The following is a 55,370-nucleotide window of genomic DNA, read 5'->3' as shown; positions in this document are numbered from 1 at the left end:
GTCGGGTGCGGCCGGCCCCTGACGGTCAGAGTGTCGCGAGAATCTCCTCCATCGTGGTGATCTCGGTGGTCTGTGAGGCGATGATGGCCTCTGCGAGGGCGATCACGTCGGCGTTCTGGCCGTTCTCGACTTCGGTCTGCGCCATGTCGATCGCGCCTTCGTGGTGGACGATCATCTGCTCCAGGAAGAGGCGGGAGGCCTCCGCACCGGTGGCGTCCTGGAGGGCTTGCATGTCGGTGTCCGACATCATCCCTCCGTGGTCCATTCCGTCCATGTCCCCCATCGGGGTGCCCCAGTCATCGAGCCAGGACTCCATCAGCTCGATCTCCGGGCCTTGGGCGGCCTTGATCTGCTCGGCCAGGGTGATGACGCGCTCGTCGATGCCGTCCTTGGCGAGGATCATGTCGGCCATTTCAACGGCTTGTTCGTGATGGGGAATCATCATCATCGTGAACTGCATGTCGGCGTTGTTCACGTCGGCGGCCGGGGATGCGGATGCCGACGAGCCCATTCCGGGCATGTTGGGCATCCCGCCGCTGCCGGTGGCGCCGGCGCAGCCAGCGAGGGCGAGCAGGGCGGTCAGGGTGATCGCGGCGGTCGCCGCGGCACGGTTCTTCATGTGGTTCTCCTCAGTCGTCTGTGTGGCGCGCACGATCGGTGTGATCGCGCGCGAAAGCTCGGCTGCCCTTAACGGGTCAGCGAGCTGCCATCACGTTCGACTGATGCAAAGAACGAGAAGAGAGGGTGGTCGAGACAGCGCTGCCCGGCCGGCGACCATGAGGGGTCCGGCCCGGCCGAACACGACACCCCAGCTGACGCCAGCGCGGGGCAGGAGGAAAAGCAGCGATACGACCAGGAGGGCAAGGACGCACGCCATCGCGAGCATGGCTTCATGCCCCCCGCAGTCCGGGCAACCGTCGTCAGCCGGTGGCGCATCGTGGCCGTGGGCGGCGCCGGCTTCCTGCACGGACACGGCGGCGGCAGGCTCGGCGTGGGCTGTCGGGGCGGCCAGCGCGTGCATGGCGAGCAGCCCGATGATGAGCGCGGCGGTGAGGGCGATGAGCAACAGCACAGAATGACCCAGCCCGGAAGGGCCGCGACGCAGATGCTGCGCGAGAGTGATCATCGAGAACTCACCTCCTCCTCTTCAGGGTAATCGTCCCTGGCGGCCGGCGTGGAACCGCCAGCCGCCAGGTCTCAAACGTGCTGCGGTTCTCGCGCCACGGGTGCGGTCGGCACCGTCGGCGCCGACGCTGGGCGGAACCGCCGCAGGCGGAGGCTGTTGGTCACCACAAACACCGACGACAGGGCCATCGCTGCGGCGGCAACCAGGGGGTTGAGCAGGCCGAGCATCGCGATCGGGATCGCGGCGATGTTGTACGCGAACGCCCAGAACAGGTTGCCCTTGATGGTGCCCAGCGTCCGGCGCGACAGCCGGATCGCATCCGCGACAACCAGGAGATCGCCGGAGGCGATGGTTACGTCGCTGGCGGCGATGGCGGCGTCCGTCCCGCCCCCCATCGCGATGCCGAGGTCGGCCGCGGCGAGGGCGGCGGCATCGTTCACACCGTCACCGACCATCGCCACCACACGCCCCGCGGATTGCAGCTGCCGGATGGCGTCGAGCTTTCCTGCGGGGGTGACCCCAGCCCGAATCTCATCGATGCCGACCAGCCCCGCGATGTGCTCGGCGGCGCCGGCGTTGTCGCCCGTGAGCAGCACGGGACGCAGGCCCAGGGCGCGGAATCGGGCGATCGCGTCCGCGCTGGTGGGCTTGAGGGTGTCGGAGACCGCGACGATGCCGAGGAAGTCCCCGTCGCGGGCGACCGCGATCACCGTGCCCCCAGCAGCCTCCAGCACCTCAGCCTCACCGCGAAAACGGATCGGCAGATGAACGGACCACTGGTCCTCCACCCACTCCGGGCGTCCAGCCACGACGAGCGAGCCTTCCAGAACGGCCTGGACGCCGAACCCGGCGTGCGACGCGAACGACTCCGCCACCGGTGCCGCGCCACCATGAGCGCTCGCGATGGCCCGCGCGACGGGGTGTTCGGATCCCCACTCCGCGCCGGCGGCGATCCGCAGCAACTCGTCATCGGTAACGCCGGGCGCCGCCGAGACGGTGGTGACGGTCATCGCGCCCTGGGTGATGGTTCCGGTCTTGTCCAGCACGATCGTGTCGACCTGACGGGTCTGCTCAAGCACCTGCGGCCCACGAATGAGGATGCCCAGCTGTGACCCGCGTCCGGTGCCGACCAGCAGCGCGGTCGGAGTGGCCAAGCCCAGCGCGCACGGGCAGGCGATGATCAGCGTCGCCACCGCAGCAGTGAACGCGACCTCGACGGACCCACCGACCAGCATCCACCCGACGAAAGCGACGATCGCCAGGAGGATCACGATCGGAACGAACACGGCCGAGACCCGGTCGGCGAGACGCTGCACGCGCGCCTTGCCGGTCTGAGCGTCATCCATCAGCCGCTGCATCCGCGCCAGCTCCGTGTCCGCCCCGACCCTCGTGATCTCGACGATCAGGCGTCCGCCAACGTTCACGGTGGCGCCCACGACGCGGGATCCGACGGTGACCTCGACCGGCACGGATTCCCCGGTCAGCATGCTGGCGTCGATCGCCGAGGCGCCGTCGACGACGAGCCCGTCCGAGGGGATCTTCTCGCCGGGGCGCACCAGCACCCGGTCCCCGACGGCAAGCTGTGCGACCGGAACACGCTGCTCCACCCCGCCGACGAGGCGCGTGGCGTCCTTGGCGCCGAGTTCGAGCAGGGCGCGCAACGCCTCGGAAGAAGACTTCTTCGCCCGGGCTTCGGCGTACCGGCCGGCGAGGATGAACACCGTGACGAGGGCGGCGACTTCCAGGTAGATCTCCCCGCTTCCCGCTTCCGGGCTGCCGAAGAGGGTGAAGGTCATGTGCATGCCCGGCATCCCCGCCATCCCGAAGAACAGCGCATACAGCGACCACCCGAATGCGGCGATCACCCCGAGGCTGATCAGCGTGTCCATGGTCGCGGCGCCGTGGCGGGCATTCACGAACGCGGCACGGTGGAACGGCCAGGCGCCCCACACCGCGACCGGCGCGGTCAGGGTCAGCGCGAGCCACTGCCAGTTCGTGAACTGCAGCAACGGGATCATCGACATCAGCGCGACCGGCACGGCCAGGGCCGTGCTGATCAGCAGCCGGCGGCGCAGGGTAACCAACTCGACGTCGTCGGCAGGTGTTGCGGCCGATGTGGACTCATCGATGATCGGCGCGGGAAGCGCCGCGGAGTAGCCGGCGGATTCGACCGCCGCGATCAGCTGCGCCGTCTCCACGCCGTCGGCGTGCACGCGCGCCTTCTCGGTCGCGTAATTGACCGTCGCCTCCACCCCCGGGATCTTGTTGAGCTTGCGCTCGATCCGGGTCGCGCAGGATGCGCAGGTCATCCCCGAGATATCGAGGTCCACATCGACGGTGCTCATGCGGGTGTGCCGGCGAGGGCGTACCCCGCCTCCTCTACCGCGGCCCGCACGCGTGCGGCATCGATCGGCTCGGCGCTGTGGATCGTGACCCGTGAGGTTCCGCCGGCCTTCAGGTCGACCGAGACGTTATCGACACCGTCGATCGCGGAGATCTCCTCGGTGACGCTCATCACGCAGTGCGAGCAGGTCATCCCCTCAACCAGCACCTCAGCGGTGATCGTGGATGCGGCGGGCTGCGTGTCGGGGACGGATGCCGTGGCGCAGCAGCTGCATCCGGCGGCGGAGTCGGTCAGGCCCAGGTCGGTGCGCTCGTTCGTGGTCATGATGTGTGTCCTTTCGGTTCAGGGGTAGACGTCAGGAGCGGACAAGGCGAGCGATCGCCTCGTTCGCTTCTCGGATCTTCTCTTCGGCTACCGGGCCGCCTTCAACTGCAGCCTCAGCGACGCAGTGGGACAGATGATCCGCCAGCAGCGACAACGCGACCGTCTCCAGCGCGCTCGTCGCCGCCGACACCTGGGTGAGGATGTCGATGCAGTACTTGTCGTTGTCGACCATTCGCGCGATGCCGCGCACCTGCCCTTCGGCCCGGCTCAGCCGCTTGAGCAGATCATCTTTGTTTCCCGCGTAACCGTTCATGACTACATACTATACCCCCCTAGGGTATAGTAGGCGTTCTGTCACGCTCAGCGCGCGGGGGGCGAGGAAATTCTCACGCTCGCCTGCCAGCGGGAAGGCGCCGCGCGTCCGGGGGCGGACAGTCCAGAACTACTCGGTGGGGGTTTCGTTCGCGCAGCTTCGGTCTGCTTCTCCCGAGAAGGTTGGCACGGCTCGCGAGGCTGCCTCTTCCGGGGTGGTTGCCGGCCCGTTGGTTTGAATGTCGTCGATAAGCCAGTCCATCAGGAGGATCTCCCGTTTCTGCGCCTCGATAATCTCGACGGCCAGCTCGCAGACACGCACGTCTTGTATCTGTGCGCGCTCGGATCGGGTGATGGCGAGGGAGTGGTGCGGGATCATTGCGTTCATGAACGAGGTGTCGCCGACGGTAATCTGGCTGCGATCGAGAACCACGCCTCCGGCGATCAGGAGGATTCCGACGCCGACGATGGCGATGTTCGCCTTGGTGTTCTTGTACATGTTCAGCATCCAGGCGATCATCACGAGCACCATGGCGCCGCCCATGGTGATGGCCATGAACACCCGGCTTTGACTGAAGCGGATGTGGCTCCACTCCCATGAACCCACGAACATGACCCAGTACATGACGACCATGGCAGTGAGGATCATCGCCGCGAATCGCAGGTACATTGCAGCTGACGTGCGGGGCTTGTCGTCTTCCGAGTGTTGGTGATCTGAGGTGTGCTGATCGTTATCGGTTTTCGACATCAGAGGCGTCCCTTCTGTGCTCGATGTGACTCTCTACAGGCTGCGCAGCAGTTCCTCACAGGCCTGCTCGCAGCGTCGGCATGATTCCGCGCACACACGGCAGTGCTCGTGCATGTCTGCATGGCGCTCGCACTCGTCCGCGCACGCTTTACACGCCGATCGGCACGCCTCCACGGCCGCGCGGGTGATGTTCGCGTCGTACCCGGTGTGCCGTGACAGCACGCGCGCCGTGACCGCGCACAGGTCGGCGCAATCCAGATTGGTGCGAATGCACTTCGTCAGCTCCGCGACCATCTCCTCGCTCAAGCAAGCGTCCGCACACGCAGTGCAGGCCTGCGCGCACTCCACACACGCGTCGATACAACGCGCCAGCACCCTCTCATCCACATTCCCGAGACTCTTCGGGTAGGTGCGCAGCATGTCCTCGGTGACCGTCATGGCCGTCTCCTTTCGAAGGGGTTTGAACGCCGGTAACGTAAGCCGCTTGCCACGCGCCCAGTAAGGGCCTTGCAGACTCAACCGGGGTACGGTAACCCGCAATAGTCGATGGCCCCGGGGCCGTGTCGCCGTCGCACGGTCGCGGCTGAGGTGTGCGCGATGCGTGGGCTCGTTGGTCCCCGGCGAAGACGTGCGGTCGGTACAGCAAGCACTGTATAGTCATTGAGTGCTGACTATTGCGAATCGCCTGGATGTCATGAATCGACTGGGACGGGCTATGGCCGACCCGACACGATCGCGGATACTGATGACCCTGCTCGGCGGCCCGAGCTATCCGGCTGTACTCGCTCGCGAACTCGAGCTGTCCCGGTCAAATGTCTCCAACCACCTCACCTGCCTTCGCGACTGCGGCATCGTGATCGCCGAGCCCGAGGGGCGTCAGACACGCTATGAGATTGCTGATGGCCATCTGGCCGTCGCGCTCACCGCTCTCGTGGATGTCACCTTGGCGGTCGATGAGAACGCGCCGTGCGTCGACGCATCCTGCACGGTTCCCGGCTGCTGCGAGGTCGCACCGTGACGACGCTCACGCCTGAGCGACGGGAGCGGCTGCATCGTCGCGTGCGGTTCATCGTCGCCTTCACGATCACCTACAACGTGCTGGAAGCGGTCATCGCGATCTGGGCGGGTGTGCTCGCTTCTTCTGCAGCCCTCATTGGGTTCGGTTTGGACTCTGTCGTCGAAGTGCTCTCGGCGGTCGCGGTGGCGTGGCAGTTCACCCGGAAGGACCCTGAGCGGTGGGAGAAGGCCACGGTTCGCGCGATCGGGCTGGCGTTCTTCGCCCTCGCCGCCTACGTCACCGTCGACGCGATATTAAGTCTTGTCTCGAGAGACGCACCCGAGCACAGTCCGCGCGGCCTCGCGATCACCGCGTTGAGCTTGCTGGTGATGCCGGCGCTGGCCTGGTATGAACCGCGCACGGGCCGGGAACTGGGATCAAAGAGCGTCCTCGCCGACGCGAAGCAGCTACTGCTCTGTGTCTACCTCTCCGGCGCCGTATTCATCGGTCTGATTCTGAACAGCCTTCTCGGATGGTGGTGGGCCGACTCTGTCGCCGCGCTCGTCGTCGCAGCCCTCGCCGTCCGTGAAGGCATCGAAGCGTGGCGCGGAGACATCGAGTCTCCCTTCGAGGTCCTCAGTGAGATGAAATCGGAATAGCGTGTGCCCCGTCAAGCACGAGGCCCGGCCGGTAGCCCGTCCCGTCAGATGCTTGTCCGCACCGAGTCCGCAAAAAGTCCGCGGAAGCCCGGGCGCACAACTCCGCGGCTCCACTCTCCACAACCGAAGATCCGCGTAATTCCGCGATTCTCGCCCGCTCGCAACCGCTCGCAATCACTACGCTGCCTTCACCGACAATCGGGTGATGATTGACGCACAAAGGCGTATTCTCCACCCCGGTCGGATCAACCGAGGCGGGAGCTTCGGCGGGCCAGGATTAGTCAGCTGTCACCTTGGCAGTAAGCCAGGCAGCAACAGTGGACCGCCAACGCTCTCGGTCGGAGTTCCACGTCATCGTGTGATCTGAGTCGAAGATTTCGAGTTGAACGAGATCTGGACGCAGCACTGCGAGCTCGCGAGAGAGGGCCGACGGCGCCGAGCCGTCGTTCGTTCCGTGGAGGATCAGAGTAGGGGCTGCCAGCTCCTGCGCGCGTGCGATCCAGTCGAGATCGCCGAGAGGGATGGTGCCGGGCAGGCCGATTGCGCGCGCGAGCAAAGGCGATGTGAGCCACGGGATGGCGAGGAGCCCTGCCGCGGCGGGCAGCCCGGCGCGAGCGCAGTTCGCCTTGATCGTCGCGACCCAGTCGAGAACGGGCGACTCAAGCACGAGCCCGGCTATCAGCCGCCCGTAACGCGGCCGTGCAGCGAGTTGGAGTGCGACCTGTGCTCCCATTGACCAGCCGAAGAGAACGACGCGACGCGCGCCCTGATCGATGGCGTACTGGATCGCAGCGTCGACGTCGTCGACTTCAGTGGCGCCGAGGGTTGACCGACCAGTTCCGCGCCTTGGGCCTTCGCTATCGTTCCTGTAGCTGACGACGAGGGACGTGTAGCCCAGCTCGGTGGTGACTTGCACACCGCGCAGTGTTCCGGCTCGCGGGCTGCCGAGCCCATGGATGTGGATTGCCCACCTCGTTGACTGCGAGTCGCTGCGACCGATACGCCACGCTGGCGCGGGCCCCGACGGAGTGGGGATGGCAATGTCGTAGGCGCTGAGGCCCGCATCGACGGGCGTCATGAAGTAGATGCCGCTCCAGGATGCGGGCTCGTCGGCTGACGGCGTGAAGCCCGGTGCAGTTGCCGTCACTTCACGTGCGAGGCGCCGAGGCCCGCGATCAAGCACCTCGGCAGACAGCTGCACCCACTGGCCTCCTCGAAACAGCAGAGTAAACTCACCTGGGGACTCAGTTTGATGCGTTCGATCGAGCACGATTGCTCGCCGGTCGCCATCTTGTTCGACAGCACGGATGGCCAGTTCGAACCGGCGCGGGCCTGGAGGGGCGGTCAGCCGCCGCGTGATCACCAAACCGAGGCCCAACGATAGGGACGCTGCGGCCGCCATCACGCCTGCCAGCGCGATCGGGTTTCTCATGCCGCCCCTCGTTGAGAGTTACGCCGTGTGGCCGGTGCAGACGACGGGTGAAGTCGAGCTCCGTCTGTTCCGAGGAGATGCTGCTCCGCTCGTTCAAGGACGAGACGGTCATCTGCGCTGAGAGAGAACGACACGCGCGGGTCGATCATCGCGTCGCGAATCTCTACGACCTGTCTATGCAGCTGCGCCTCGAGGCGATCGGTTTGCACGGACGCGGCATCCGTCTGACTCAATCCCGGGCGAACGATCGTCGCCGCTCGCCATGCGGGCGACAGTTCCTTGATGAGCGTGCGTGTTCGCGCTGCCCTCCGGCGCGCGCTCAGGTAGCGCGCTGTCGGCTGCCCAGCGAGTCCGACGCAGAGGAAGAGGAAGGTCAACATGTAAAGCGGTCCATACGCGATAGACACGTCAGCCATCACGTCTGCACGCCCGGAAAGGTGTGCGATGTCCATGATGAGGACGACGACACAGAGAGCGACTCCGAGGATCGCGCCGACGACGAGACAGCCGGCCGGCAGACGCTGTAGACCAACGCTCAGCCGATACTGGCGACTCGCGAGGACTGCCATGGTGCCAACGACGATCCCGTAGTAGGTGAACTGGATCATGGAGTACGCAGCTGCGGCAGGCTGCGCTCCGAGATCAATCATGAAGTTGGTCGTCGTGGCGCCACGGTCGATGAGCAGAAAGGCGATCCCGACGCCGCTCAGCGCAACCAGGAGGGCAACGGGGCCCAGCGCAATGCGAACTGGGCCGGGCTGATACTCCCCCGCTTTCATGATCCCTCGGCCAAGGAAGAAGATCCCGACCATGAGCGCGCAGTCCCCGATGAGGGTGGCGACATTCGAGCCGCCGAGGAGTGCATCGATGAAGCGGTAGACCGCATCGACGTTGATCGTCATCGCGACCGCGATCGTGATCGCCGCGTAGGTGATGCTCCGCTCGGCTCGTCCGCGGCGCAAGATGAGCAGGCTCGCCACGAGCAGCCACATCAGCACCGCGACGAAGGTCTGCATCACCCGAAGATCTCGAGGTAGCGCGATTCGCCGTACACCGATCCTCTGATCGCCGCAGCGAGATGATCAGCCAAGGCCTCCGCCGCGATCTCGGTGTGAGAGTCCAAATCTTGACGAGTGAGTAGTCGACGCCGAGTCCGGGCGGGGATGTCGGGAAGCAGGAAGTCTTCCGTCGAACATTCGTCGTCTTCTCCATGCCCGAGGATCATGTGGGCGAACTCGTGCAGGACGAACTGCTGGCGATGGAGGACGGAGTCGCTGTGCGCGTGAAGGACGAGGTCTTCGTTCTCGGTGATGAGCCACACCGCGCAGATGCCATCGTGGTCGCCGAGATCCGCAAGTTCCACGATTCGGAGTGTGCGCTGCCGGTGATCCTGGATTGCCCCAACGAGATCGTCAAAGGTGAAGGTGCTACCCAGCGCAAGGTCTGCGACGGCCGTCGGCACGGTCTGCTCGATATTCACGATGTCACTCCCGTCCGGGGAGCATGTGCCGGTGGGGGGTCACAACGGACCGGCAAGGGCACTGCTCAGGTGTGTGTCATTTCCTCATCCAGGAATCTGCTGATCGCCTGAAGGGCCTTCGGGGAGATATCTCCCAGCGTGCGCGCGGCATAGGACTTCACCTTCGCGGCTCGCATCGCTCGCACAAGATCCAGCTGCGCGGTGACCTTGTCCGGGGTCGCTGCGCCGTCCTCCCCGAGCAGGAACGCGGCATCCACGTCGAAGAACGCAGCGAGCCCTTCGAATAGCGCGGGGTCTTGCACGTAGCGGTGACCGTTGACCATATATGTCCATCGAGATCTCGACAGGTTGATCCCACGCTTCTCGAGGAACGCCGCGATCTGGGCGTAGGTCGGTTCGGAACCCGACTCGGTGATCGCGACGTCGAGAAGCAGCCTGAGGCGTTTCGCGAGGTCTTCCGCGGCCACTTTGCTCTCGTCTTCTGTCATTTCGGTAGACCACCCTTCCCCTCGGGTGAGGCAAGGCTTGTCGTTTGTGAGCGCCCGTCGACGGGCGTTGAGCATGCTCAACGTACCCGTTGGGCATGCTCAAATCAACCGTTGCGCATGATCAATGTCGGTGCTAGAAACAACTCCAAAGCCATTTGAGCATGCTCAAAGAGGAGGTCATCGCCGGGGACGGTACAGAGGACTTGTCGGCACTCCACCCCCACACAGCCGGCCTGCGGGCGCGCCCGAATTTCGTGAAGCCGCCCCGCGCGAGCGTGAACAGTTATGCGACCGTCTCGGGTCGGTCGTTCGCGCGCTCGCCCATCGGCTCCGGTGAGATCGCGCGTACCTCCCACAGGAAGCCGCTCTGTCGGCTGATCAGAAGGAGGTGCCCACGCCATGACACACCAACCCCCCGCAGTCGGTTCCACTGAGGCGAAGCTCGAACGGCTGCACGCTCAGCTGGCGGATGCCGTGGGCACGCTCGTGACGGGCAACGACTGGGTGCAGGCTCTTGAGTTCGCCGCGCGATTCCGCTCTCGTTCGTTCAACAACACCATGCTCATCTGGGTGCAGCACCTTGCTGCGTTCGAGCAGGGCAGGGTCGCTGAGCCCACGCCGACGTACGTCGCGGGGTTCCGGCAATGGCGCACGCTTGGGAGGTCGGTCGCCCGCGGCCAGACCGGCTACCTGATCTTTGCGCCGATCCTCGCGCGATTCGCCTCCCCCACCCCACACGTCGCCGAGTCATGGCGTCGTCTTGCGCCTCGCGAGACCCCGAGACGCAACGACGAAGTGCGCACGCGGATGGTGGGCGTGCGGCCCGCATACGTATGGGATGCCTCGCAGACGAGCGGTGTCCCGATCCCCCATGCCCACACTCCGCATTTGCTCGCGGGCGAGGCGCCACAGGGTCTCTGGGATGGTCTTGCATCCCTCGTACGCGAACACGGGTACACGCTGCGCATTGTTGGGAGCGATCGCGCTCTCGGCGGAGCCAACGGCATGACCGACTACCTCACTCGAAGCGTTGCCATTCGGGGTGACATAGACCCCGCGGCGCGTGCGAAGACCTTGGCGCACGAGCTGGCGCACGTGATGCTGCACGGCCCTGACAACGCCGATGCCGTACTCCACCGCGGGATCGGGGAAGTCGAAGCGGAGTCCGTTGCTCTGATGATCGGAGCGGCCCACGGCCTCGACACATCGGGCTACACGATCCCGTATGTGGCGACATGGGCAACATCCGTCGAGGGAAAGACGCCGGTGGAAGTCGTGCAAGCGACCGGTGAGCGAGTCCGCACGGCAGCGGTCGCGATCCTCAAGGGGCTGCGCACGATGCAAGTCGGCTCGGGCGACCCTCCGGGTCTGACGAGGGAAGCGCAGCGGGGTGCACTTCAGACTCTCGTTGCTGGCCCGGTGGAACAGTTCGATGATGTCCGCCGCGTGAGGGTTCGGAACTCGTCCCCCGAATCAGCGTTCTCGGCCCGGGATCTGTGATGGACACCCTCGCCCTGTTCGCCGGAATGATCGGCCTCTCGCCGCGGGAAGGCGCCGCTCGATTCGCTGCGGCAGGAGTCCCGATCTTCCCCTGCAAGCCAGCGGAGAAGCGGCCGCTCACAGAGCACGGGTTCCGCGACGCGACCTCCGACGACCGCCAGATCGCCCGATGGTGGTCTCGATGGCCCGAAGCGAACATCGGCATGCCGACCGGGCGAGCTTCCGCCGTCGAGGTCGTAGACATCGATGTGCACGGGCGGGTGCGCGGATTCGCTGCCTTCGAGCTCGCTCGCCGGGAAGGTCTCGTGGATCGCTGGCAGGCGCTGGTGAAGACGGCATCCGGTGGGATGCACGCCTACTACCCCGCAGACCCTGATCGCGTTCAGGCATCGTGGCAGGCCGCCCGCGCCGGCATCGACTTCCGGGGTGAGGGCGGCTACGTCATCGTGCCGCCGTCGCAAGTGCTTTTCGAAGGCAACCGGTCTGCGTATGAGCTGATCGGCGCCGGACGCGGGCACGCCGTGTCAATCGACGGATCAGCGCTTCGACAGTTTCTCGACCCGAGGCCGACCCCTGCTGCGACGAGGCCTGTGGAGACACGCCGCGATGTTGACGCGGAGCGTCTCGCGGCGTGGCTGGCCGCACGGGCTGAGGGCGAGCGGAACCGCGCCCTGTACTGGGCCGCATGCCGGCTCGCCGAGAACGGCGTCACTGATCAGAGCGCGCGCAACCTACTCGGGCCTGCTGCGGAGCACGCGGGGTTGCATCAGGCTGAGATCCTGACGACCATCCGGTCTGCGTACCGAACGGTGGTGGGGCAGACGCCGCCCTTTCGCATCAGTGGTGGCAGCTCAGCATCCCGCTCGCTCAGCGGGCAGGTGATCTCGTGATCCCCGCTACGACGGAGCCGCGGTCAGGACGGATTGCCGTATGGACCGCGGTAGTCGGCACCGTGTTCATCGCTGTCGGTGCGTTCTGGTTGTCGTTCACCGCTCTCGCGGATCTCGCCCATGCGTCCGGCATCGCGGCGACGCAGGCGTGGGCGTGGCCGCTCATTGTGGACGGAATAATCGTCGTCGGAACCGTTGCCGTCGTCGCGCTCGCCGGACAGCGGGGTGCGTGGTATCCGTGGATGCTGCTCATGATCGGCGCTGCCGTATCGGTCGCCGCGAACTCGATCCATGCCGTCGTCGCGGCCGATGCCGATGTTCTTCCCGTGCTTGCAGCGTCGGTTGCCGCAGTACCGCCGCTGGTGCTTCTCGCGATCACTCACCTGACGGTCGTTCTCACCCAGCGATTCCGGCTTCACGTTTCCTCCACAGCAGAGACGTCACGAGACCTGTCCACAGAAGTCGTTCCGGTTCGCTCGCTGGTCGAGGTTCCGGAGAAGGGTGCCCGTAGAAGCGTTGCCGCGCTGATGCGTCAGCGCGGGATGTCGAACAAGGAGATTGCGAGCGCCACGGGAGTTCATCCGTCGACAGTCGGCCGGTGGTTCGCGGGGACGATCGGCACACCTGAGGTTCAGAAGGAGGTTACGTCATGAACGAATACGAGCGAGTCGAGCGACCCGGCCCGCCGCTTCGCGTGGACGCGTCCGAGCGTGAACGTGAACTCGTCGATAAGCGGTCACCCGAAGAGGTCTCCGAATTGGCGCGGCACGGCGATCCTTCGCTTGCGAGGCAGCCGCTGTCCCTATCCGGCGCTGAGCGGGTTCGAAGCGAGGTGGTCTGGATGCGACCTACGGAACTCGTTCCCGCCGTCACCGGGCGCGTCGCGGGCCAGGGAATCGACCTCGAGTCCTCGCTCGCCCGGCGAGCGCGCGCTTTCCCGACGCAGGGGGTCGCGGCAACTCGCCGCGCAATCCGAGAACGGGCCCTTCACCTACCGCCGGTGGAGGCGTTCGGAAACGGCCGCGCTGATCACGGGTCCGTCCGTCGTTCTGGAATCGGTCGGTAGCGAGGTTGCCATGTCGAGCCAGGGTTCCCGCTCAGATGCCGCCGCATCGGTGCACTCGCAGCGCCGTCCGGACTCCTCCGAGTCGGCGAGCGTGCCCGCCTTGTTCGAGAGCTCGGAGGGGCTGCGCGAAGTGCTCGAACGCCTCGCCGCGCAGGACCACGGCGCCTGGCGTCGCGACGCCGAAGCCGGAGCGCTCATGGAGTATGTCGTTCGGCGCTACGCAAAGCTGGCGCGCAAGCACGGACTCGATCCATGGGATGCCGCCGCGGCCGCATTCGACGCAATGCGCTCGTCGGCCGTGCGCAATGCCGACGACCCCTGGGCGGTAGTCACTCGGGCCGTGCAGGTGACGCTGATCGCCGAGGAACGGGCGAACGGCCTGCTGTGCTCGGTCTACCAGGCGCGCCGACCCGAGTTCTCGTCGTTCCATGACCCCGAGCGATTCAGCGACCGAGAGAACCCGTTGAGCGACTATCACCCGTCACTGCGTGTGCAGGGGGCCGGGGACGCGCTCGATGACGGCGGCTCTTCGGACGGCGCCGGGATTGGAGAGGCAGTCGAGAATGCGATCGCCTTCATGACCTTGCTCGGCTGGCCGCGCACGCCCGCGCGGACCGCGATGGAGTACATCTGTGCACGACTCAGTGAGGTCCCCTCGCGTGCTACCGCCTGGGAATCGCTCCGGCGCGACGTCCACGGAAGAACCCTCCTCGACCTGTCGTCCGCATCGTGGAACGGATTGCTCCGTGCTGTCCTCGGCAACCCGGAACCGGAGGTCGCCCGGACGACAGCCGGCCGCGGCATCCTGCTTCGACTGCTGATCGGTGAACCGTTGCGTTCGCTGCTGACGGATGACGATCTCGTCCTCGCGGTGAGTCTCGCCGCACCCGCAGATCGATCGAGGCGGTGACCGTGGGAACCAGAGTCGGCCACATCGAGCTCGAACGATCGATCGAGTCGATCGTCGTCGGGAAGCGGCACCGTACCGAATTCGGGGACATCGATGAGCTTGCCGAGTCGATCACCCGCGACGGACTGCTCCAGCCGGTCACCGTGACACCGGAAGGCGTCCTGGTGTGCGGTGCCCGTCGGCTCGAAGCGCTGAAGCGGCTGGGCGAGAAGACGATCAAGGTGTGGGTGAGGTCCGGGATCTCGGATCGGCTCGCCGAGCTGTTGGCAGAGCAGGCCGAGAACCTTCTCCACAAGCCGCTCACGCCGACAGAGGCGGCCTCCCTGTACACCGAACTGAAGGATCAGATCGCCGACGACGCGACTCGCCGGCAGTCCGCGACGCGTTTCAGCCGTCCGGATTCCCGGGATGGAAAAGACGGTGGTGCCACCGTGGCACCACCGCAATTCAAGTCAGGCAAGAGTCGCACCCAGGCAGCCCAGATGGTCACCGGAAAGGCGTCATACACCACGCTGGAACGCATCGCCGAACTGCAGCGCGTTGTCGCTGACCCCGGCGCCGACCCTGCACTGAAGGAGAAGGCGAGCGAAGAACTGCGGCTCATCGACGAGGGAGGAAGTGTCGCCGCGTCGCACGCGCGAATCCGGCAACTCCTCGAGCCGGAACCGCCACAACAGTTCGAGGACTTCGAAGCACCCGAGGACTTCGAGCCGCCCGACGAACTCGAGCAATTGGCAAACGCGGCTCTTGCGAGAGTCAAGGAGGCGAAGCGCGGCCGGCGGCCATCCAGGTCTCGTGGTGATACGGCACACGTCTTTCCCGTCCGCGCGTTCGTGCGTGTGTGGGAAGACCTGGATCTCTGGTGGACCCATTTCGATGTCGCAGCTGTGGCTACTGAACTGACGGACGAGCAACTCGAGCAGTTCGAAGCGACGCTCGCTTCGACCGTCGAGTTCTTCGCGGCGCTCCGCAGCGCACGTGTCCAGCGGGGACGGAAGATCGCGTGATGATCGCCGCGCTGCGCCCCCGGCGGCGCCTCGTCCTTTTCCTCTCGATCGGGTTCGGTGTGCTGGCGGCACTTGTCGGCGTTGGCTTGTACGGACTTGTACTGGCACCGTCGCCCAGCACTCCGACGACTGAGGTCGAGCCGCCGGCCCCGGCTGCCTCGAACGTCAGCCCTAAACCGAGCGCCTCGAGCGCAACGCTCCCCCCGATCCGCTCGACATCGGATGCCGAGGCCTTCGCGCGCGAAGCAGCAGGCGCGCTCGTCAATTGGGACTCCACCACGGACTTCGATCCGGCCGACTACGCACAGGTGATCGTCGACGCAGGGGATCCCTCTGGTATTGAGACCGCCGGGCTCGTCTCCGATGTTCGCACCTATCTGCCGACGGCGGAGGCGTGGTTGACGCTGCGCAGCTACGGCACGCGCCAGTGGCTGACCATCGACGAGGCGTTCGTGCCGGCATCCTGGAGCGACGCGGTCGATCAAGCGGCACCTGGTCAACTACTCCCCGGGACCATCGCGTACACGATCACGGGAACACGCCATCGCTCCGGCATCGTGGGGACGCAGGCTCAGGAGACGTCTCGACCGATCGCGTTCACACTCTTCATCGCCTGCGAGCCGAGTTTCGACGAATGCCGCCTGCTCCGGCTCTCCGAGGTCGACAACCCGCTCCGGTGACGGACGTCGCGCATGAAGAAGCTCGTCATCGCTCTCGCCGTGGTTCTGTTCACCCTGCCGTTCGCCGGCTTGATCGCGCTCCCTCTCGTCCTCTCCCCCGCCGCGCTCGCTGCCTGCCAGACATCCGGCCAGCTCGTCGTGACCGACGTGCCCGACACATTGACTGCGAAACGGAGCGACGGCGTGTCGGTGACCCTCGGGCAGGCACAACTCACCCGTGCCGCGACGATCATCACTGTCGGCAGCGGTATTGAGGGTGTGGGGCGGCAGGGGGTGCTGATCGGTCTGATGGCCGCGCTCACCGAGTCGACCCTGAGGATGCTGGCGAACGCCGCCCATCCCACTTCGCTCGGCATGCCCAACGACGGCGTCGGCAGCGACCACGACTCACTCGGCCTCTTTCAGATGCGCCCGACCTCCGGCTGGGGCACCGTCGACGAGCTCATGGATCCGGAGTACCAGGTGCGCGCGTTCTTCGGCGGAGCAGAAGGACCCAACTTCCCCTCTCCTGCGGGGCTCCTCGACATCGCGGGCTGGCAGTCAGCTGATCCCGGCTCGGCTGCGCAAGCTGTCGAGCGCTCTGCCTTCCCCGACCGCTACCAGGACTATCAGCCCGTCGCGGACGCCATCCTCGTCGCGCTGACCCGGCCGATCGCGTCGGGGGCTGGAGGCGGCGCACCTGTCGACTCCCTCCCCGAGACAACGCGAATCGTCTTCCCCCTCCCGAGCGATACGTGGGTGCGGTCCAGCGGGTACGGCGGGCGTACTGACCCCATGACCGGTCGACCCGCGTTCCATGCAGGAACCGACTTCTCCGCGGCAGACGGCACGCCAATCTTCGCGATCGCGGACGGGATCGTCAGCTGGGCAGGCCCGTATGGGGGTTACGGACAGCTGATAGTCATCGAGCACACGGTCAACGGACGGCGGGTGGCGTCGGCCTACGCGCATATGTGGCAAACCGGCGTACACGTGACGGTCGGCGAACGCGTCACCGCGGGGCACCATATTGGGGATGTGGGGGCATCCGGCAAATCCACGGGATCTCACCTCCACTTCGAGATCCGTCCCGGCGGTGCGTTCGAGCCGGCTATCGACGCAGACCCGTGGCTCGCCGAGCATGGGGCTGAAGGATTGGATTCCTCGACATCTGGCAGGACGGCGTGCGCGACGGGCGCACGGGCGTGACCGGAATGGACATCTTCCCCGACTTCGGAGCAGTTGGAGGTGCGGGTGACCTCCGCGCGATCGTCGGCGCTCTCCTCATGTATGTCCTGGTCTTCGCGGTGCTCGCGATCCTCGTCTGTGCCGCCACATGGGCTATTGCGTCGACGAGCGGAAACTACCAGTCGGCCATGAGAGCCCGTACCGGCCTTCTTGTCGCCGTCGGCGCAGCGGCACTTGCCGGCGCGGCGGTCGCCTGGATGAACTTCCTCATTGGGGTCGGCCAACAGCTCTAGCCAGAGTGCGTGCACGGACTGCGCGGGTCGACGGAATCTCGGGGACGCCGCACGCACCTTGTACGCAGGTTCGTTTCTGCGCAGACAAGGAGCACGACCGTGATCGACATCGTTCCCAACGGGTCGGGACTTCCCGGCATCGAGCAACTCCGCGTCATCGTCGGCGCAGTGATGACAGTCGGGCTCATTCTCGCCGTGCTCGCCCTCATCATCGCCGCTGTCGCGTGGGGGTATGGAGCCAACTCATCGAACCCCCATCTCGCCTCACGGGGCAAGCTCGGCGTTCTGGTGGCGTGCGGCGCGGCACTCATCTGCGGGGCGTCGGTCACGCTCGTGAACTTCTTCTGGGGTGTCGGTCAGTCCGTCTGAGCGAGACGCGGTCGATCGAGAGGAACGACGCGAGTGGGCGGAGTCTGCGATATCCCGGCGATCGCCGAGGTGTGCCAGACCGTCGGGTCGGGTGTCACGTCGCTCGTTGCCGCGCCCTTCGATTGGCTCGCCCATACGCTCGCCGCAGCCGCCGCGTGGTTCTTCGAAGCCGTCTGGGCGGTGTTCGACACGACCACCCTCGTCGACGTCACCGGTGACCAGTACACCCAGGTGTACAACCTGCTCTTCGGCGTCGCGCTCTTCGTCATGCTCGTGTTCTTCTGCCTGCAACTGATCACCGGATTGGCGCATCGCGATCCGACTGCGCTCTCCCGGGCTGCTGTGGGGCTCGGCAAGTCCGTGCTCGGATCGTTCGTCGCAATCGCCCTGACGGCGACGCTGCTGGAGGTCACGGATCAGCTGGCCATCGGGATCGTCCAGGCAACCGGAAACACGATGGAGGGAATGGGCGACAGAATCGCCCTGATGGCCGCCGGCCTGGTCGCGATCAACATCGCGAGCCCCGGCGTCGGCGCGATCATGACGATCTTCCTCGCAGGACTCGCGATCGCAGCCACCGCGATTGTGTGGTTCTCGCTCCTCATCCGAAAAGCCCTGCTCCTGGTGGCGATCGTGTTCGCGCCGATCGCACTGGCCGGATTCTCCTGGGATGCCACTCGCGGCTGGTTCGGCAAGTGGGTGGCGTTCGTTGTGGCCCTCGTGTTCTCCAAGCTCGTGCTTGTCGTCCTCTTCCTCGTCGCGATCAACCAGACCGCGGCGCCGATCGACCTTGATCTCGCCTCCATCAGCGATCCCGTGGCCGGAGTCGTACTCATGCTCGTCGCAGCCTTCGCGCCATACATGACCTACAAGTTCATCTCGTTCGTCGGCGTCGATATGTACCACGCGATGTCGACTGAACAGGAGGCTAAGGGCGCGCTGAATCGGCCCGTCCCCGTGCCAGTGAGCCCCGCGAGCGCGAAGTCGGCGAAGTCGATCCTCGACGGAGGTGGCGCCTCGAGTGGGTCGGCGCCCCCGGTGGCGACGAGCGCCGCTGCCAACACCCCTGGATCTGGTGCCAGCGCGGGTGCGTCTGGTGCAGCAGCGTCCGGCGCAGGAACTTCAGGCGCTGCGGCGGCCGCCGGCCCGGCCGCCGCAGTCATCGTCGGCGGTCAGGTGGTCGGCAAGGCTGCCTCCGTCGGACCCAAGCTCGGCAACGCCACCGGATCAACAGCCATGGGACATGCCGAGGGTGCCATTCCGGCAGACATGCCACCGGCACCGACGGTCTCGCCAGCTGCAGGGCAACCGGTCCCACAGCCGCGCACACAGACCCCGGCCCCGCGACCGATGCCGACTCCGCGCGAGAGGACGACAGCATGACAGCGAACAACGCCCCGCGCGCAAACCAACTGCACCCGGTTCAGTTCTCGCGTCTGTCCAAGCGGGGCGTGATGCTCGGCCTCTCCGTGGCACAGCTCGTGACACTCGCCGTCGGGCTAGTCGCATTCACGAGTGCGGTGTACATGGGCGGCGGCATCCTCTTCGGCCTCACGTCACCGATCTGGGTGACGAGCGTCGCTCTTGCCTTCGTTCCCGTGGGTGGTCGGAAGCTCATTGAGTGGGTGCCGATCTCTATCCGCTGGGTGTGGCGAAGCATCGGCGGGCAGCTGCGATTCCGCGCGGACTTGGTCAAGCCGCGCCCCGCGGGCACGCTCGCACTCCCCGGCGACGCCGCCGCGCTCCGCGAGTGGGTCGACCCCGAGACGGGCGCCGCCATGATCCAAGACCCTCATGCCCAGACCCTGACGGTAATCGCCGGCATCACGCATCCGGCGTTCGTTCTTCTCGACAGCGGCGAACAGGAGCGTCGGGTGGCCGGCTGGGGGCGAGTGCTCGGGACGGTCTGCCGGTCGGGCCGCATCGCGCGCGTGCAGATCTCCGAGCGCACAGTGCCCAGCTCCGGAAGCGGGCTCGCCGAATGGTGGGCCCGGCATGGCGTCGACGATGACTCTTGGCCCGCCGTCACGTACAAGGAGCTCATTGAGCGCGCCGGCCCTGCCGGCGAACGGCATGAGACGACAATCGCCCTCGCGCTCGACATGCGCGCGGCGGCCCGCCAGATCCGCGCCGCCGGGGGTGGCATGAAGGGGGCCGCGAGCGTACTGCGTCAGGAGATGACGACGTTCGTGGCAGCACTGCGGGCAGCCGACCTAACGCCCACAGGCTGGCTGAGCCCAGGCGAGGTCGCGGTCGTGCTGCGCTCCGCATACGATCCCGCAGCCGCTCCCGCGCTCGAGAGACACGGGGACATCGGTCGATCTCTCGCAACGGCCGGCCCCATCGCAGTTTCCGAAACCTGGGACCGGCTGCGTACCGACTCGGCCCACCACGCGGTTCTCTGGATCTCGGAGTGGCCGAGGTCACAGGTGTACCCAGGCTTCCTCTCCCCCTTGCTGCTGACCTCGGGCATCCAACGCACATTCACTCTGACGTGCACACCGGTACGTGCCGACCTCGCCGCGCGAGACATCAGGAGAAAGAAGGTAGGACTTCTCTCGGATGCCGCGCAGCGGGCGAAGGTCGGGCAGATCGAGGATGCCGCGCGAACCGCCGAATACAACGACGTCGTGCAGCAAGAGTCAGACCTCACGGCTGGTCACGGCGTGCTGCGTTTCACCGGTCTCGTAGCGGTGTCGGCGCCGAGCGTCGACGAGCTGGATGCCGCAGTCGCGGCGATCGAGCAGGCCGCCGTGCAAGCTGCCTGCGAAACACGGAGGCTCGTGGGTCAGCAGGCGCAAGCGTTCACCGTCGCCGCGCTGCCCCTGTGCCGAACCGTATGACGCGCGGGGACACCTCGCGCACCTGACTGACGACTTCTGTTGCAAGGGACACGCAATGCCTACATTTCAGGATCCTGTCGTCGATGGCGAGGAAGCATGTCACGCTCTGCGCGCTCTCGCGCACGCCACGCGCGCGTTCGATGACCCGGCACAGACGTACGAGGTGGTCGGGGACCTGTTGGGCGGCCTGAGGTCGCTCGAACAGGTGCTCGATCAGCTCGCGTTCGCGCACACCAGCTCGGACGCGATCGCCCGGACTGACGACGGCGATCACTGGGCAGGGGTGGAGGAAGCCCATGCAGCCGCCCTCGCGCTGCGCCGCGCGTCGACCCTTGTTGCTCGGGCAGGCCTGGCCTTGGATCGGGCATCTCAGCACTCCAGCCGAATTGCATGGCGATCCTCCGCCGTCGTCGCACCGCCGGTCTCGGAATCACTCGCGCCCCGCGTCAATCCGAACGACTCGTTTCAGCGCCCTGGCCCCTCCGCCATCCAGGGGTCTGGTGCGAAGGTTCACCGCCGCAACGGGATGTCGCTGTGAACGCGCAAGGGGGTGAGCGCATTCACACCACAACGCTCGTGGACCCGGCAGGCGAACGTAGGAAGGAGCGTCGTGCCCGACGAAAGGCATCCCAGCGTCTTAGTGCCGTCACTCGCGCTGCGGGCACCGAATCCGACCGTGCCGCGGTCGAAGCTCAGCGCGCGGATCTACGCGCGACGGCCTACCTGCCTGCCGCCGGGGAGTCGCGGCCCGCGGCGCTCCGAACCCCCGGCCGCCTGCGGATACCGCGCCACCAGGACACCAGTGCGACGCTCGCCGGAGCTTACCCGTTCCTCGCCGAAGGCGGACTCGGCTCGCAAGGCGTCTTCGTCGGCCAGGACCTCTACTCGGGTGCGTCATTCGTATATGACCCGTGGGTGCTGTACTCACGTGGGATGATCACCGCGCCGAACATCGTCCTGGCAGGGATCGTGGGCTCCGGTAAGTCATCGCTCGTGAAGAGCCTCTACACGCGCTCGATCCCCTTCGGGTCGCCGCGTCTACGTACCCGGCGACCCGAAGGGCGAACACACTGCCGTCGCCGAAGCGGTCGGTGGACAGGCAATCGTGCTCGGACACGGCATGGCGAACCGACTCAACCCGCTCGACGAAGGGCATCGCCCGTCTGGCGTTTCCGACGAGAGCTGGGCCGGTCAGGTCGCCTCTCGTCGCCGCGACCTCATCGGGGCCTTGACCGAAACGGTGATCGAACGACCACTCAGCCCGCTGGAGCACACCGCGATCGACCTCGCTCTCGCGGACACTGTGCGCTCATGTGAGACCCCGATTCTGCCGATGGTCGTGGAACGCATCCTCTCCCCGGACGTATCCCGACAATCCGACCGCCGCCTCGTCGAGGACGGCAGGGTCGTCGGGCATGCACTCCGTCGGCTGGTTGCCGGAGATCTCGCCGGACTGTTCGACGGTCCCAGCACCGTCACCTTCGACCCGACTCTGCCGATGATCTCCCTCGATCTGTCGCGCGTTGCCGAGAATACGACGCTCGTCTCTGTCCTCATGACGTGCTCCTCCGCCTGGATGGAATCCGCCCTCCTCGACCCTCACGGTGGGCAGCGCTGGGTCATCTACGACGAAGCCTGGCGCCTCATGTCGCATCCCGCCCTCCTGCGACGCATGGATGCGCAGTGGCGGCTCGCGCGCCACTACGGAATCGCGAATCTGCTCGTCTTCCACAAGCTCTCCGACCTCGACAACGTCGGCGACCAGGGCTCCGCCATGCGCGCGATCGCATCATCCCTCCTCGCCAACGCGGAGACCCGAATCATCTACCGGCAGGAAGCGGACCAACTCGGAGCGACTGCGACCGCACTGGGCCTCACCGGCACTGAGCAAAGCCTGCTGCCCGGCTTGGCAACGGGTCAAGGCCTCTGGCGGATCAAGGATCGTAGCTTCGTGGTTCAGCACCAACTGCATCCCGCGGAGCTTGCAGCATTCGACACGACGAGCCGGATGACGGAGGGCGTGAAATGACGACAGCGCACGCTTTACGACGATCCACCGACGCGATCCGCGTGCCAGCGGTCCTTCCCGTGATCACCATGACGATCTCGGCGGACGGCACGATGACCGTCGCCGTCGATGGGACGCCGTTCGAACCGCCTCGGTTCGGGGCACCCTGGGCCCGCGCGTCCTTTGCGGAAGTCATAGACACGGTCCTGCTCGCTCGCGGGTCGCCGGTGCGGGTCGTCGTCCACGAGGCAGACGGCACGATCTTTACCGATCTCATCACCCGGCCGCTGCAAGGCTCGGTCGCCCCGAGTGCGCCGCCGCAGGTCCGGGACGCAGGGTCGAGCGCTCAGGCGGGGCCACCGGCCGCACCCGCAGCACTCATAGATGCGACGCCCTTGATCGAGCCGCCTCGCGTTGTATACGGCGAAGAGGGATTCCTCCCGGGTGAAGAGGTAGCCCTAGCGATCATCGTGCGTCACATCAAGGCTTCTGCGGACGGGTCCGCTCGAGCGTTGCTGGAACCGGGGCTCTGCCGCGTGACCGCCGAGGGCGAGATTGTCCTCGTGGGGAGAATCTCCGGCACGTGTGTTTTCGGGATCGTCGCATGACGGGTCCCCACGGTGTCGGTGTCTCCGGTCCTGACGGGCTGACCAACGTCGCGTTGCTCGCTGTCAGCGGGGCCGTTGCGATCGCCGGCATCCTTCGTGTGGGCGGCAATCTCGCCGCCTTCCTATCAGGAGCGGAGCAGCCGACAGGTGGTCTGGCCGCGGGGCTCGGTGTCTTCGGCTCCCCCGCTGACCCGGGGGCGGCACTCGGATCTCCTGGGCTCAACGCCGTGGCGTACTGGGCTGTCGTCGTGGCGTTTGTGGCGCTGCTCAGCGTTTCGGGGTGGTGGGTCTGGCGCGTCATCCGAAACCACACTCGTCATTCCCGATCCGACCCGAACAGGATCGCCGGAATCGCGACCGCGGCCGACGTGCGCCGCGCTGCCTCCGATCGCGCGTTGCTGAAGCGCGCTGCCCACCTTCGCGCGTCCGTCGACAAGCCGCGATGCGAGGACGTCGGCTACCTCGTGGGAGTGGCGCGAGGAACGAAGGTGTGGACGTCGGTTGAGGATTCGATCCTCGTCATTGGCCCTCCCCGGTCGGGCAAGGGCGCCCACGTCGTCATCAACGCGATCCTCGACGCACCTGGCGCCGTCGTCACGACCTCCACCAGGCCGGACAACCTCACGACCACCATTCGCTCGCGGATGAGTCGAGGGCCCGTCGCCGTGTTCGATCCACAGCATCTTGCCCCGGGCGTACCGGCGGGCTTGCGGTGGTCTCCGGTACGCGGCTGCGAGCTCCCACTAACCGCGATGATTCGCGCCGCGGGGCTTGCGGCCGGTACGGGCCTGTCGAGCGTTGGGGTGGAAAACGGCGGCTTCTGGGAGGGCAAGACCCGTACGGCCCTTCAGTCGCTGCTGCACGCCGCGGCGCTCGACGGCCGCTCACCTGGTGAGCTCTTTCGCTGGACGCTCGATCCGGCCGCGGCGAAGGATGCCGTCGCGATCCTCACGTCCAATCCTGCGGCCGCGACGGGATGGGCCGAGTCGCTTGAGGCGATGATCGACGCCGACCCCCGCACGCGCGACTCGATCTGGCAGGGCGTCTCCCTGGCGTTGGCGGCTCTGGCTGACCCCCGTGTTCTCGACGCCGTCAGCCCGAGCGAGGACGAGCAGTTCGATCCGGAGACCTTTCTTCGACGCAACGGCACCCTGTACCTTCTCGCGACGGGCGCCGGCGCCGGCGCATCCTCCTCGCTCGTCGCCGCGCTGGTCGAAGACCTCGTCGAAACCGCGAGGCGCGTTGCCGCGAGATCCCCAGGCGCCCGCCTCGACCCGCCGCTGCTTCTCGCGCTGGATGAGATCGGCAACCTCGCCCCTCTGCCGTCGCTGCCTGTCCTGATGGCCGAAGGTGGAGGCACCGGTGTCACCACGATGCCGGTGCTTCAGTCGCTCGCGCAGGCCCGTCAGCGGTGGGGCGACAACGCAGCCACGGCGATCTGGGACGCGAGCATCGCCAAGATCGTGCTCGGCGGCGCCTCAGGGTCTAGAGACCTCCAAGACATCGCCACCCTGATTGGCGACCGCGACGAGGCCACCGACTCGATCACGATCGGTGAACGCGGTATGCGCTCTAACCAGCGATCAACGCGCCGGGTTCCGATCATGCCGCCCGACGTGATTCGCACGCTGCCGTACGGCACGGCGCTCCTGCTGCTGAGGTCGGCGCCGCCGATCGTCACGCGCATGCGCGAATGGACTGCCCGGTCCGACGCTGCAGAACTTCGCGCTGAACGGGCTCGAGTCGAGGAACAACTGCGGCGGGGATAGGCGACGCACCTAACGGGTGATGGCCGACATGCGGCCCCCTGGCAGGAGCATCCGATGACTATCCACACCCAGCAGTCTCTCTCCGGGTTCATCGCGTCGCAGCCTCAGCTCGCATTCAACGCGAAAGGCGAAGCCCGGTTCTGGGCGCGCATCGGGCAGGAGCACTTCGAACGCAACGAAGACGGCACATTCACCCAGACCGAGACCACCTACCACGACCTCGTGATGTTCCGGCGCAACGCGGAACGGGCGTACGCGATGTTCAACAAGGGCGACGTATTCATCGCCGAGGGCTACACGCACACCTCGACGCGGGAGCGCGACGGCGAAACGGTCGGGACCGAGGAGTTCGTCGCGAAGCGACTCGGGCACGACTCCGCGCGCACGAACTACATCCTGCAACGCCGCCGCAACGCGCTTCCCCCGGTGGCGGCATCCGCCCCGTCGACGGCAAAGCCCGCCGTCCGGCCCGTGGTCATCTGAGCGACTGATGACCGCCGACGAGCCCCTGCACTTTCCGGGCTACGAGTTCGAGCCACCGACGCCGGACGGCCCTGAAGGTGAGGTCGATGGCCTGCCGAGCGTGCCCCGCCCGGTGAACTGGAACGTGCTCACCTCGGATCGAGCTGCATTCGAGTGGGTGGAGCTCGACAGGTGGGTGAACTGGCTACGACGCACATACGGCCTCGGACCGTCGATCATCCCGCCGCTGTGGCATCGCCACTCCGAACTCGTTTGGGAGCTCTCCGCCCTGCACCTGCACTGGCTCTGCGCCTACGACGAGGAGCAGCATGGCTCCGCTCCCCTCGGCTGGCACCAGGACTTCGCCGAGGCGCGCGAGCGCCTGCACGACTGGGTCGCCGCTTGCGGCTCGCGCATCGACCGCGACCGGGCGACACGTCAGACCGCTTGGCCTGGGGAGGATCCCGCGCCAGCCGTCGAAGAGGCGGCGATCAAGGACCGCGCAGCCGACTTCCGTCGGTTTGTCGTCGAAGACGTCGCGCGCAGGCGGGCGGTCGAGGACGCGTTCATGGCGGAAGCCGAGGACTCGGATCATCGCCCATGAACCCACTCGGGTGAGGTTTGCGCGTGCCGCCCGTTCGACCAAGGATCACCGTGCAAGTCGGCGTACTGATTATACGATCCAAGTTGGAATCGCTGTTCGAGACTTTTGTGAACATCGCACGCCTGGTCCAGCTCAATCGTCGGGCTCGCCCGCTGACCGACCGTGTTGCGGGCTGCCGTGTCATGCGGGATGACGTCGTGCCGCGGGTTTAGCGCAGGATGCCGCGTTGTCTGGCTGCGGATACGGCTGCGGTGCGTGAGGTGACGGCGAGCTTGGTGAAGATGTGGGCGAGGTGGGATTTGACGGTGGTCTCGCTGACGAAGAGTTCTGTTGCGATGTCGGTGTTCGAGTGGCCAGCGGCGACGAGCTTGAGTACTTGCATCTCGCGACTGCTGAGGTTCGCTTGGGGTGCTCGCATGCGGCTCAGAAGTCTTGAGGCGATGACGGGCGCGAGGGCGCTTTCGCCTGCGGCGGCGGCGCGGACGGCTGCTGCGAGCTCGTGGGGTGGGGCATCTTTGAGGAGATAGCCGCTGGCGCCGGCTTCCACGGCTCCCAGGATGTCGGCGTCAGAGTCGTAGTTGGTGAGCACGAGGACATACGGGGCTGCGTCGAGGGCGCGGATACGCCGTGTCGCGTCGACTCCGGTTGTGGAGGCCTGGGCGCCGAACTGGAGATCCATCAGTACTACGTCAGGGTTGCTGTGTTCTGCGGCGAAAACCGCTTCGTCGGGTGTGGCAGCTTCCGCGATGACGTCTATGTCCTCCTCGAGGGCGAAGAGAGCCACCAGTCCAGCGCGGACGATGGGGTGGTCGTCGGCGATCAGAAGCCGGGTCATGTGGTCTGCTCCAGGGTGAGCTCGATGGTCAGCTGAGTTCCATGGCCAGGGTGGGTGTCGATGGCGAGGCTGCCACCGAGTTGTTCTGCTCGTTCGCGGGTCGCCTGGAGTCCGAACGAATCTGAGCGACCGCGCGATTCGGTGGATGCGAGCTGGGGGTCGAAGCCTTTGCCGTCGTCGGCGATGGTGAACTGCAGCCGTTCGTGATCTGCGGCGAGAGTGATCGTTGCGGTGGTGGCGTGTGCGTGCTGGATGACGTTGGCGATAGCTCCCTGCGCGATTCGCAGCAGCGCCGTCTGGACGTGCATCGGTAGATCGAGTGTGTCGGATACACGCACGTTGACGTGGAGTCCTTGCGCAGCCCATTGAGAGTCGGCGAGCCTCCGCAGCGCTCCGCCAAGGCCGCGGTCGTCAAGATCGGGTGGGGTCAGTTCACGGACGAACCGGCGTGCATCAGCAAGATTGCTGGCCGCCGTTTCTCGGGCAAGCCGGATGTGCTCCGCGCCAGGTCGGTCAGGGTCGGCTTTGTCGGCGGCGTAGAGCAGCATCTGGATGCTGGAGAGGCCTTGGGCGAGGGTGTCGTGGATTTCGCGAGCCAGCCGGGCGCGTTCGGCGAGGACTCCGGATTCGTGTTCGGTTGCAGCGAGCTGTCCTCGGGTAGCGAGCAGTTCATGCATGAGGGTCTCGCGTTGTTCCGCCTCTCGGGCCAGAGCCTGGTAGCCAAGACCGATCAGGAGGGCGACTCCCGCGCCGATCAGTGGGCCGACGACTCCCGCGAGACTCCATCCGTTATGGATGCCAAGCGCACAGATGGCAGTCACGGTCGCGACGGCGATCGCTGCAGCACCCCACCAGGGGCCGAGGAGATGGAGGTAGAGGAAGAACAGAGGAAAGACGAGGTACGCGGCTTCGGGTGTCAGCCATAACAGGACCACCCACTGGAGCGTGAGCGCCGCCAACCACAGCAGGCGCAGCACGCGGCCACTCCGACCCGTGGTCCTGGTCCTTATCGCCCCGACCCCGTATGTGGCGATCATCACCAGTGTGAGGACGATAGCGGCGAAGCTGCTCTCCGTCGGTGAAATCACCGCGCGGACGATGACCAGAACGGCGAGAGCGGCGAAAAGTACATGCAGCCCGGTGCGAAGACCCAAGAACACTGGGGTGAGCGCGGTGTGGGGCATGGACCGAATCTTACGCATGGCTATGACTGCGGAATCCTCCGAAAGGACGACTTTCCCAACCACCCTTCAGTCGGCAAAGCCTGTGCTGGCAGGCGATGAGATGGCAGGTCGAGAAAGGAAAAGTGGTAGGTGTCCCCAGGTCGGGTGACCGGAAAGGAATCTCATGTTCGTCGCGCTCCGCGACCTACGCTTCGCCCGCGGCCGATTCGTCTTGATCGGGTCGGTCGTTGCCCTCATCACCGTTCTCGTCGGCTTCCTCAGCGGCCTCACCGGTGGCCTTGCCGTCCAGAACATCTCCGCCGTCCTGTCGATCCCGGCAGATCGGGTGACCCTTTCTGCGCCCACCACGGACGGTGCGGCTGCAAGCTTCTCTGACTCCACCATCACCGAACAGCAGAAAACTGCTTGGGACACCGCGGCCGGCGTCACCTCGGCAGAACCTATCGGGATCAGCCAGACCCGGGCAGAGGCCGGCGACGCCCGCATCGCGATCGCCATCTTCGGCGTGCAACCCGGATTTAACGCCACCGCCCCCTCCCAGGATGGTCGGGTGAGCCTCTCCGCTCCCGCAGCCAAAGACCTCGACGTCGCTATCGGCGATGACGTGACAATCGCGGGGACCACGTACACGGTCGAAACGATCGCTGGCGATGCCTGGTACAGCCACACCCCGGTGGTGGAGATGACCCTGTCCGACTGGCAGACCTATTCGGCTGCCACTGGCAACCCCGATGCTTACGCGACGGTTCTCGCTGTCACCGGGTCACCGGACTGGGAGACCGTGGACACCGCGACCTCCACCGTCTCCCAAACCGTCCTGGGGTCGTTGACCGCGCTCAGCGCGTTCCGCTCCGAGATCGGGTCGCTTCTGCTGATGGTCACGATGCTGTTCGGGATCTCCGGCCTCGTCATCGGCGCGTTCTTCACCGTCTGGACCATGCAACGCAAGGGTGACATCGCCGTGCTCAAAGCACTTGGCGCAAGCACCTCCTCTCTCGTCCGGGACGCACTGGGTCAGGCGCTGATCGTGCTGCTGCTGGGGATAGGAATCGGGTTGGGAGTGGTCACCCTCTTTGGCACGCTCGCCGGTACCGCCCTGCCGTTCCTCCTGAATCCACTCACGACACTGCTGCCCGGCGCGATCATGATCACGCTCGGCCTCGCCGGAGCCGCATTCGCGCTCCGCTCCGTGACCTCCGCCGACCCCCTCACCGCCCTCGGGAGCAACCGATGATCCGCCTCGACAACATCACCCTCACCTTCCCCGACGGCGACAATCGCGTCACCGCCGTCAACCAGGTCAGCCTCACCGCTCACCCAGGAACCGTTACCGGCATCACCGGACCCAGCGGCTCCGGCAAGTCCAGCCTCCTCGCCGTCGCCGCGACCCTCATCCGCCCCGACAACGGGCAGGTCATCATCGACGACATCGATGCCACCCGCCTCAGTCCCGGCGAGGCGACTGAGACCCGCCGGGACAAGATCGGCATCGTTTTCCAGCAGTCCAACCTCATCCCGTCCCTGACCGCGCTCGAGCAGCTCTCCGTCATGAATGAGCTCGGCGCGCGCCACTCCCGCCGAAACCGTGGCAACGCAGCCAAACGCGCCGAGACGCTTCTGGACGCGGTCGGACTTGCCGACCACCGAGACAAACGACCCCACCAGCTCTCCGGCGGGCAACGCCAGCGAGTGAACATCGCCCGCGCCCTGATGAACGACCCCAGCGTGCTCCTCGTCGACGAACCCACCAGCGCCCTCGACCAGGAACGCGGTGCCAGCATCATCGAACTCATCCTCCGCCTCACCGACGAGTTGAACACCTCGACGCTGCTCGTCACCCACGACCTCGTCCACCTCCCCCAGATGCACGGCGTCGTCAACCTCGTCGACGGCGCACTCGTCGACACCGTCTCCGCGGCCGCCTAACCAGCGGCCCCAGCAAAGGAAAACTCCTTGGACCTTCTGTTCAGCATCCTGCACGTCGCCACCGCGGTCTTCATCATCGGCCCCATCGCCATAGTGCCCATGACCGGCCTCCGGGCGCTCCGCACCGGAGACACCGCCCGCGCAACGGCGTCACCGAAAGGCCTCCGCTTCCTGACCTACCTGTCCCTCCTCGTGATTGTCACCGGATTCGGAGTCATGGGTATGGCCGACCCAAAATACGACCTCTCCATCACCACCCCCTGGATTCTGGGATCCCTCATCCTGTATGTGATCGCCGTTGCGCTTACGCTCGGGATCGTCATCCCCACATACCTCCACCCGGAACGGCAGGGACCGAGGCAGCGCTACACACGCGTCGCGGTGAGCTCAGGTATCGCAACCATCTGCCTGGTCGCGATAGTCGTGCTGATGGTGTGGAAGCCGTAACACCGGCCGCGAACGCCCACAATTCGACGCTCACCAGTTGGCAGAACGGCTGTATCTCGCTGTCCACGCCGCTGCCCGCTCAGGGATCGATCAAAGCGTGATGTCGGGTCGCCGTTGGGCGTAATCGGTCGTGAGCCAGCGAAAGATCGTCAGCGATGATGTCGGGGAGGCAGCGTTGGCGCGGAGATAGCCCCGGCTTGCGAACTCGAGAGCGTGACGGCGCGGTTCCGTGTACACGTCGAGGGGAAGCATCCCGCCCCGGAACCGCGCGCGGGATACCTCAGCGACGCGCGCCCGTAACTCGACCTCATGATCGGTGAAGTACTCCTCAGCGACCGCAAGGATCTCGCGCACCACACGCCAGTTCTCCGAACGCTCCTGCCACGCGTGCACCAAGTCCGGAGGAGTCGGCTCGTCCTGATCTCTGATTCGGGCGATGTCCTCACCGCTCCGCTTCTGCGCGAAGAAGGCGTCGGCCGCTGCATCGTTGTGACGTCGCTCCGGCGCTAGGACCCGGTGAAGCCGACGCTCGGGCAACCCGGCACGCGCACGGCGACGCTGCAGGCGCCTTGTCTCGTTCTCGCGCTCACGATAGGTCGCACGTTGGTCAGGAGTGGGCGACCATGCCGGGTCGCGGCCGGCAGCCCGGGCCCGGTCGACCGCGCGGCGTCGAGCCTCGTTCGCCTTCGCTGGGTCTGCAGCCTCACGCGCCCGCCGCCGCTCGGCGATCGCGTCGCGGTTCCGGTGATAATAGTCGCGCTGAGCCTGCTTGTACGTCTCCGGGTGCTTCTGCTTGTAGCGCTCGCGCGCTTGCTGACGCTCCTCCGGGTGCTCCGCTGCCCACGCGCTTGCGCGATCGATCCCCTTCTGACGGCGCGCCTTCTCCTCCCGCTCGCGCTGAGCACGATCACGCTCCCGCTCGCGGTTCTTCCGGCGGATGTCCTCACGGTTCCGCTCACGGTACTCGGCGTAGTAGGTCGGGTGCGCGTCGTTCCATGCGTTCCGCTGCGCCGCCAGGCGCGCTGCCCGCTCGTCGTCGCTCGGCTGCGCGTCACTCATGGTGCTCCACTGCGAGAACTCCGTCGAGCTCAACGAGAGCCGTGAACAACTCCTCGCGCGTCGCGGTGGGGTCCGTGATCGCTCTTTCGAAGAGCGCACGCATCCGTTCCCGCTCGACGTCGGCCACACCGCCCAGCCGCGCGAGACACCATTCGATGTCGTCGGCGAGGCGGTAACTCGGATCATCGACCTCGATGCCGGGGTAGTACAGGAACGCGAGCACAGCCACGTGCTCGAGGACGGCGTCAGCGCGCTCACGATCGCTCATGGCATGAAGGTGCGCACCCAGCGCCCACGATTCACACGGCGATGTCTGCAGGTCGTTCTACCCTCATCCGTGTCGGCCGGAGGAGGAACCCTATGGTCGACCAGCGCCGGTGGCACCCGCTCCTGGCAGCGCAGGAGAATCCCACGGGCACCTGGAGCCTGCTCGACGCACACGACCGCGTGTACGGCACGATCGAGATCCGCCGAGTGAGCGACGACGACGTTCGCTACCGTGTCAGCTTCCGCGGCGCAGTCATCGGCTGGTCAAACACCCTCCGCCTCGCCTGCGAGCGCGTCCACGGCGAGTTCCTGCGGAACCACGGCCCAGATGGCGGGCCGATCGCGAGTTGGGGCACGAATGATCGAGGTCGACCGATCGAATAGCCACTAGGCCGCTTCGATGTCTTCCTCGTCGAGGAAGTCGAGCGCCAGATCATCCACCAATCCGTCGTCGGTCGAGAGCAGCGAAGTATCGGGGTTCACCCGGCGTAGAGTCCGTTCGAGGATTCCTGCCGGCCCCCGATCCACGCTGCGGTCGGGCTCGATGTAGTGCCCTTCTGTGATCGCTGTCGATCCGTGGCCGAGGAAGGTGGCGGCAGCGTCGGCGCTCGCCCCGCGCGCGATGACCGTTGCACCGGTCCGCCGATACCAGCGCAACGTGATCCCCTCCCCCGCGAGATCTGCCAACTCGAGGAACGCTCGGAAGGTACGTCGCACATTGAACGGGCTCAGTGGCTCGCCCGCACGATTGGCGAAGATGGTCCGTTCCGGGTCGGTAGTCAGGATGCCGGCCAGCCGTGCTCGAACGACGTCCGCAGCGAAATCGGGAACCGCGATTCGGCGGATAGAGTGCTCGGTCTTCGGGTGGTCTTGACGCACGGCGCCGCTGCCGGTGCGCAACACGACCGTCCCCGTCACCGAGATCGTCATCCCGCTGGGACCGTCCTCGACATCGCACACTCGGAGAGCGAGGCACTCGCCGATGCGCAGCGCGGTGCCGAGGAGCACCTCGATGATGTCGCGCACCTGCCCGTCGGGCTTGGGCCCTTTGACGTCGGGTCCGGTCCGCCAGCGACCCGCGGCATCGCGGATCGCGTTGATCTGCTCAACGGTCAACGCCTGACGCTCGCCCTTCGGCCGACGCAATGGACTTGTTCCCTGCACCGGATTCCGCGGGATCGCATCGTGCCGGAGAGCAAAACCGAAGAGTTGATTGAGAATCGTCCGCGAGTGGTGCGCACGAGAGAACGACACAGCCCTCTCAGAGCGGAGGAACCACTCCACGCGGCCCGTGGTGATCTCACCGAGCGAGAAGTGCTCGAACTGCGGCCGCACGCGGAGGCGGAGATCATCGCGGTAGTTCTTCTTCGTCCCGTCCGACAGCTCGCGCATCTCCAGATCCTCGAGCCACAGATCAGCGAGGTCACGGAAGGAGCTGCTGAGATCGAGCAGGCCTCCCGAACCGAAGCCCGGCCTGTCCAGCAGGCGCTCCTTCAAACGGGCTCGAGCGGCCGACTCCGTACGTGCAGCACCCGTCACTCTGCGCAGACGCCCGTCGGCGTCGCGAATGCGCGCCAACGCTACGTAGGACGCGCCTCGCCTGGTCACGCTAATGGTTCCGTACGAGCCGATCAGGGTGCGTGGCCGCCCGCCGTTCATGACGCACCGCCGGCGTGACGCTGCTCGTCGGCCAGCTCCATGCGCTGGACCCACGCGTCGATCTCGCTCTCACGAAACCTCAGCTGCGTGCCGACACGAAACCCACGGGGGCCACGACCCTTGCTCCGCAGGTCGTAGATCGTCTGCACGGAGACTTTGAGCTGCGCGGCAAGCTCAGCCAGCGACACGTAGTTCCCGTGTCCCGACTCTGAGGTGCCAACACCGTCCATACAGCGAAGGTGCGCGGGCCTTGCCGCGTACCTTCCAGATACTCCGAGAAGGTCCGAAAGCGCACTGCGGCGACCCGGCGAAGTGTCCAGTAAACGACTACCAAACATTCAAACTCCCTGATCAGGGAGTGAAGATTCGGTGCTTTACCGGGAGTTTTGGTGGACCTGAGGGGACTCGAACCCCTGACCCCCTGCATGCCATGCAGGTGCGCTACCAGCTGCGCCACAGGCCCATTCTCTGGGTCGTTACCGCTCCCGCGGCAACCCTTCGATGCTACTACATCGCAGCGGATGCCACGAACCGAGCCCCTACTCGGGCGCGTCGACGGGGACGCCCGTCGGGATGATGGGGCAGTCCGTCCAGAGCCGTTCGAGGCCATAGAAGACCCGCTCCTGCTCGTGGAAGACGTGGACGACCAGATCGCCGAAGTCGACGAGGATCCAGCGCGCTTCGTGCTTGCCTTCGCGCCGCAGACGCTTGACGCCCTGCTCGAGCATCGCCTCTTCCACGGCATCCGCGATCGCGGCGACATTGCGTTCGCTCGAGCCCGTCGCGAGCAGGAACGCGTCGACGAGGGGCAGCGGCTCGGACACGTCGAAGGCGACGAGATCCTCGGCGCCCTTGCTGTCCGCTGCCGCGGCAGCGATCTGGACGAGTTCGGTCGTGCGGGGCGATGCGGTCAACGGAAGGCTCCCGTGAAGAGGGCGACGATCAGCACGCCCATGAGGGCGAGCGCGAGCGCGCCGGCGGTGATGCCGAGGGCGATCATGAGGCGGCTCCCCTTCTCGGGGGCCGGCGGCTTGATGATGTCTTCGGCGCTCTTGATGGTGCTGATCGCGGAGCTCGCCGCGATCGGCGTGGGCGACGAGGTCGCGGGCAGCTCTCCGTCGACGAGGATCGCGTCGATCTCCTTGCCGTCCGACGATCCGCGCGACGTGCCCGTCGACCCGAACGACTCCGGAAGGCTGTAGGTGCCGGTGACGAGCACCTCACCGGTGCCCGCGATCGGCGAGGTGAAGGCCCCGGTCTCCGGAGTCTGCGAGAGGATCAGGGCGTTGGATGCCGCCAGCGATCCGGTGGCCGCGCTTCCGCGGGTGAGCAGCTGATCGAAGGATGCCGGCAGGTCGAGCTCCACGCCCTCTCCGGCGAGCAGACCCGACCCGAACGTCGGTGCGACGACCGCCCGAGGCTCGTCGTCGGCATCCCCGCTGTCCGCGTCCGTCGTCTCGGGTTCCACCGGGGCGACCTCGATGTCCGGAGACTCGCTCTGCGCCTCCGCGAGAGCCTCCGCGGCCGTGTCCGGGTCGGCGACGTCGACGCTGCCGGGGTCCTCCCGGGGGGCGTCAGCCGAATCCGGGTCCTCGTGCGCGTCGATGTCCTCGTCGACGACGGGTACGGACGCCGTACGCAGACGTTCCTGCTGGCGTGCCGCACGACGGGTCAGCGCGGGCGAACCGAGGTCGACGTCCTGCTCGGTCGGGGCGTCCTCGACCGTCACGGGCTCAGCGGCCCGAGGCAGCGGCGCGGCGACCGCGGCCGCGCTCTCCTGTGCCTGCTCGGGTGTGATGATCGGGTTCGATGCGGTGTTGCGCAACTCGCGCAGCTGACGCCGCGTCAGCTGAGGGGTGTCGGGCTGATCGGGTGTGCTCATGCCTCGCTCCGGTACAGGTGGTGCTTCGCAATGTATTGGACGACGCCGTCGGGGACGAGATACCACACCGGGTTTCCCGCACGCACGCGTGCGCGGCAGTCGGTCGAGGAGATCGCCAGAGCGGGGATCTCGAGCTGGCTCACGTTCTCCGTGGGCAGGCCTTCCGTGCTGAGCACGTGCCCGGGCCGCGAGACGGCGACGAAGTGGGCGAGATCCCACAGCTCGCCGTGATCGCGCCAGCTGAGGATCTGCTCGATGGCGTCCGCGCCCGTGATGAAGAAGAGCTCGGCATCCGGTCGCGCCTGCCTCAGCTCCCGCAGGGTGTCGATCGTGTACGTCGGTCCGTCGCGGTCGATGTCGACGCGGCTCACCGTGAAGCGCGGGTTGGATGCCGTGGCGATCACCGTCATGAGGTAGCGGTGCTCGCTCTCGGTCACCTTGTCCTTCTGCCACGGACGACCCGTGGGCACGAAGACGACCTCGTCGAGGTCGAAGGACTGAGCGACTTCGCTGGCCGCGACGAGGTGTCCGTGATGGATGGGATCGAACGTCCCGCCCATGACCCCGATCCGCGGGGCGCGCTCCGAAGCCATCCGCCTGCCTCAGTGGTGGCCGTGGCCCACCTGCGCCTGATCGACGGGGTGCGCCTTGGCGTAGGCCTCGGCCTTGTGAGCGTGACGGTTCGCCACGTTGCGGTACGACAGCGTGACGAAGCCGAGCGCGAGGAACACGACCATGGCGATCGCGCCGAAGACGAAGGTCTCGCCCTGGACGTTGCCGTGATGCTCCGCCGTCTCGGTGGCGAGGGCGATGATCGTGGCGATGGTCATTCGGGCTCCGTTCGGTTCGGGTGAGTCAAGTTTAGGCGGTTCAGGCGCGAATCTGCCCGGCGCCGCGCGCGAGCCACTTCGTGCTCGTCAGCTCCGGGAGCCCCATGGGCCCGCGGGCGTGCAGCTTCTGCGTCGAGATGCCCACTTCGGCCCCGAACCCGAACTCGCCCCCGTCGGTGAAGCGCGTGGACGCGTTGGCCATCACGACGGCCGAGTCCACCTCGGCGAGGAACCGCTCCGCATTGCGCTCATCGGTCGTGATGATCGACTCGGTGTGGTGCGTCGAGTAGCGGCGGATGTGGTCGAGAGCCTCGTCCAGGTCGTCGACGACGCGCATCGACAGATCGAGGCTCATGTGCTCGGTGGCCCAGTCGGCATCCATCACGGGCACCGCACCCGGTACGAGCGCGCGCACGTCGTCGTCGCCGTGGATCGTGACGCCGGCGTCTTCCAGTGCGGCCGCCACGGGCGGGACGAGGCGGTCCGCGGCATCCCGCACGACGAGCACCGTCTCGACCGCGTTGCAGACGCTCGGACGCTGCACCTTCGCGTTCACGACGATCTGCTGCGCCCATTCGAGCGGCGCCGACGCGTCGAGGACGATGTGGACGACGCCCGCACCCGTCTCGATGACCGGGACCGATGACTGCGTCACGACGGTCTCGATGAGTTGCGCGCTCCCCCGCGGCACGAGCACGTCGACGAGCCCGCGGGCCTGCATGAGCGCGTCCGCGCCGTCGCGTCCGAAGTCATCGACCGTCTGGATCGCCTCGGGGTCGATGCCGACGGATGCCAGTGCGCCGCGCATGACGGCGACGAGCGTCGCATTGCTCGACTGCGCCGCGGTCCCGCCGCGCAGCACCACGGCGTTGCCCGAGCGCAGAGCCAGGGCGGCGATGTCGACGGTCACGTTCGGTCGCGCCTCGTAGATCGACCCGATCACACCGAACGGGACAGACACCTTCTGCAGGTGGACGCCATTGGACAACGTGCGCTCGTCGAGGATGCGCCCAACGGGGTCGGGCAGGTCGGCGACGTCCCGCACAGCGGCTGCGAGGGCATGCACGCGGGCCTCGTCGAGCCGGAGGCGGTCGAGTAGTCCGGCCAAGAGGCCGTTCTGCTCGCCGCGGCGCAGATCCTCGGCATTGGCGGCGACGATGTCGGTCGCCGCGTCCTCGATCGCCGTCGCGATCGTACGCAGCGCATCCGCCTTGGCCGCGTCGCTCAGCAGTCCCACGCTGCGAGAAGCGGTCTTCGCGAACTCCATGCGCTCGCGCGCCGTCGTTGCGGTCATCGCCGGGGTAGTCATCCGCCCAGTGTAACGAGCCGACGGATGCCGAGTCGCACCGATCAGGACGCGGTCGCGGCGGTGCGGACGCTGCCGGTCGCGGCGCCGAGCGTCAAACCCGGCGTCGCATCGGGGTCGGGAGCGAACCAGGTGCCGACCGGTGCGCCGCTGAGCGCCTCGACGACGAGGTCGGCGCTCGTGACGAGCACTCCGATCCCGGCGGCTGACGCCAGCTTCGCGGCGGAGACCTTGGTCGCCGCTCCCCCGGTGCCGACGCTGTTGACGACGACGGAGCCGAACTCGAATCCGGCGAGATCGTCTCCGAAGGTGACGGTGTCGATCGGGAGCGCGCCGGGCTCGTTCGGCGGCCTCGTGTAGAGGCATTCGATGTCGCTCAAGAGGACGAGGGCATCGGCTCCGATGAGCTCGGCGACGAGGGCGGCGAGGCGATCGTTGTCACCGAAGCGGATCTCGTGCGTTGCGACGGTGTCGTTCTCGTTGACGATCGGCAGGACGCCGAGCCCCAGGAGGCGGTCCACGGCGCGGCGCGCGTTCGCACGGTGCGCGGCATTCTCGAGGTCGCCGGCCGTCAGGAGCACCTGTCCGGCGAGCATGTCGTGCCGATCGAGCGAGGTCTGGTAACGCCACATGAGGACGTTCTGGCCGACCGCCGCGGCGGCCTGCTGCGTCGCGAGATCCGAGGGGCGGCCCTCGAGGTCGAGAAACGGCAGCGCCGTCGCGATCGCGCCCGACGACACCAGCACGACCTGTGTGCCCTGCCCGCGCGCGGCGGCGAGGGCATCGACGATGGACTCGATGCGGTGGTGGTTCTCACCGCTGATCGACGACGAGCCGACCTTCACGACGACCCGCTGTGCCCCTGCGATCTGGGACCGTTCCTGCACGCTCACGCTTCCTCGTCGTCCTCCCCGGCGAAGCCGTCGTGGATGGTGCCCAGGCGCTCCTGCTCGAGTTCGGCGCGGGCTTCCGCCTTGGCATCCATGCGCTCGTGATAGCGCTCGCGGCGCTGCGACGTCGTGCGGCGCGGGTTGAGATCGAGGCGGGGGTCCGTGCCGCGCGGCGCCGTCATGAGCTCGGCCGCCGACGAGAGCGTGGGATGCCAGTCGAACACCACGCCGTCACCGTCGCCGATCACGACCGTGGAGCCGGCCTCTGCGCCTGCCCGATACAGCTCGTTCTCGACGCCGAGTTTCTCGAGGCGGTCGGCGAGGAAGCCCACCGCCTCCTCGTTCTGGAAGTCGGTCTGCTGTACCCACCGCACGGGCTTCGCGCCCAGGATGCGGAAGATGTTGCCGTATGTGCCGCCTTCGACGCGGATCTGGAACTCGCGCTCGGAGCCCTGCGGGCGGATGATGACGCGCTCGGGGGTCGGAGCCGCGGCCTGTTCGATGCGATGGCGCGCGACGATGTCCGCCAGCGCGAAAGTCAGCGGTCGCAGACCCTCGTGACTGACCGTGGAGATCTCGAACACGCGGTACCCGCGCGCCTCCAGATCGGGGCGCACGAGGTCGGCGAGATCCTTCGCCTCGGGCACGTCGACCTTGTTGAGCGCCACGAGCTGCGGGCGCTCGAGCAGCGGCACCTGCCCCTCGGGCACCGGGTAGTTGCCGAGCTCCTCCAGGATGACGTCGAGGTCGCTCAGCGGGTCACGACCCGGCTCGAGCGTCGCGCAGTCGAGCACATGGACGAGCGCCGTGCAGCGCTCGACGTGACGCAGGAACTCGAGCCCGAGGCCCTTCCCCTCGCTCGCACCCTCGATGAGCCCGGGCACGTCGGCCACCGTGAACCGTACGTCGCCGGCCTGGACGACGCCGAGATTGGGGTGGAGCGTCGTGAACGGGTAGTCCGCGATCTTCGGCCGCGCCGCGGAGACGGCGGCGATGAGGCTCGACTTGCCGGCCGACGGGAACCCGACCAGTGCGACGTCGGCGACCGTCTTGAGCTCGAGCTGAACGTCGCCCTCCCAACCGGGCGTGCCGAGCAGAGCGAAGCCGGGCGCCTTGCGCTTCGGATTCGCGAGCGCGGCGTTGCCGAGGCCGCCCTGCCCGCCGGGGGCCGCGATGAAGCGCGTCCCGGGGACGAGGAGATCGGCGAGGACCTCGCCCTCGGCATCCTTCACCACCGTGCCCACGGGGACGGCGAGCTCGAGGCCCTCTCCCGCTGCGCCCGACCGGTTGTCGCCCATGCCGAATCCGCCGTTGCCGGCGCTTCGGTGCGGTGAGTGGTGGTACGACAGGAGTGTCGTCACCTGGGGGTCGGCGACGAGCACGACGTCACCGCCGTGTCCGCCGTTGCCGCCGTCGGGGCCGGCGAGAGGCTTGAACTTCTCCCGGCGCACCGATACGCAGCCGTTGCCGCCCTTGCCGGCACGCAGGTGCAGCGTGACGCGATCGACGAAGGTCACCATGTCGGTCTCCTGTCCGGGAACGAACGAGGGGCGAGCCGAAGCCCGCCCCTCGCGAAGTGTGTATCGCTCTTACTCAGCCGCCGCCACGATGTTGACGACCTTGCGGCCGCCCTTCGTGCCGAACTCGACCGCGCCCGCCTCGAGGGCGAACAGCGTGTCGTCGCCGCCGCGGCCGACGTTCGCGCCGGGGTGGAAGTGCGTGCCGCGCTGGCGGACGATGATCTCGCCGGCGAGGACCTGCTGGCCGCCGAAGCGCTTCACGCCCAGTCGCTGTGCGTTGGAGTCACGCCCGTTACGGGTAGAGCTTGCGCCCTTTTTGTGTGCCATCTCGTCTTCTCCCGTGGCTTACTTGATGCCGGTGATCTTGACGCGCGTGAGGTCCTGACGGTGCCCCTGGCGCTTCTTGTAGCCGGTCTTGTTCTTGAACTTCTGGATCACGATCTTCGGACCGCGCTCCTCGCCGAGGACCTCGGCGGTGACCGTGACCTTCGCGAGCTTGTCCGCATCGGTGGTCACGGCGTCGCCGTCCACGAAGAGGACCGCGGGGAGCTCGATCTTGTCGCCGACCTTGGCCTGCTGACGGTCGAGCACGACGATCGTGCCGACCTCGACCTTTTCCTGCCGGCCTCCGGCGCGCACAACTGCGTAAACCACTTCACACCTGTTTCTTCTGTGGAGCGCTCGGCTCCGATTGTCTTCCGAGGCGAATCGCCTCTGACGAGTCTGCGGGCGCGGAGGCGGAACCTCGACGCACCAAGGGACTACTTTACCGGATGCGGGCCCAGCGGGCAAAAGCATCCGATGCGCGTGTCGCGGATGCTTACGATGGGGCGATGGTGATCCTGATCGACGACCCGCGCTGGCCGGCTCACGGCAGGCTGTGGGCGCATCTGGTGAGCGACACCGATCTCGCCGAACTGCACGCGTTCGCGTCTGCCCAGGGCATCCCGCATCGCGGCTTCGACCTCGATCACTACGACGTCCCCGAGGACGCGCACGCGCGTCTCGTCGCTGCCGGGGCGCAGCACGTGAGCGGGCACGAGCTCGTACGCCGGCTCATCGCGTCGGGTCTGCGGGTGACGGCGCGGGAGCGGCGTGCGCGAGCCACGACCCGCTGACGAGCGGATGTCCCGCGGATGCCCGCCGCCGGCCCGCGCCGCCCGGATCAGTCCTCCGTCGTGACCGGCGTCGCGTCGACCGGCGTACCGCTCAGCGCCGCCGTCGTGACGCGGCGCCGCCCCCGACCCTGACCGGGCGCCTTGGGCTCCGGGAGGGCGCTCAGCACAGAATCCAGGAGCAGATCCTTCTCCGTCTTCGCGGCCCCGCCTTCAGGGCGGTCGCTCTTCTCACTCCGAGCGCGCCCTTCGCCCCGCTTGCGACGCGGCTTCTTCACGCTCTCACGCGCCTCGACGACGACGTCCGCCGCGACCGGGCTCGACGCGGCATCCGCCACGGCCTCCCCCGTCGCCGGGTGAATCGTGGATGCCGCGATCGCCGCGAGCGCGGACTTCGCGCCCTCGGTGATGACGTGCGTGCCGCCGCCGTTCGCACCGGTCGAAGACGAGGAGCTCGTGGAGCGGGGGCGCCGCGCGTTCCCGGAGCCGTTCGTCACGGGCGCGCGGTGCTTCACGACCGGATCGTGGTGGACGATCACTCCGCGGCCCGCACACACCTCGCACGGCTCGCTGAAAGTCTCCAAGAGACCGAGGCCGAGCTTCTTGCGGGTCATCTGCACGAGTCCGAGCGAGGTCACCTCCGCGACCTGGTGCTTCGTCCGGTCGCGGCTCAGGCACTCGATCAGCCGACGCAGCACGAGGTCGCGGTTCGACTCGAGCACCATGTCGATGAAGTCGACGACGATGATGCCGCCGATATCGCGCAGACGCAGCTGGCGGACGATCTCCTCCGCCGCTTCGAGGTTGTTCTTCGTGACCGTCTCTTCGAGGTTGCCGCCCGACCCGACGAACTTGCCGGTGTTGACGTCGACCACCGTCATCGCTTCGGTGCGGTCGATGACGAGCGACCCACCCGACGGCAGCCAGACCTTGCGGTCGAGCGCCTTCTCGATCTGCTCGGTGACGCGGAACCGGTCGAACGGGTCCTGGTCCTCTTCGTACTTCTCGATGCGTTCGAGGAGGTCGGGGGCGACGCCCGCGAGGTAGGACGTGATCGTCTGGTACGCGTCCTCCCCCTGGATGAGCATCTTCGAGAAGTCCTCGTTGAAGACGTCGCGGACGATCTTCACGAGAAGGTCCGGCTCGGAGTGCAGCAGGTACGGTGCCTGCTGCGTCTCGACCTGCTTCGAGATGTGCTCCCACTGGCTCGTGAGACGCTGCACGTCGCGAGTCAGCTGGTCCTCGGTCGCACCCTCCGCCGCCGTGCGCACGATGACGCCGCTCGACTCGGGGAGGACCTCCTTGAGGATGCGCTTGAGCCGCGCACGCTCCGTGTCGGGGAGTTTCCGCGAGATGCCGTTCATCGCGCCGCCCGGCACGTACACGAGGTAGCGGCCGGGGAGCGAGATCTGGCTCGTCAGGCGAGCGCCCTTGTGTCCCACCGGGTCCTTCGTGACCTGGACGAGCACACGGTCACCGCTCTTCAGCGCGAGTTCGATGCGGCGCGGCTGATTGCCGGTCTCCACGGCATCCCAGTCGACCTCGCCCGAGTACAGCACCGCGTTGCGGCCGCGGCCGATGTCGACGAACGCCGCCTCCATCGAGGGCAGCACGTTCTGCACGCGTCCGAGGTAGACGTTGCCGATGAGAGAGGATTCCTGGCTGCGCGCGACGTAGTGCTCGACGAGGACGTTGTCCTCGAGCACCGCGATCTGAATCCGCCCGTTCTTCGAGCGCACGATCATGTCGCGGTCGACGGCCTCGCGGCGGGCGAGGAACTCGGCCTCCGTGACGACGGTGCGGCGGCGACCGGCCTCACGACCGTCGCGACGGCGCTGCTTCTTCGCCTCGAGACGCGTCGATCCCTTGATGCGCTGCGGCTCGGTGATGAGCTCCACAGCGCGCTGGCGCGGCTGACGCCCGCCACGGTCGGTTCGTTCCGTCCGCTCCGCGCGGTCGGCACCGGATGCCTCATCGAGGTCACCGATCGGCGCGCCGCCCCGGCGGCGGCCGCGGCGGCGCGCGCTGGAACCCGGGCCGGAACCCTGGTCCTCGCGGTCATCGCGATCGTCGTCGCCCGGGCGCGACGGCTGCGCGATGGGCTCGGGGGCGTAGAAGAAGAGCTGCGTGGACACCTGCGAGACGAACTCCGCGGGCAGCAGTCCGAGGGAGACCGCGGTGACGGGCTCCGGCGCCGCCGGTTCGTCCTCCACCGGCGCAGCCTGTGCCGCTGCGGCCTCGAAGGCGGCATCGGCCGCGCTCTCGGCGTCCTCGGCATCCGTCGCGATCTGCTCGGCATCGGCGACGACCGCCTCCTCGGCGACCTCCTCGGCGGCGGCTGCGTCGTCGACGATGCTCTCCGCGTCGGCCACCGCGGCGGCGTCTTCCGCCGCGTCGGCGGCCTCTTCGGAGGCGACGATCGCCTCCGCCTCCGCGACGACGTCGCCGTCGTCGGGTGTCGCGGGCGCGTCGGAGCCGAGAGCCTGGTCGGGCGTCAGCGTCTGTTCGGCGTTGTCGCGGTCGGAATCGGGGATGTCATTGTGCTCATCGGCCATCTCTGGCGTACTCCTTGCGGGGCGGCTCCGCGGGCCACTCCCGGCAGATCTGGCGGTCTCGCTCCGGTCCGGAGGTGCCGCGAACTCATACGGTCTGCAGCCTCACCCGCTCGGCGGCGGGGCTCGTACTGCGAAGGGCGTTCATCGCCCGAAGTCTTCGGTGATGCGCTGCGGCGCGGCCGCGGCGGCATCGCGCCCATTATTCCACTTTCCGCTCCGGAATGCGCGTGACGGCGCGCGGCGCCGCTGCGAGGCGCATTCTGAGCGCGCCGCAAAGGCACGGATGCCATAATCACGCCATGTCGTCGCGCACCATCGAGTCCCGCCCGAAAGCCCTCGCCGTGTGGCTCGTCATCGCGGGAGTGATCGGCTGGGGGGCGGCTTTCGCGCTCACGGTCGAGAAGTTCCACGCGCTTCAGAACCCGGGCTCCGGGCCGGCGTCGTGCGATTTCAGCATCATCGTGCAGTGCACCGCGAACCTCGATTCGTGGCAGGGCAGCGTCTTCGGCTTCCCGAACCCGATCCTCGGCCTCACGGGCTGGGTCGCGCCGATCGTCGTCGGCATGGCCGTCCTCTCGGGCGCTCGGTTCGCGCGCTGGTTCTGGCTCGCCTTCGCCGCGGGCATCACGTTCGCGTTCGGCTTCGTGCTGTGGCTCATCAGCCAGAGCATCTTCTTCCTCGGCACGCTGTGCCCGTGGTGCATGGTGACGTGGCTCGTCACGATCCCGACCTTCTACGCGGTCTGGGTGTACCTGCTGCGCGCCGGCGTGATCTCCGATGCCGCGCGCGTGCGTGCCGTCGGCAGCAAGCTCGCCGCGTGGGTGCCGCTCATGGCGATCGTCACCTACGCCGTCGTACTGCTCCTCGCGCAGCTGCGACTGGATGCCATCCCGCAGCTGCTCGACGTCATCTTCTGACGCGCTGAGGTTTCGTCAGAACCAGATCGCGAGTTCGCGAACGGCGGACTCGGGGCTGTCCGACCCGTGCACGAGGTTCTGCTGCACCTTGACACCCCAGTCGCGACCGAAGTCACCGCGGATGGTGCCCGGCGCGGCGGTCGTCGGGTCCGTCGTGCCGGCGAGCGAGCGGAAGCCTTCGATCACACGGTTGCCGGCGAGCCGGATCGCGACCGACGGACCGGAGAGCATGAACTCCAGCAGCGGCTCGTAGAAGGGCTTGCCCTCGTGCTCCGCGTAGTGCTGCGCGAGCAGATCGCGGTCGGGCTCGACGAGCTTGATGTCCACGAGCGCATAGCCCTTCGCCTCGATGCGCGCGAGGATCGCACCGGTCAGTCCGCGCGCGACGCCGTCGGGCTTCACGAGGACGAGGGTCTCTTCCGTGGACATGTCATTCTCCATTCGTGTCGCCTGCGGCGCGCTGCGCGTTCGCTTTGTCGAGCGCGCCTCCCTTGATCGTCGCATACGCGTACATCGCTCCGAAAACGAGACCGACGACAGCGAGCGCGGGCTCCAGGAACCCCGCCAGGACGATCACGAGCTGCCAGAACCAGCCGAGCGCGATCCCCCAGTCGTAGCGCACGAACGCCGAGGTCACGACGAGCAGCACGGCGAACCCCGAACCGAGCACGATCCCCCACCACGGCTCGATCCCCGCGGGGAGCGCCTTCAGCCCGTAGAGCACGAGCCCGCCGAGGAAGACGACGAGCGTCTCGCAGCCGAGGACCATGGCGGCGAGCGACTCCCGCGCACCGCGCCGTCGCCGCACACGTGGCGCCCGCCGCGGGGCATCCGCTGAGTCCGCGCTCACGCGACCCACCCGTCCTTCCAATTCTCTTCGGCCGCGAGCTGCAGCGCCTCGCCCGCCAGGACGACGCTCCCCGCGATGACGACGGCGCGGCGCTCGGATGCCGACGCCCACTCCCGCGCCGCCTCCGCGGCCTCCGCCAGGTCGCGGTGCACGCTGACCTGACCGCCGAGGCCCTCCACGAGATCGGCGATCGTGTCTGCCTCCGCGGCGCGATCCGAGTCGGGAGAAGTGGCGAAGACGTGCGTGGCCGCGGGCGCGATCGCCGCGACGATGCCTGCGACATCCTTGTCGCCGAAGACACCGAGCACGATGCCCCACTCGTCGAAGTCGAACGAGTCGCCGAGCGCCTGCACGAGGGCGCGCGCGCCGTGGGGGTTGTGCGCGGCATCCACGAGGACCGTCGGCGCGACGCCGACGAGCTGCAGCCGACCGGGCGAGGTGACCTGCGCGAGGCCGTCGGCGACGATGTCCGGAGCGAGTCGCTGGGTTCCGCCGCCGATCAGCGACTCGACGGCCGCGATCGCGAGCGCCGCGTTGTGCCCCTGGTGCGCGCCGTACAGCGGCAGGTACAGGTCGTCGTAGCCCCCGGCGAGGCCCTGGACGCTGATCTGCTGCCCACCGACGGCGAGGTGCTGGGCGGACAGCCCGAAAGCATCACCCTCGACCGCGAGGGTCGCTCCCCGCGCCGACGCCGCGCGCTGCAGCACGCTGAGAGCCGCGGGAGCCTGCGCGGCCGAGACAGCGGCGGCGCCTTCCTTGATGATGCCGGATTTCACGGTCGCGATCTCCTCGATCGTGTCGCCGAGCTTGTCCGCGTGGTCGAGGTCGATCGGTGCGAACACGGCGACATCCCCGTCCGCGGTGTTCGTCGAGTCCCACGAACCCCCCATGCCGACCTCGATGACCGCGACATCCACGGGAGCGTCGGCGAACGCGACGAACGCGAGTACCGTCAGGAGCTCGAAGAACGTGAGCGGCGCATCGCCGGTCGCCTCCATCTGTGCGTCGACGATGCCGACGAACGGTTCGATCTCCGCCCAGGCATCCGCGATCAGTCCGTCGTCGATCGGCTCGCCGTCGATCGTGATCCGCTCGGTGAACCGCTCGAGATGCGGACTCGTGAACAGTCCCGTGCGCAGACCCGTTGCGCGCACGATCGACTCGGCGATCCGAGCCGTCGAGGTCTTGCCGTTCGTGCCCGTGACGTGGATGACGCGATACGTCTTCTGCGGATCGTCGAGGAGTTCCAGTACCTGACGAGTGCGCTCGACCCGCGGCTGCACCCACCGCTCGCCCTGTCGGGTCAGGAGAGCCGCATACACGGCGTCCGCGCGCGTGCGGTCGTTCATGCCTGCACTCCGATCCGGCCGACGGACACGGTGAAGGGCGCCCGGTTGGCGTACGTGCCCGCGTCGATCACATTCTCGAACTCCACCGACTCGGTGGCGACCGAGCCCGCATCGATGAGGGTCTCTACGCGCGAGCGCACGGCATACGTGAGCGACAGCGTCTCGCCGGCGACGTCGGCCACGGAGAACGCGGATGCCATGGCGGATGCATCCGCTTCGTCGTCGAACAGCAGCGCGAGCGAGATCCGGTCGCTGACGTCGAACCCTGCCGCCTTGCGGGTGTCCTGCACGGCACGGATCACATCGCGAGCGAGACCCTCCGCCTCCAGCTCGGGCGTCGTCGTCGTGTCGAGGAGGACGAATCCGCCGCCCGCGAGGAGAGCGATCGCCGTGCCCTCTGCGACCCCGCCGGCTTCGAGGGTGAGTTCGTACTCGCCCTCGGCGAGGGCGATGCCGTCGACGACGACCACGCCGTCGTCGACGCTCCACGCGCCGGCCTTGGCGCCCGCGATGACGTGCTGCACCTGCTTGCCGAGGCGCGGGCCGGCGGCGCGCGCGTTGACCGCGAGCCGCTGACTGATGCCGTACTGTTCGGCCAGCCCATCGGTGAGCGGGACGAGCTCCACCTCCTTGACGTTGAGCTCGTCGCGCAGGATGTCCTCGAACTGGCCGAGCGCGTCGGCATGCTCGAGTGCGACCGTGAGGCGCGGCAGCGGCAAGCGCACGCGCTTGCCCTCCTTCTTGCGCAGCGCGTTCGCGACCGACGAGACCTCGCGCACGGCATCCATCGCGGTCCGGATCTCCGGCGACGCGGGGAACGCGTCGGCATCCGGCCAGTCCTCCAGGTGCACGCTGCGCCCGCCGGTGAGGCCCTGCCAGATCCGTTCCGACACGAGCGGGATCAGCGGCGCGGCGACGCGCGTGAGCGTCTCGAGCACCGTGTACAGGGTGTCGAACGCCTCGGTGGATGCCTCGTCGGCGGCATCCGCACCCACCCAGAACCGGTCGCGGGAACGGCGGATGTACCAGTTCGTCAGCGCTTCGGCGAAGTCGCGCAGGCGCGCGGCGGCGGTGGTCGAATCGAGTGCCTCGAGGTCGGTGGCGACATCGCGGACGACGTCGCCCAGGAGCGCCAGGACGTACTGATCGAGCACGTCCGTCGAGTCGGTGCGCCAGCGCGCCTCGTATCCCTGGCCGCCGGCCCCTCCCGCGGCGTTGGCATAGGTCGCGAAGAAGTACCACGCGTTCCACAGCGGCAGGAGGAACTCGCGGACGCCCGCGCGGATGCCCTCCTCGGTGACGATGAGGTTGCCACCGCGCAGCACCGACGACGCCATGAGGAACCAGCGCATCGCATCGGAGCCGTCGCGGTCGAACACCTCGCTCACGTCCGGATAGTTGCGCAGCGACTTCGACATCTTCTGGCCGTCGCTGCCGAGGACGATGCCGTGGCAGGCGACGCCGCTGAACGCGGGGCGGCCGAACAGCGCCACCGACAGCACGTGCATGACGTAGAACCAGCCACGGGTCTGGCCGATGTACTCGACGATGAAGTCGGCGGGCGCGTGCGTGTCGAACCACTCACGGTTCTCGAACGGATAGTGCACCTGCGCGTACGGCATGGAGCCCGAGTCGAACCACACGTCGAAGACGTCCTCGATGCGCCGCATCGTGGAGAGACCGGTCGGGTCATCGGGATTCGGGCGCGTCAGCTCGTCGATGTACGGGCGGTGCAGATCGACCTCCCCCGCCCCGTTGCGCGGCAGGCGTCCGAAGTCGCGCTCGAGCTCCTCGAGAGACCCGTAGGCGTCGACGCGCGGGTACTCCGGATCGTCGCTCTTCCAGATGGGGATCGGCGAGCCCCAGAACCGGTTGCGGCTGATCGACCAGTCGCGCGCCCCCTCGAGCCACTTGCCGAACTGCCCGTGCTTGACGTTCTCGGGCGCCCAGGTGATCTGCTCGTTCGCCGCGATGAGGTCGTCCTTGATGTCGGTGACCCGCACGAACCAGCTCGACACGGCCTTGTAGATGAGAGGGTTCCGGCACCGCCAGCAGTGCGGGTAGGAGTGCTCGTACGAGGCCTCGCGAAGGAGGCGACCCTGCGCCCTCAGCAGTCGGATGAGCGGCCGGTTGGCATCCATCCACAGCTCGCCGGCGACGTCGGTCACCTGCGGCAGGAACCGCCCGCCGTCGTCGAGGCTCATGATGAGCGGGATGCCGGCGGCCGCCGTCACGCGTTGGTCGTCCTCACCGTAGGCCGGCGCCTGATGGACGATGCCCGTGCCGTCCGTGGTCGTGACGTAGTCGTCGACGAGGATGCGCCAAGCGGTGTCGGTGCCCCACACCTCGGCATCCGCGTAGTAGTCGAAGAGCCGGTCGTAATGCACGTCGCGCAGCTCCTCGCCACGGAGCGTCCGCTCGACCGCTTCCGACGCCGCCGCCGCGCTCTCATAGCCGAGCTCCTTCGCGTGGTTCACGAGCAGGTCGGATGCCAGGAGGTAGCGGTGCGCGGTCGCCCCCTCGGCGTCGTCGCCGGCCGGGACGTCCGCCGCGCCGGCGGGACCGCCCGGGACGACGACGTACTCGATATCGGGGCCGACCGCGAGGGCGAGGTTCGTCGGCAGCGTCCACGGGGTGGTCGTCCAGGCGAGCGCGCGGACGCCGGTCAGCCCGAGGCTCTCGGCCTTCACCCCGACGAGCGGGAACGTGACCGTCACCGACGGGTCCTGACGCATCTTGTAGACGTCGTCGTCCATGCGCAGCTCATGGTTCGACAGCGGCGTCTCGTCGCGCCAGCAGTACGGGAGCACGCGGTGACCTTCGTACGCGAGACCCTTCTCCCACAGGGTCTTGAACGCCCACAGTACCGACTCCATGTAGCCCGTGTCGAGCGTCTTGTAGCCGCGTTCGAAGTCGACCCAGCGGGCCTGCCGGGTGACGTAGTCCTCCCACTGCTGGGTGTACTCGAGCACGGACTCCTTCGCCTTCGCATTGAAGGCGGCGATGCCCATGTCCTCGATCTCGCTCTTCTCCGTGATGCCCAGCTGCTTCATCGCCTCGAGCTCCGCGGGGAGTCCGTGCGTGTCCCAACCGAACACGCGATCGACCTTCTTGCCGAGCATCGTCTGGAAGCGCGGGAAGAGGTCCTTGGCATAGCCGGTGAGGAGATGACCGTAGTGCGGCAGGCCGTTGGCGAACGGCGGCCCGTCGTAGAAGACCCACTCTTCCGCGCCGCTGCGTTGCGCGATCGAGGCGCGGAACGTGTTGTCCCGGTCCCAGAACGCCAGGACCTCGCGCTCGATCTCGGGGAACCGCGGGCTCGGCGCGACACTGTCGGCGGCGGGTCCGAAGGCGGAGTTGCGGGGGTAGGTCATGTCTCTCCAGCAGGTGCGTGCGATGCTTCCTGCGAGGACGATCGTGCGACCGCGGTACCACCCCGCTTGTCCGCCGGGACGGACCACTCTCCTGCGGCGATGACGGGCCTGCCCCGCGCGGTTCTACCTCTCGGCGGACCGAGTCTCTTCCGCGAGCTCCCCGGTGATGGCCGGATCACAGCTGATCACCCCATCATACCGGGCGCCTAGGCTGGCCGGTATGACGCCCGTCCGCTCCCGATCCGGATCGACCGGCCCGCGTCCGCCCCGCACGGCGGCCCCCGATCTTCCCACGCTGCTCGACGCTCACGCCGGTCTGTCGCCCCGCGCGGACGTGATCGCAGCGCATATCGAAGGGCTGCGAGGTGACGTCTCGGCGGCGCATGGCCGCGTGGCGGAGTCGCGAATCGCCGGGGCATCCGTCGGTCGCATCGACCTCGGCGGCACGGCTCTCTCCGACGTCGCGATCACCGAGATCCGCGCAGCCGAGCTGAGCGCGAAGGATGCCTCGTGGCGTTCGGTCGAGATAGACGGAGGCCGGATCGGCACAGTCGACGCGCTGCGCGGGTCGTGGGATGCCGTCATCCTGCGCGGACTGCGCATCGACTATCTCTCCTTGGCTGCCGCCGAGGTCGCGGACTTGCTCGTCGTCGACTGCCAGATCGGCGCTCTCGACCTGCCCGACGCGCGGCTCGCGCGCGTGCGGTTCGAGCGGTCCCGCGCCGACGAGGTGGATACCCGCGGAGTGCGCGGCGACGACGTCGACCTGCGCGGGCTCGAGGCGCTCTCCTTCTCCGATCCGCGCGGGTTGGCAGGCTTCTGGCTCTCCCCGCGCCAGGCAGAGCTGCACGCCCCGGCATTCGCCCACGCGCTGGGTATCCGGATCGAGTCGTGATCCTGTCGACACCGCGGCTCGACCTGCGCGAGATGACCGACGACGACCTGCCCGCGCTCCGCGCGATCCTGCACGACCCCGTCGTCATGGTCGCCTACGAAGGCGCCTTCAGCGACGCCGAGTCGCTCGCCTGGCTCCGTCGCCTGCAGGAGCGGTATGCCCAGGACGGCTTCGGCCTGTGGGCGGTCGTCCTGCGCGAGACGGGCGGGATGATCGGCCAGTGCGGCATCACCCGGCAGAAGATCGAGGACGATGAGGTCATCGAGGTCGGCTATCTCTTCCAGCGGGCGCACTGGCGTCGCGGGTACGCGATCGAGGCTGCATCGGCCTGCCGCGACTGGGCGTTCCGCACTCTCGAGGCGGAGGACCTCTACGCGAAGGTGCGCGCGACCAACGTGCCATCCATGAACGTCGCGATCCGCCTCGGGATGACGGTGCGCCGCACCTTCACCACCCACTACCGCGGCGTCGACATGCCGCACTTGGCGTTCGCGCTCACGCGCGGCGAGTGGTCGAGGACCGTGCCCGGAGGTTCCTGAGGAGATGACAGATTCTGAGGACCGGACGCCCGGATATCGTCCTCAGCATCCGTCATCTCATCGGCATCCGACGCGGTGTCTGGGGACTGCGTTCACCGCATCAGGTGGAGCCCCTGGGCGACAGCGCGCATGACGAGGTCTTGCACCTCGTGCCAGCGGTTCACGACCTGGTCATATCCGACGCGGATGACGTGGTAGCCGAGGAGCAGGAGCTGAGCATCGTGGCGGATATCGCTGTCGCGCTGCGCACCGACGTGGGTGCCGCCGTCGATCTGAAGCACGAGCCGATCTCCGATGAGGAAATCGACGCGATGCCCCACGATCCACACCTGCGGGACGATCGGCAGTCGTAGCCAGACGAGACGCGGTGGGACGAACGACTCGAGCCCTGAGCCGTGGAACGGTGAGGCGCTGTCGCACAGGTTGCGAGCTCGCCCCCGGTAGGGCAGACGTCGCAATTCGGGCAGGGTGATCAAGCGGCGATCAAGGGCAGATTCCCAGATCGCGAGCGCTTGCTCGTGCTCGAGGCAGTCCGCGACGACGCCGAGCACGTTCTCGATGGGGTCGATGAGGGCGTCCGGATGGCGCGGCACGATAGGCCTCGCCCAGTGTGTCGTTGCGTGGCGCAGGCCGGTGGCCGACTCGACGCCGACACGCACGCCGCCCGCGTTCGGACTCGCGGCGACATGCGGCCGATCGCCCTGTCCAGGACCCAGAGCCCGAGACGCGAGGCCTGAGTGATGCATGAGAGCACGACACCATCACGAGCGGCGGCGATGAGGTAGGGGTCGGCCCCGGGCAGCGCGAGCCACCCTTTTCGAGGGCGCATCACCTCACCGCAGTCCACGGCGTGGCGAACCGCCCGCTCGCTCCAGCCCCGCTGCCGGACGACCCGCACCCGAGCAACACCGCCGAACCCTTGAACCGTTGATCCCACAGACATCACCACAGCGTGCCGCGTGGACGGAATCGGCAATGTGCGGAGCGGCGGATCGGTGGACAATCGGCCGAATCGCACGCCTGTGGAGAGGGCGATGGGCGGGGCCGGCCGGAGGTTTCTGAGGAGATGGCGGATTCTGAGGACCGGACGCCCGGATGTGGTCCTCAGCATCCGTCATCTCCTCGGCATCCGACGCGGATACCGGGCACCGCGCTGCCGACGCGCCGGTAGACTGAGCGCACAACCCACACTCAGGCACGCTCACACAGTGCCGCCAATATCGCTCGAGGAGACACCCATGGCCGACGCGCAGATTCCCGACAAGCCCGCACTGGAAGGCCTCGAGCAGAAGTGGGATGCCGCGTGGACCGCCGCGGGCACGTATCTGTTCGACCGTGCTGCCGCCGAGGCCGCGGGTCGCGCCGGCGTCTACTCGATCGACACGCCTCCGCCGACCGCCTCGGGGTCGCTACACATCGGCCATGTCTTCAGCTACACGCACACCGACGTCAAGGCGCGGTTCGAGCGCATGCGGGGCAAGACCGTGTTCTATCCGATGGGGTGGGACGACAACGGCCTGCCGACCGAGCGCCGCGTGCAGAACTACTACGGTGTCCGCTGCGACACGTCCCTCCCCTACGACCCCGACTTCACCCCGCCGTTCCGCGGCGACGCGAAGAGCCTCAAGCCCGCCGATCAGGTGCCCATCAGCCGCCGCAACTTCATCGAGCTGTGCGAGGAGCTGACCCTCGAAGACGAGAAGGCGTTCGAGGCGGTCTTCCGCCAGCTCGGCCTCTCCGTCGACTGGACGCAGACGTATCGGACGATCTCGGACGACACGGTCCGCACGAGCCAGCTCGCGTTCCTGCGCAACCTCGAGCGCGGCGAGGCGTACCAGGCGATGGCTCCGACGCTCTGGGACATCGACTTCCGTTCCGCGATCGCGCAGGCCGAGCTCGAGGACCGCGAGCAGCAGGCGAGCTATCACCGCCTCGCGTTCCACAAGACCGACGGCTCGGGTGACATCCACATCGAGACGACCCGCCCCGAGCTCCTCGCCGCATGCGTCGCGCTCGTCGCCAACCCCGGTGACGAGCGGTACCAGCCGTACTTCGGACAGACGGTGCGCACGCCGGTCTTCGACGTCGAGGTCCCGGTCCTCGCGCACCCGCTCGCGCAGCAGGACAAGGGTTCGGGCATCGCGATGGTCTGCACTTTCGGCGACGTGACCGACATCATCTGGTGGCGCGAGCTCGACCTGCCGAACCGCACGATCCTGGGTCAGGACGGCCGGATCCTCCCCGACGCTCCCGCCGCCCTCGCGACGGATGCCGCGCGTGCCGCCTACTCCGAGATCGCCGGCCTCACGGTCTTCAGCGCGAAGAAGAAGATGGTGGAGCTGCTCGAGTCCTCGGGCGAGCTGCTCGAGGTGTCGAAGCCCTTCAGCCACCCGGTGAAGTTCTACGAGAAGGGCGACCGGGCGCTGGAGATCGTGTCGACGCGTCAGTGGTACCTCCGCAACGGCGCGCGAGACGCGGCGTTCCGGGAGAAGCTGATCGCGCTCGGGCGGGGCATGGGGTGGCATCCCGACTTCATGCGCGTGCGCTACGAGAACTGGACGAACGGCCTGACCGGCGACTGGCTCATCTCGCGCCAGCGCTTCTTCGGTGTGCCGATCCCGGTCTGGTACCCGCTCGATGAGAACGGCGACCGCATGGAAGGCGCCGTCATCACGGCGGACGCCTCCTCCTTGCCGATCGACCCGACGAGCGACGTGCCGCCGGGCTACACGGAGGCGCAGCGTGGGGCCGCGGGCGGGTTCGAAGGAGAGAAGGACATCTTCGACACCTGGGCGACGTCATCGCTCACCCCGCAACTCGCGGGCGGCTGGCAGCGAGATGACGCGCTCTGGAGCGTCGTGGCCCCGTTCGATCTGCGCCCGCAGGGCCAGGACATCATCCGCACGTGGCTCTTCTCCACCATGGTGCGCTCCGCCCTCGAGGACGATCGCGCGCCGTGGACGGATGCCGCGATCTCGGGCTTCATCGTCGACCCCGATCGCAAGAAGATGTCGAAGTCGAAGGGCAACGTCGTCACGCCGGCGGACATCCTCGATCAGCACGGCACCGACGCGGTGCGGTACTGGGCGGCATCCAGCCGACTCGGCGCGGACGCCGCCTTCGACCCGCAGAACCCGACGCAGGTGAAGATCGGGCGCCGCCTCGCGATCAAGGTGCTGAACGCGGCGAAGTTCGTGCTCTCGTTCCCCGTACCCGAGGGGGCGCAGGTCACCCACGCCTTGGATGCAGCGATGCTCGCGACCCTCGACGTCGTCGTGCGCGATGCGACCGCGGCGTTCGAGGGGTACGACCATGCGCGTGCGCTCGAAGTCACCGAATCGTTCTTCTGGACGTTCTGCGACGATTACCTCGAACTGGTCAAGGAGCGCGCCTACAACCAGACCGACGCCGGCCAGGCGTCCGCTGCGCTCGCGCTCCGGCTCGCGCTCTCGACGCTCCTGCGTCTCCTCGCCCCCGTGCTCGCCTTCGCCGCCGAGGAGGCGTGGTCGTGGTTCGAGGAGGGCTCGGTCCACACCGCCGAGTGGCCGCAGCCGCTCGGGATCGACGGGGATCCGGCGGTGCTCAAGGTCGCGAGCGAGGCGCTCATCGGGATCCGGCGCGCCAAGACGGAGGCCAAGGCGTCCCAGAAGACACCTGTCGCGCGACTCGTCCTGCGGGCGTCCGACGCGGCGATCGCGGCGCTGACGCTGGCGGAAGGCGACCTCCGGGCCGTGGGCCGCATCGCCGAGCTCGACCTGCGGGGCGGCGGCGAGGCGCTCAGCGTCGAGGACGTCGAGCTCGCCGAAGCGGAGGCGTGAGATGCAGCTCGGAACCCGCTGGTCGAGCGGTCAGGAGCCGCCCGCGGCAGTCCCGGCGACTCTGCGT

60 protein-coding genes, 1 tRNA gene and 1 pseudogene (1 of these 62 running past the window's edge) are annotated in these 55,370 nt (G+C 67.4%); 29 read left to right on the top strand and 33 right to left on the bottom strand.

The genetic code is table 11. The features are described 5' to 3' along the window. Positions 1-25: 25 nt before the first annotated feature. From J0I43_RS03230 to J0I43_RS03200, 7 genes are all read right to left on the bottom strand, one after another. Complete coding sequence (locus J0I43_RS03230) at positions 26-619, bottom strand: DUF305 domain-containing protein (RefSeq protein WP_028495391.1); 594 nt, start codon at positions 617-619, stop codon at positions 26-28. A 90-nt stretch (positions 620-709) separates the two neighbouring features. Next, positions 710-1,126 (bottom strand): DUF6153 family protein, encoded by a 417-nt coding sequence (locus J0I43_RS03225; RefSeq protein WP_231478563.1) that lies wholly within the window; start codon positions 1,124-1,126, stop codon positions 710-712. A gap of 71 nt (positions 1,127-1,197) precedes the next feature. Then, positions 1,198-3,471, bottom strand: a complete 2,274-nt coding sequence (locus tag J0I43_RS03220) for a cation-translocating P-type ATPase (protein ID WP_292858878.1) — start codon at positions 3,469-3,471, stop codon at positions 1,198-1,200. Continuing rightward, positions 3,468-3,794 carry a heavy-metal-associated domain-containing protein gene (locus J0I43_RS03215; protein ID WP_292858875.1) on the bottom strand — a complete coding sequence of 109 codons (327 nt, stop codon included), beginning with the start codon at positions 3,792-3,794 and terminating at the stop codon, positions 3,468-3,470. The genes J0I43_RS03220 and J0I43_RS03215 overlap by 4 nt, the downstream gene beginning before the upstream one ends. Before the next feature lie 31 nt (positions 3,795-3,825). Then, complete coding sequence (locus J0I43_RS03210; RefSeq protein ID WP_292858872.1) at positions 3,826-4,107, bottom strand: metal-sensitive transcriptional regulator; 282 nt, start codon at positions 4,105-4,107, stop codon at positions 3,826-3,828. Between the two features lie 129 nt (positions 4,108-4,236). Next, positions 4,237-4,854, bottom strand: a complete 618-nt coding sequence (locus tag J0I43_RS03205; RefSeq protein ID WP_292858869.1) for a DUF305 domain-containing protein — start codon at positions 4,852-4,854, stop codon at positions 4,237-4,239. 33 nt (positions 4,855-4,887) lie between these two features. Then, positions 4,888-5,292, bottom strand: coding sequence for a four-helix bundle copper-binding protein (locus J0I43_RS03200; RefSeq protein ID WP_292858865.1), 405 nt, complete (start codon positions 5,290-5,292; stop codon positions 4,888-4,890). 226 nt (positions 5,293-5,518) lie between these two features. Here J0I43_RS03200 and J0I43_RS03195 point away from each other — a divergent pair, with 226 nt between their 5' ends. Together J0I43_RS03195 and J0I43_RS03190 are read left to right on the top strand one after the other, a co-directional pair. Further along, positions 5,519-5,872 (top strand): helix-turn-helix transcriptional regulator, encoded by a 354-nt coding sequence (locus tag J0I43_RS03195; protein ID WP_292858862.1) that lies wholly within the window; start codon positions 5,519-5,521, stop codon positions 5,870-5,872. After that, a complete protein-coding gene (locus J0I43_RS03190; RefSeq protein ID WP_292858859.1) occupies positions 5,869-6,510 on the top strand; it encodes a cation transporter in 642 nt (213 codons plus the stop codon). Before J0I43_RS03195 ends, J0I43_RS03190 begins: the two co-directional genes overlap by 4 nt. Positions 6,511-6,787: 277 nt before the next feature. Here the strand turns inward: J0I43_RS03190 and J0I43_RS03185 are convergent, their stop codons facing one another. The 4 genes from J0I43_RS03185 to J0I43_RS03170 all read right to left on the bottom strand — a co-directional run bounded on the left by J0I43_RS03185 (position 6,788) and on the right by J0I43_RS03170 (position 9,985). Further along, complete coding sequence (locus tag J0I43_RS03185; protein ID WP_292858857.1) at positions 6,788-7,942, bottom strand: alpha/beta fold hydrolase; 1,155 nt, start codon at positions 7,940-7,942, stop codon at positions 6,788-6,790. After that, complete coding sequence (locus J0I43_RS03180; protein ID WP_292858855.1) at positions 7,939-8,958, bottom strand: hypothetical protein; 1,020 nt, start codon at positions 8,956-8,958, stop codon at positions 7,939-7,941. The genes J0I43_RS03185 and J0I43_RS03180 overlap by 4 nt, the downstream gene beginning before the upstream one ends. After that, positions 8,958-9,422, bottom strand: coding sequence for an ImmA/IrrE family metallo-endopeptidase (locus tag J0I43_RS03175; RefSeq protein ID WP_292858852.1), 465 nt, complete (start codon positions 9,420-9,422; stop codon positions 8,958-8,960). Before J0I43_RS03175 ends, J0I43_RS03180 begins: the two co-directional genes overlap by 1 nt. Positions 9,423-9,487: 65 nt before the next feature. Further along, positions 9,488-9,985: a hypothetical protein gene (locus tag J0I43_RS03170; protein ID WP_367267536.1), complete on the bottom strand. Its 498-nt coding sequence runs from the start codon at positions 9,983-9,985 to the stop codon at positions 9,488-9,490. 324 nt (positions 9,986-10,309) lie between these two features. Here J0I43_RS03170 and J0I43_RS03165 point away from each other — a divergent pair, with 324 nt between their 5' ends. The 17 genes and pseudogenes from J0I43_RS03165 (at position 10,310) to J0I43_RS03085 (ending at position 26,086) form a co-directional block, all read left to right on the top strand. Beyond that, complete coding sequence (locus J0I43_RS03165; protein WP_292858849.1) at positions 10,310-11,410, top strand: ArdC-like ssDNA-binding domain-containing protein; 1,101 nt, start codon at positions 10,310-10,312, stop codon at positions 11,408-11,410. Continuing rightward, positions 11,410-12,300 (top strand): bifunctional DNA primase/polymerase, encoded by an 891-nt coding sequence (locus J0I43_RS03160; RefSeq protein ID WP_292858846.1) that lies wholly within the window; start codon positions 11,410-11,412, stop codon positions 12,298-12,300. The genes J0I43_RS03165 and J0I43_RS03160 overlap by 1 nt, the downstream gene beginning before the upstream one ends. Beyond that, positions 12,300-12,953 carry a DUF2637 domain-containing protein gene (locus tag J0I43_RS03155; protein ID WP_292859062.1) on the top strand — a complete coding sequence of 218 codons (654 nt, stop codon included), beginning with the start codon at positions 12,300-12,302 and terminating at the stop codon, positions 12,951-12,953. Before J0I43_RS03160 ends, J0I43_RS03155 begins: the two co-directional genes overlap by 1 nt. Positions 12,954-13,376: 423 nt before the next feature. Further along, positions 13,377-14,276, top strand: coding sequence for a hypothetical protein (locus J0I43_RS03150; protein ID WP_292858844.1), 900 nt, complete (start codon positions 13,377-13,379; stop codon positions 14,274-14,276). Between the two features lie 2 nt (positions 14,277-14,278). Further along, positions 14,279-15,283 carry a ParB N-terminal domain-containing protein gene (locus J0I43_RS03145; RefSeq protein ID WP_292858841.1) on the top strand — a complete coding sequence of 335 codons (1,005 nt, stop codon included), beginning with the start codon at positions 14,279-14,281 and terminating at the stop codon, positions 15,281-15,283. After that, the gene (locus J0I43_RS03140) at positions 15,283-15,963 is read left to right on the top strand and encodes a hypothetical protein (RefSeq protein WP_292858838.1); all 681 of its coding nucleotides are present in this window, start codon (positions 15,283-15,285) and stop codon (positions 15,961-15,963) included. Before J0I43_RS03145 ends, J0I43_RS03140 begins: the two co-directional genes overlap by 1 nt. A gap of 12 nt (positions 15,964-15,975) precedes the next feature. Next, complete coding sequence (locus J0I43_RS03135) at positions 15,976-17,151, top strand: M23 family metallopeptidase (protein WP_292858835.1); 1,176 nt, start codon at positions 15,976-15,978, stop codon at positions 17,149-17,151. A 5-nt stretch (positions 17,152-17,156) separates the two neighbouring features. Further along, a complete protein-coding gene (locus tag J0I43_RS03130) occupies positions 17,157-17,423 on the top strand; it encodes a DUF6112 family protein (RefSeq protein WP_292859059.1) in 267 nt (88 codons plus the stop codon). 99 nt (positions 17,424-17,522) lie between these two features. Beyond that, positions 17,523-17,792 (top strand): DUF6112 family protein, encoded by a 270-nt coding sequence (locus J0I43_RS03125; protein WP_028495551.1) that lies wholly within the window; start codon positions 17,523-17,525, stop codon positions 17,790-17,792. Positions 17,793-17,825: 33 nt separating this feature from the next. After that, positions 17,826-19,175, top strand: a complete 1,350-nt coding sequence (locus tag J0I43_RS03120; protein ID WP_292858826.1) for a conjugal transfer protein TrbL — start codon at positions 17,826-17,828, stop codon at positions 19,173-19,175. Beyond that, a complete protein-coding gene (locus tag J0I43_RS03115) occupies positions 19,172-20,635 on the top strand; it encodes an SCO6880 family protein (protein WP_292858823.1) in 1,464 nt (487 codons plus the stop codon). Before J0I43_RS03120 ends, J0I43_RS03115 begins: the two co-directional genes overlap by 4 nt. Positions 20,636-20,690: 55 nt before the next feature. Next, the gene (locus tag J0I43_RS03110) at positions 20,691-21,173 is read left to right on the top strand and encodes a hypothetical protein (protein ID WP_292859078.1); all 483 of its coding nucleotides are present in this window, start codon (positions 20,691-20,693) and stop codon (positions 21,171-21,173) included. Then, positions 21,170-22,664 (top strand): annotated as a pseudogene (locus J0I43_RS03105) (ATP-binding protein). The gene J0I43_RS03110 and the pseudogene J0I43_RS03105 overlap by 4 nt, the downstream one beginning before the upstream one ends. Next, positions 22,661-23,251, top strand: coding sequence for a hypothetical protein (locus J0I43_RS03100; RefSeq protein ID WP_292858820.1), 591 nt, complete (start codon positions 22,661-22,663; stop codon positions 23,249-23,251). The pseudogene J0I43_RS03105 and the gene J0I43_RS03100 overlap by 4 nt, the downstream one beginning before the upstream one ends. Beyond that, entirely contained in the window at positions 23,248-25,020 is a 1,773-nt protein-coding gene (locus J0I43_RS03095) for a type IV secretory system conjugative DNA transfer family protein (protein WP_292858817.1), read from the top strand. Before J0I43_RS03100 ends, J0I43_RS03095 begins: the two co-directional genes overlap by 4 nt. 54 nt (positions 25,021-25,074) lie before the next feature. Further along, positions 25,075-25,503: a single-stranded DNA-binding protein gene (locus tag J0I43_RS03090; RefSeq protein WP_141883111.1), complete on the top strand. Its 429-nt coding sequence runs from the start codon at positions 25,075-25,077 to the stop codon at positions 25,501-25,503. Positions 25,504-25,510: 7 nt separating this feature from the next. Then, complete coding sequence (locus J0I43_RS03085) at positions 25,511-26,086, top strand: hypothetical protein (protein ID WP_200830190.1); 576 nt, start codon at positions 25,511-25,513, stop codon at positions 26,084-26,086. 208 nt (positions 26,087-26,294) lie between these two features. On the opposite strand, the gene J0I43_RS03080 is transcribed toward J0I43_RS03085, so the two are convergent. Together J0I43_RS03080 and J0I43_RS03075 are read right to left on the bottom strand one after the other, a co-directional pair. Then, positions 26,295-26,921, bottom strand: a complete 627-nt coding sequence (locus tag J0I43_RS03080) for a response regulator transcription factor (RefSeq protein WP_292858806.1) — start codon at positions 26,919-26,921, stop codon at positions 26,295-26,297. Next, positions 26,918-28,105 (bottom strand): sensor histidine kinase, encoded by a 1,188-nt coding sequence (locus tag J0I43_RS03075; protein WP_141883122.1) that lies wholly within the window; start codon positions 28,103-28,105, stop codon positions 26,918-26,920. Before J0I43_RS03075 ends, J0I43_RS03080 begins: the two co-directional genes overlap by 4 nt. 163 nt (positions 28,106-28,268) lie before the next feature. On the opposite strand from J0I43_RS03075, the gene J0I43_RS03070 reads away from it, so the two are divergent. From J0I43_RS03070 to J0I43_RS03060, 3 genes are read left to right on the top strand one after another with little or no spacing between them, the layout of a single operon-like run. Beyond that, positions 28,269-29,339 carry an ABC transporter permease gene (locus J0I43_RS03070; protein ID WP_292858801.1) on the top strand — a complete coding sequence of 357 codons (1,071 nt, stop codon included), beginning with the start codon at positions 28,269-28,271 and terminating at the stop codon, positions 29,337-29,339. Continuing rightward, positions 29,336-30,031 (top strand): ABC transporter ATP-binding protein, encoded by a 696-nt coding sequence (locus J0I43_RS03065; RefSeq protein ID WP_141883124.1) that lies wholly within the window; start codon positions 29,336-29,338, stop codon positions 30,029-30,031. Before J0I43_RS03070 ends, J0I43_RS03065 begins: the two co-directional genes overlap by 4 nt. Positions 30,032-30,058: 27 nt before the next feature. Next, complete coding sequence (locus J0I43_RS03060) at positions 30,059-30,478, top strand: DUF2269 family protein (protein ID WP_292858794.1); 420 nt, start codon at positions 30,059-30,061, stop codon at positions 30,476-30,478. Positions 30,479-30,568: 90 nt separating this feature from the next. Here J0I43_RS03060 and J0I43_RS03055 read toward each other — a convergent pair whose 3' ends face one another. Then, positions 30,569-31,537, bottom strand: a complete 969-nt coding sequence (locus J0I43_RS03055) for a hypothetical protein (RefSeq protein ID WP_292858791.1) — start codon at positions 31,535-31,537, stop codon at positions 30,569-30,571. Continuing rightward, positions 31,530-31,805 carry a hypothetical protein gene (locus tag J0I43_RS03050; protein WP_141883127.1) on the bottom strand — a complete coding sequence of 92 codons (276 nt, stop codon included), beginning with the start codon at positions 31,803-31,805 and terminating at the stop codon, positions 31,530-31,532. Before J0I43_RS03050 ends, J0I43_RS03055 begins: the two co-directional genes overlap by 8 nt. Before the next feature lie 92 nt (positions 31,806-31,897). Here J0I43_RS03050 and J0I43_RS03045 point away from each other — a divergent pair, with 92 nt between their 5' ends. Next, the gene (locus J0I43_RS03045; protein ID WP_292858786.1) at positions 31,898-32,188 is read left to right on the top strand and encodes a hypothetical protein; all 291 of its coding nucleotides are present in this window, start codon (positions 31,898-31,900) and stop codon (positions 32,186-32,188) included. Between the two features lie 3 nt (positions 32,189-32,191). Here J0I43_RS03045 and xerC read toward each other — a convergent pair whose 3' ends face one another. From xerC to rplU, 12 genes are all read right to left on the bottom strand, one after another. After that, positions 32,192-33,463: a tyrosine-type recombinase/integrase gene (gene xerC / locus J0I43_RS03040; RefSeq protein WP_141883129.1), complete on the bottom strand. Its 1,272-nt coding sequence runs from the start codon at positions 33,461-33,463 to the stop codon at positions 32,192-32,194. Beyond that, positions 33,460-33,651 carry a helix-turn-helix domain-containing protein gene (locus J0I43_RS03035; protein ID WP_251449849.1) on the bottom strand — a complete coding sequence of 64 codons (192 nt, stop codon included), beginning with the start codon at positions 33,649-33,651 and terminating at the stop codon, positions 33,460-33,462. Before J0I43_RS03035 ends, xerC begins: the two co-directional genes overlap by 4 nt. A 199-nt stretch (positions 33,652-33,850) precedes the next feature. Then, positions 33,851-33,926 (bottom strand) — tRNA-Ala (locus J0I43_RS03030). A gap of 76 nt (positions 33,927-34,002) precedes the next feature. Beyond that, entirely contained in the window at positions 34,003-34,377 is a 375-nt protein-coding gene (rsfS, locus tag J0I43_RS03025) for a ribosome silencing factor (RefSeq protein WP_292858775.1), read from the bottom strand. Further along, complete coding sequence (locus J0I43_RS03020; RefSeq protein WP_292858772.1) at positions 34,374-35,345, bottom strand: hypothetical protein; 972 nt, start codon at positions 35,343-35,345, stop codon at positions 34,374-34,376. The genes rsfS and J0I43_RS03020 overlap by 4 nt, the downstream gene beginning before the upstream one ends. After that, entirely contained in the window at positions 35,342-35,938 is a 597-nt protein-coding gene (gene nadD, locus J0I43_RS03015; RefSeq protein ID WP_292858770.1) for a nicotinate-nucleotide adenylyltransferase, read from the bottom strand. The genes J0I43_RS03020 and nadD overlap by 4 nt, the downstream gene beginning before the upstream one ends. A 9-nt stretch (positions 35,939-35,947) precedes the next feature. Further along, positions 35,948-36,175 (bottom strand): hypothetical protein, encoded by a 228-nt coding sequence (locus tag J0I43_RS03010; protein ID WP_292858767.1) that lies wholly within the window; start codon positions 36,173-36,175, stop codon positions 35,948-35,950. 40 nt (positions 36,176-36,215) lie between these two features. Further along, on the bottom strand, positions 36,216-37,484 hold the full coding sequence (locus J0I43_RS03005; protein WP_292858761.1) for a glutamate-5-semialdehyde dehydrogenase: 1,269 nt from the start codon (positions 37,482-37,484) through the stop codon (positions 36,216-36,218). A 41-nt stretch (positions 37,485-37,525) separates the two neighbouring features. Continuing rightward, positions 37,526-38,374 carry a glutamate 5-kinase gene (gene proB, locus J0I43_RS03000; RefSeq protein WP_292858758.1) on the bottom strand — a complete coding sequence of 283 codons (849 nt, stop codon included), beginning with the start codon at positions 38,372-38,374 and terminating at the stop codon, positions 37,526-37,528. Next, positions 38,371-39,891, bottom strand: a complete 1,521-nt coding sequence (gene obgE / locus J0I43_RS02995) for a GTPase ObgE (protein ID WP_292858755.1) — start codon at positions 39,889-39,891, stop codon at positions 38,371-38,373. Before obgE ends, proB begins: the two co-directional genes overlap by 4 nt. A gap of 69 nt (positions 39,892-39,960) precedes the next feature. After that, positions 39,961-40,218: a 50S ribosomal protein L27 gene (rpmA, locus tag J0I43_RS02990; protein ID WP_204963532.1), complete on the bottom strand. Its 258-nt coding sequence runs from the start codon at positions 40,216-40,218 to the stop codon at positions 39,961-39,963. Positions 40,219-40,236: 18 nt separating this feature from the next. Beyond that, positions 40,237-40,545, bottom strand: coding sequence for a 50S ribosomal protein L21 (gene rplU, locus J0I43_RS02985; RefSeq protein ID WP_292858747.1), 309 nt, complete (start codon positions 40,543-40,545; stop codon positions 40,237-40,239). Positions 40,546-40,724: 179 nt separating this feature from the next. On the opposite strand from rplU, the gene J0I43_RS02980 reads away from it, so the two are divergent. Continuing rightward, the gene (locus J0I43_RS02980) at positions 40,725-41,009 is read left to right on the top strand and encodes a DUF4031 domain-containing protein (protein WP_292858744.1); all 285 of its coding nucleotides are present in this window, start codon (positions 40,725-40,727) and stop codon (positions 41,007-41,009) included. A 47-nt stretch (positions 41,010-41,056) separates the two neighbouring features. Here J0I43_RS02980 and J0I43_RS02975 read toward each other — a convergent pair whose 3' ends face one another. Next, positions 41,057-43,561, bottom strand: coding sequence for an Rne/Rng family ribonuclease (locus J0I43_RS02975; RefSeq protein WP_292858741.1), 2,505 nt, complete (start codon positions 43,559-43,561; stop codon positions 41,057-41,059). A 299-nt stretch (positions 43,562-43,860) separates the two neighbouring features. Here J0I43_RS02975 and J0I43_RS02970 point away from each other — a divergent pair, with 299 nt between their 5' ends. Further along, complete coding sequence (locus tag J0I43_RS02970; RefSeq protein WP_292858738.1) at positions 43,861-44,478, top strand: vitamin K epoxide reductase family protein; 618 nt, start codon at positions 43,861-43,863, stop codon at positions 44,476-44,478. 15 nt (positions 44,479-44,493) lie between these two features. Here J0I43_RS02970 and ndk read toward each other — a convergent pair whose 3' ends face one another. Genes ndk through ileS form a run of 4 tightly spaced genes read right to left on the bottom strand, consistent with a single transcriptional unit; the run spans position 44,494 to position 50,051 of the window. Then, the gene (ndk, locus tag J0I43_RS02965) at positions 44,494-44,907 is read right to left on the bottom strand and encodes a nucleoside-diphosphate kinase (RefSeq protein WP_292858735.1); all 414 of its coding nucleotides are present in this window, start codon (positions 44,905-44,907) and stop codon (positions 44,494-44,496) included. 1 nt (position 44,908) lies between these two features. Further along, positions 44,909-45,328 (bottom strand): DUF4233 domain-containing protein, encoded by a 420-nt coding sequence (locus J0I43_RS02960; protein ID WP_292858732.1) that lies wholly within the window; start codon positions 45,326-45,328, stop codon positions 44,909-44,911. Then, positions 45,325-46,677: a folylpolyglutamate synthase/dihydrofolate synthase family protein gene (locus J0I43_RS02955; protein ID WP_292858729.1), complete on the bottom strand. Its 1,353-nt coding sequence runs from the start codon at positions 46,675-46,677 to the stop codon at positions 45,325-45,327. Before J0I43_RS02955 ends, J0I43_RS02960 begins: the two co-directional genes overlap by 4 nt. Then, positions 46,674-50,051, bottom strand: a complete 3,378-nt coding sequence (gene ileS / locus J0I43_RS02950; RefSeq protein WP_292858726.1) for an isoleucine--tRNA ligase — start codon at positions 50,049-50,051, stop codon at positions 46,674-46,676. Before ileS ends, J0I43_RS02955 begins: the two co-directional genes overlap by 4 nt. A gap of 220 nt (positions 50,052-50,271) precedes the next feature. On the opposite strand from ileS, the gene J0I43_RS02945 reads away from it, so the two are divergent. After that, positions 50,272-50,946 (top strand): hypothetical protein, encoded by a 675-nt coding sequence (locus J0I43_RS02945; RefSeq protein ID WP_292858724.1) that lies wholly within the window; start codon positions 50,272-50,274, stop codon positions 50,944-50,946. Beyond that, positions 50,943-51,485, top strand: coding sequence for a GNAT family N-acetyltransferase (locus J0I43_RS02940; protein ID WP_292858721.1), 543 nt, complete (start codon positions 50,943-50,945; stop codon positions 51,483-51,485). Before J0I43_RS02945 ends, J0I43_RS02940 begins: the two co-directional genes overlap by 4 nt. A gap of 92 nt (positions 51,486-51,577) precedes the next feature. Here J0I43_RS02940 and J0I43_RS02935 read toward each other — a convergent pair whose 3' ends face one another. Continuing rightward, positions 51,578-52,078: an endonuclease domain-containing protein gene (locus tag J0I43_RS02935; protein ID WP_292858718.1), complete on the bottom strand. Its 501-nt coding sequence runs from the start codon at positions 52,076-52,078 to the stop codon at positions 51,578-51,580. A gap of 645 nt (positions 52,079-52,723) precedes the next feature. Between J0I43_RS02935 and valS the strand changes: the two genes are divergently transcribed. Both valS and J0I43_RS02925 read left to right on the top strand, forming a co-directional pair. Beyond that, the gene (gene valS / locus J0I43_RS02930; protein WP_292858715.1) at positions 52,724-55,303 is read left to right on the top strand and encodes a valine--tRNA ligase; all 2,580 of its coding nucleotides are present in this window, start codon (positions 52,724-52,726) and stop codon (positions 55,301-55,303) included. 1 nt (position 55,304) lies between these two features. After that, a protein-coding gene (locus J0I43_RS02925) for a hypothetical protein (protein WP_292858712.1) crosses the window boundary here: on the top strand, positions 55,305-55,370 show its 5' portion. 183 nt of this gene lie beyond the right edge of the window; the window shows 66 of its 249 coding nt (coding positions 1-66); the start codon lies at positions 55,305-55,307; the stop codon falls past the right edge of the window.

The sequence above is a fragment of the Microbacterium sp. genome, assembly GCF_017305435.1.
Lineage (GTDB): Bacteria > Actinomycetota > Actinomycetes > Actinomycetales > Microbacteriaceae > Microbacterium.
Note: the sequence above shows the minus strand (reverse complement) of the source record. Positions and strands in the feature narration are given on the sequence as shown.

Excerpts from the sequence above, each read along its gene's own strand:
- J0I43_RS03230 (WP_028495391.1), bottom strand. The coding sequence starts at position 619 with ATGAAGAACCGTGCCGCGGCGACCGCCGCGATCACCCTGACCGCCCTG.
- J0I43_RS03225 (WP_231478563.1), bottom strand. The coding sequence starts at position 1,126 with ATGATCACTCTCGCGCAGCATCTGCGTCGCGGCCCTTCCGGGCTGGGT.
- J0I43_RS03220 (WP_292858878.1), bottom strand. The coding sequence starts at position 3,471 with ATGAGCACCGTCGATGTGGACCTCGATATCTCGGGGATGACCTGCGCA.
- J0I43_RS03215 (WP_292858875.1), bottom strand. The coding sequence starts at position 3,794 with ATGACCACGAACGAGCGCACCGACCTGGGCCTGACCGACTCCGCCGCC.
- J0I43_RS03210 (WP_292858872.1), bottom strand. The coding sequence starts at position 4,107 with ATGAACGGTTACGCGGGAAACAAAGATGATCTGCTCAAGCGGCTGAGC.
- J0I43_RS03205 (WP_292858869.1), bottom strand. The coding sequence starts at position 4,854 with ATGTCGAAAACCGATAACGATCAGCACACCTCAGATCACCAACACTCG.
- J0I43_RS03200 (WP_292858865.1), bottom strand. The coding sequence starts at position 5,292 with ATGACGGTCACCGAGGACATGCTGCGCACCTACCCGAAGAGTCTCGGG.
- J0I43_RS03185 (WP_292858857.1), bottom strand. The coding sequence starts at position 7,942 with ATGAGAAACCCGATCGCGCTGGCAGGCGTGATGGCGGCCGCAGCGTCC.
- J0I43_RS03180 (WP_292858855.1), bottom strand. The coding sequence starts at position 8,958 with ATGCAGACCTTCGTCGCGGTGCTGATGTGGCTGCTCGTGGCGAGCCTG.
- J0I43_RS03170 (WP_367267536.1), bottom strand. The coding sequence starts at position 9,985 with ATGCTCAACGCCCGTCGACGGGCGCTCACAAACGACAAGCCTTGCCTC.
- J0I43_RS03165 (WP_292858849.1), top strand. The coding sequence starts at position 10,310 with ATGACACACCAACCCCCCGCAGTCGGTTCCACTGAGGCGAAGCTCGAA.
- J0I43_RS03160 (WP_292858846.1), top strand. The coding sequence starts at position 11,410 with ATGGACACCCTCGCCCTGTTCGCCGGAATGATCGGCCTCTCGCCGCGG.
- J0I43_RS03150 (WP_292858844.1), top strand. The coding sequence starts at position 13,377 with ATGTCGAGCCAGGGTTCCCGCTCAGATGCCGCCGCATCGGTGCACTCG.
- J0I43_RS03140 (WP_292858838.1), top strand. The coding sequence starts at position 15,283 with ATGATCGCCGCGCTGCGCCCCCGGCGGCGCCTCGTCCTTTTCCTCTCG.
- J0I43_RS03135 (WP_292858835.1), top strand. The coding sequence starts at position 15,976 with ATGAAGAAGCTCGTCATCGCTCTCGCCGTGGTTCTGTTCACCCTGCCG.
- J0I43_RS03130 (WP_292859059.1), top strand. The coding sequence starts at position 17,157 with ATGGACATCTTCCCCGACTTCGGAGCAGTTGGAGGTGCGGGTGACCTC.
- J0I43_RS03115 (WP_292858823.1), top strand. The coding sequence starts at position 19,172 with ATGACAGCGAACAACGCCCCGCGCGCAAACCAACTGCACCCGGTTCAG.
- J0I43_RS03110 (WP_292859078.1), top strand. The coding sequence starts at position 20,691 with ATGCCTACATTTCAGGATCCTGTCGTCGATGGCGAGGAAGCATGTCAC.
- J0I43_RS03100 (WP_292858820.1), top strand. The coding sequence starts at position 22,661 with ATGACGACAGCGCACGCTTTACGACGATCCACCGACGCGATCCGCGTG.
- J0I43_RS03095 (WP_292858817.1), top strand. The coding sequence starts at position 23,248 with ATGACGGGTCCCCACGGTGTCGGTGTCTCCGGTCCTGACGGGCTGACC.
- J0I43_RS03090 (WP_141883111.1), top strand. The coding sequence starts at position 25,075 with ATGACTATCCACACCCAGCAGTCTCTCTCCGGGTTCATCGCGTCGCAG.
- J0I43_RS03085 (WP_200830190.1), top strand. The coding sequence starts at position 25,511 with ATGACCGCCGACGAGCCCCTGCACTTTCCGGGCTACGAGTTCGAGCCA.
- J0I43_RS03080 (WP_292858806.1), bottom strand. The coding sequence starts at position 26,921 with ATGACCCGGCTTCTGATCGCCGACGACCACCCCATCGTCCGCGCTGGA.
- J0I43_RS03075 (WP_141883122.1), bottom strand. The coding sequence starts at position 28,105 with ATGCCCCACACCGCGCTCACCCCAGTGTTCTTGGGTCTTCGCACCGGG.
- J0I43_RS03070 (WP_292858801.1), top strand. The coding sequence starts at position 28,269 with ATGTTCGTCGCGCTCCGCGACCTACGCTTCGCCCGCGGCCGATTCGTC.
- J0I43_RS03065 (WP_141883124.1), top strand. The coding sequence starts at position 29,336 with ATGATCCGCCTCGACAACATCACCCTCACCTTCCCCGACGGCGACAAT.
- J0I43_RS03055 (WP_292858791.1), bottom strand. The coding sequence starts at position 31,537 with ATGAGTGACGCGCAGCCGAGCGACGACGAGCGGGCAGCGCGCCTGGCG.
- J0I43_RS03050 (WP_141883127.1), bottom strand. The coding sequence starts at position 31,805 with ATGAGCGATCGTGAGCGCGCTGACGCCGTCCTCGAGCACGTGGCTGTG.
- J0I43_RS03045 (WP_292858786.1), top strand. The coding sequence starts at position 31,898 with ATGGTCGACCAGCGCCGGTGGCACCCGCTCCTGGCAGCGCAGGAGAAT.
- xerC (WP_141883129.1), bottom strand. The coding sequence starts at position 33,463 with ATGAACGGCGGGCGGCCACGCACCCTGATCGGCTCGTACGGAACCATT.
- J0I43_RS03020 (WP_292858772.1), bottom strand. The coding sequence starts at position 35,345 with ATGAGCACACCCGATCAGCCCGACACCCCTCAGCTGACGCGGCGTCAG.
- nadD (WP_292858770.1), bottom strand. The coding sequence starts at position 35,938 with ATGGCTTCGGAGCGCGCCCCGCGGATCGGGGTCATGGGCGGGACGTTC.
- J0I43_RS03010 (WP_292858767.1), bottom strand. The coding sequence starts at position 36,175 with ATGACCATCGCCACGATCATCGCCCTCGCCACCGAGACGGCGGAGCAT.
- J0I43_RS03005 (WP_292858761.1), bottom strand. The coding sequence starts at position 37,484 with ATGACTACCCCGGCGATGACCGCAACGACGGCGCGCGAGCGCATGGAG.
- obgE (WP_292858755.1), bottom strand. The coding sequence starts at position 39,891 with ATGGTGACCTTCGTCGATCGCGTCACGCTGCACCTGCGTGCCGGCAAG.
- rpmA (WP_204963532.1), bottom strand. The coding sequence starts at position 40,218 with ATGGCACACAAAAAGGGCGCAAGCTCTACCCGTAACGGGCGTGACTCC.
- J0I43_RS02980 (WP_292858744.1), top strand. The coding sequence starts at position 40,725 with ATGGTGATCCTGATCGACGACCCGCGCTGGCCGGCTCACGGCAGGCTG.
- J0I43_RS02975 (WP_292858741.1), bottom strand. The coding sequence starts at position 43,561 with ATGGCCGATGAGCACAATGACATCCCCGATTCCGACCGCGACAACGCC.
- J0I43_RS02970 (WP_292858738.1), top strand. The coding sequence starts at position 43,861 with ATGTCGTCGCGCACCATCGAGTCCCGCCCGAAAGCCCTCGCCGTGTGG.
- ndk (WP_292858735.1), bottom strand. The coding sequence starts at position 44,907 with ATGTCCACGGAAGAGACCCTCGTCCTCGTGAAGCCCGACGGCGTCGCG.
- J0I43_RS02955 (WP_292858729.1), bottom strand. The coding sequence starts at position 46,677 with ATGAACGACCGCACGCGCGCGGACGCCGTGTATGCGGCTCTCCTGACC.
- ileS (WP_292858726.1), bottom strand. The coding sequence starts at position 50,051 with ATGACCTACCCCCGCAACTCCGCCTTCGGACCCGCCGCCGACAGTGTC.
- J0I43_RS02945 (WP_292858724.1), top strand. The coding sequence starts at position 50,272 with ATGACGCCCGTCCGCTCCCGATCCGGATCGACCGGCCCGCGTCCGCCC.
- valS (WP_292858715.1), top strand. The coding sequence starts at position 52,724 with ATGGCCGACGCGCAGATTCCCGACAAGCCCGCACTGGAAGGCCTCGAG.